Consider the following 55,486-nt stretch of genomic DNA (forward strand, 5'->3'; position numbering starts at 1 on the left):
CGGCCTCGCGCGCATCCTTCGCTGCCTTCTCTGCAGCCGCCTTGATGAAGGCGTCGAATCGCAACAGCCGCGCCGCCCCCTCCTGCCCGAGGAAGTTTTGGCACAGCGGGCAGGCCGCATCCGCCGGAAGCCCAGGGAATTCGTGATCCGCGTGGCTGATCTCGGCAAAAACCCGTGCGGCCTCGAAGAGTGCCTTCCACTCCTCGCCGCCGGTGCCGACCAATTGGCCAGGCGTCGCCTTGAACTCGGTGGCCGCGAGTTCCGCCGCCGCCTTGGCCGCATTCGACTTGCCAATCAGGGCCTGAAGCGAACCGACCTTCTCTTCGCTCACGACATTGATCGCCGCCGCCACCCGGTCCTTCAACGAGGTGAAACGGCTCGCCTTCTGGCGCAGCGCCAAGGCCTTTTGCTTTGGGTCGGCTTCGGCCAAGGTCTTATTCAACAGGGCGAGCTTCTCCAACTCAGCCTCCCTGAGCGTGGCCAGCGCCTCTATGTCCTCTACCTTGGTCTTGGCCGGGATGCCGAGCAGTTTCTTGGCGACCTCCGTTTGCTCCCCGAGGAGAACCGCATAGGCCGCATTGCTCGGGGCGCTCGAAGTTCTCTCCGCCGTGGCTCGCGCCCTGAGCTTGTTGCATACGCCGACAAGTCCCTCCAGGATGTCCAGCCCGTACGGGGCATAGGCGAAATCGCCCTGGTTGTCGATATAGGCACGAGCGCAGTGCGAATCGAAGATGGCAATGTCCGACAGGGGCTCAGGAGGTTCGTTGCCGTCTTTCCAGGGCAATTCCGTTGCGATGCCGCTTATCTCTGCCTCGAAGGTCGCCTGGGCTGGTCCGCTCTTCCCAGGCTCTAGGTTCGCATTGGGGAGGATGGGTTCGCGCCGGTCGCGCGCCCGGCAGGCTTTCTTGAACACGCGCGAGTAGCCGGACTTACCCACGCCGTTCTCGCCGTAGATTGTCGTTACGCCGGCCCGCGCGATGGGCAGCTGCGCCCCGTTGGCCAGCGCATTGACGTTGGCCAACTCCTTGATGGCCGTCAGCAGAACGATGCGAGCCGGGTTGGAGGGCGGCGCCACTTGAGCATCGTGCAGTTTCTGGGCCACGCGCCCATCCGGGTCCGGGATACCCGCCTCGGCTTTTGCCAAGGCGTAGAGGTCGTCCAAGTCTGCTGCGCTGAGGATTCGGTCAGCGTAGAGTCTGGCGATGGCGTCTTGTTGCCAAGCTGGGAGGCCCTTGGACCAAGTATGGATCTCATGCAGAATCGTCACTGACTTCTCCCTCTTCCACCGGTAGCGCCGAAGACAAGATTGATTTGCGCTCCCCGGCTTGGTTACAACGACCGATGTTCGTGTGGCAGCCGCCGTTCCGGCCGGTGACCACGAGTGACTCAGATCAGTCTAGCGCGGCCCTTCGAGCAAACGCGCCGGCCGACGGCTCCTGGCCGTCCGCGGCCTTACAGCGATGCAACGCAACTGGCTTCACTGGCCGACCAGGGACAGTGGTAACCGTCAACCAGGCACTGACTCTGCATGCAGCCTGAGCTTGAGCGCTCGGATCACTTTCATCACCGTGGAGAACTCCGGGTTGCCTTCGGCAGACAACGCCTGGTAAAGCCCCTCGCGTGAAATGCCCGTGTCGCGTGCGAGTTGGCTCATGCCCCGGGCGCGGGCAATCGTGCCCAGCGCAACGCGGATGAGGCTGCCGTCGCCGGGGTCGTCTTCGATGCATGCATCCAGGTAGGCGACCATATCTTCGTCGGACTTCAGGTAGTCCGCCGTGTCGTAGCGCGTGAATTTTTCAGCCATCGTTCAGTCCTTCCAGTCCTTGGCAATTCCAATCGCCCGTTCGATGTCCGCGTCCTGCGTGCGCTTGTCACCGCCAGCGAGCAGCACGACGATCACCGGTCCACGTCGCATGAAGTACACGCGGTAGCCTGGCCCATAGTCGATCCGGAGCTCAGACACGCCGTCTCGCAAGGGCTTGGCGTCGCCCGGATTCCCGAGCGCCAGACGATCCAGCCGGGCCTGGACGCGCGCCCGTGCTTGCCGGTCTTTCAGTCCATTCAGCCAGCGCTGAAAAGTCTGACTCTGAATCAGTTCCAACATGAATGTCATTCTGACCTTACGGCGGTCAATTGTCAATCATGGTTCACAAGCGCGCTGACCGGGAGACCGGCCTCACGCAACGTGGTGCGGAATCCAGGAAGGAGGCCTCTCCGGGCCAAGTTCCAAACGCCAACGGGTCCGCACCGCTATGTCACAAAGCCATCAGAAACTTCCTCGCATCGCATTCGCGGTTCCCGACATCGCCACGCCGGCGGATGGCCGTGTCGAATTGGCCAGAGGCTGGATCTACGCTGCCGTCGCCGATCGCCTCGAGCGCCTGGCACGCGCCGACGCACAGCGCGATGGGGTCCAGACTGCGGTCTGGTCCCATGGCGTCCTGATCCCGCAGCCCCAAGTCGAGATCTCCGCTGAGCGTGGCTATCTCAGGGTGCGCTGGGCTGATCTGGGAATCAGCGCTTCGCTGCTCGTGCGCATTGGCGATGTGCGCATCGGCTTCATGCTTGCTCGCGGGAACGCCTGCGGTCCGGACGTCTTCGAAACCGTCTTCCCTTACCCGGAAGGTGCTGTGTCGCCGCGCAGGACAGTGCGCCCCCTGGGCGACACCGACTGGCTGGTGGATTTCATGTTTTACGGCGACCGGCTGGGCGCGCCAGATCTCACGCGTGCTGCGCTCTGCTCGGACGTTCAGAGCATGGAGCTGCTGGCCGACGCGCTCTATCAGGAAACGGTGCATCTCCTGGCAGCGTTGGTCCATCAAATGGCGCACGCCGGCGTGCTGCTCGGGCATCAGGCGCAAGGGGACACCCGAGCCGTTCATTTTTCCCTGCGACAAGATCCGGAGGGGATTCGACAGGTTTTGGGACTGACCCCGGCCGAGCTTCTGTCCGCGGGCGATGGCGTCATCCCGGGAACGCGTCAATGGACGGCGCTGGTTCCGGAAGCACGACTCGCTGCATTCGAGGCGCAACTGCAGGATCTCTCGCATGCCGAATTCCTGGACCGACAGCGCACCGCAGGGGAGTTCAGGCTGGGCGAGCTACTTTTGCGCGCTTCGCCTGGGGTCTACCACCCAGCCCCCGGTTCGTCCACCCGGTTCATGCTGGATGCGCTGCGTAGCCAGCCAGATTTCCTGCAGCAGGATGGATTCCCAAGTGGGTCGCGGATTCTGGATCTGGGGTGTGGAACCGGCGCCCTGGCGCTGTGGGTGAAGACCAGCAATCCATCGCTATGCGTCTGTGGCTCCGACATCGACCCGGAGGCGGTCATCAACGCCAGAGCCAACGCCGAGGCGAATGGACTGGACGTGGCCTGGGCGCAGGGCGACCTTCTGGACGATCTTCCTTCCGAGCCGCCTTGGGATGCGGCCTACGACTGCATCCTCTGGAATTACCAGTTCTGGCAAGGCCGGCCCCACGGAGACCCGATCGATCACATCGCCCTTGATGAAAACGGCCATCTGCTGCGCCGGTTTTTCGGGCAGTTGCCACGCTGGCTCGTGCCTGGAGGAAAAGTCTTCCTGAGCTACTCCACCCTGGCCGACGTGCAACTGCTTTTCGACCTGTGCGAGCGCCATCAATTCTTCCCGGAAAAGATCGCCGAAGACGCTGGAGCTGCGGCTTACCAGCGTCAAGTGTGGAAGCTGACCGCAAATCACACCTTATGCAACACCTCACCGAATCCAGTTGAAGCCGCTCGGCGCGAGCGCATCACACGGAGGCTGTGTTGAATCAGAACGATCAAATCATGGAGCAGTTCCGGGCGTTCGCCAGATTGCAGGGGGTCAACATCGACCCCGAGCGGCTGGAAGCCGACGGGCGCATTCATCGCGCCGACGTTGGTGACATGCCGTCAGGCAAGAACGACGCAGGCTACCTGTTGCGCCCCGACGGCAGCGGCTGGATCACCAACTTCAAGGCCGACGGCAAACCGACCCAGTTCAAGCCCGAGCTGGCACGCGAGCTGACGCCGGAAGAAGTTGCGCGAATCGACGCTCAGCGCGAGGTCTGGCGCAAACAGCAGGCCGAACGCCAGGCGGTTGCCGTCGAGGAGGCCATCCAGCGATGGGAAGACTCCCACGACCCCAAAGTCTTCCCGTATCTCCAGGCGCCGAAGCTCGACCCGGCTGGACTGCGCCAGGGCAGGGCGCAGCTGCTGGTGCCGATGATGGCCATCGATGCCGCCGGCGAGCCGGGCTGGGTCGGCATGCAGCGCATCACGTGGGCGGAGCCTGGGCAGTCGGCCGACAAGCGATTCGTCTCCGGCACGCCGTCCAGAGGTGCGTTCGCCGCGATCCCAATCGTCGGCGCCGATGTCGAAGCACCCCTGCGCGCCTATGAGGCGGCCTGCAAGGCCGATCAGGTTGTGTTTTGCGAAGGCATCGGCACCGCGCTTGCCATCCATCAGGCCACCGGACTTCCGGTGATCGCGGCTTTGTCGGCGCAGAACCTGCCGGACGTGGCCCGCAGCCTGCACGACAAGCTGCAGGGGCGTGCCGTCATTTACGCCGACAACGACGGCGAGAAGGCGCAGTTCAAGGGACAAGCCTATGCCGTGCGGGCTGCCCGCATGCTGGGCGGCGCACGCACGCGCATCGCCCTCCCTGAAAAGCAGGGTGGCATCACACCACCCGGTTACGACGCTCGCGACCAGTTCCGCGACAACGGATCCGAGGCCATCCGCAAGACGATGGCCGCGACGCTGGATGCCCGGCAGCTGGAGCGGCGCCTGCCGCAAGAAGTGGCGGGCCGCCACAAGCCCGGCTTGGCCAAGCAACAGATGCAGCAGCAAAGCACCGCGCAACCGCCGGTCTCTCTCACCCCCCACCAGGAGCAACCCATGAATGACAAAACGCCTGCAGATATCGACGCGCAGATCAAAGACGCCACCAAGCTGCACAATGACTTGGCCAAATCGATTGAGGCAACGCCTGAGGCAAAAAAGGCGGCGCGTGAGCAGATAACCGCACTGAAGAAAGAGCGCGACCAGGTTCGCCGCACGGCGGAATCCATCGCGCAAGGCCAGGCGCAGCCCGCCGCTGCCCAAGATTCGGCAGAGCCCGCGCTGGCAAGCGCGGAAAACCCGACGCCCGAGACGTCGGCACAGGCGGAGCAAGCAACGCCAGCGGTGCGCCACGCCATGCAGGACGGCCAGGAAGCTTCGGCTCAAGCGAGTCCATTCGATGCGCTCAATCAGGCTGCGGCAGACACCGAGGCCCAGCCCGTCGATGCACAGAGCCCCGCAGGAGATCGAACTGGGCAGCCTGATGATCAAGGGCAGGCCGATACCCCCGAGGAGCGCCTCCTGCGCGAGTACGCGGCACTGGTAGAGCCAGTGCGCGCACAGCGGGCGAAGGCCCAGTATGACCTTGATGCCAGGCACCGGGAACAGCGCGAGGCACTGTTCGGGTCGCTGGACCAACTGCGCGCCGACAAGACGCGCGAGCTCAGTGGCATGGCCGAAGAACACCAGCGCTCGCTCATTGCGATCGAGGTGGCCAAGGCCGTCGAAGCGATGCAAAAGCAACAAAGAACCGAGCGTCAAGGCCTGCAGTCCGAGCTTCCCGAGGTGCCCAGCTACAGAAACTTTCTGGAGGATCGCGCCGGGACGGATCCCGTGGCGGCGCGGATGCTGGACGACGATCGGTCGCGCGCCCGGATTCCGGAGGCGATCAAGGGCAGGCGGGTTGCCCCTGTCGAGCCTGCGGTGCTGGAAGGACTCACGCATGAGATCGAGGACGGTCCGGCCGGCAAGGCCATCCACTACGCGCGTGACGGCGAGCGGGTGATGTCAGACCGCGGTGAGCGCGTCGATCTCTACAAGATGGACGATCGGGAGATCGAGGCGGCTTTGCGCCTGGCCGAGCAGAAGTACGACATGGATAAAGGGCTGGTGTTGACGGGCAGCCGGGAATTCCAGCAGCGCGCAGCGGAGGTCGCGGGCCGCATGGGTCTGAAGATCCAGAACGACGACCTGCGCAAGGCCTGGGAGCAGGGCCGACTGACGGCGCTGCAAGCCGAGGAAGTCGAGCACGGGCTCGCCGCCACGATGATGAATGGACCCGCCGGGCCGCTGGGCGGCATCGCCAGGCCGGAACCGGCGGACCTGGAAGCGTCGCGGGCGCAGGGGGATCAGGGCGCTGCAACGATCTATCCGGTCGATCAACCGTTTCTGGCCGCCGAATCGGTCCTGTCGCACCTCCCGTCACAGGGCTGGGACGCCCTTGCGGCTGCGGGGCAGGGGCATCCCTTGACCCCCGAGAAAAAGGCCTGGCTGGAAGATCCGGCGCGGCCTGTTCTCGTCGATGAGCAGGACAAGCTGACCGAGCTTGGCCAGTTGGCCTACGACCGGATGCAAGCGCGCGCCGAGGACGAGCGCGAGCTGCTGCAGCAGCAGCTTCGCACCCGGAACATCGATGAGGAGCTGGAAAAACGCGAGCGTGCGAAAGCCCTCGAGCAACAGACCACAGAACACAAGGAGGAGGTCGCCATGGCGCGAGGTGCAGCCGAAGGACTGCAGCGCGCCGATGACCGCCATGCCGACTCTGCTGACCCTCAACAGGAAGTCGAGGAGCAGCAGATCAAGGCGCCCGAGCACGCCCTTTCCAGCCGCAGTCATCCCCGTCTCCGCGATATGGGTCGCGGGATGTGAACCAGGAGAACCACGATGCAAACCCAACCCTTGATTCCCGATGCCATGGAGTCCGACGTCTTCGTCGAGATCCAAGCCGCCAGTCGCGACCACGCCGAGCGTGAGTTTGGCGCGGTTTTCGATCAACCTGAAGACGAGGTCCAACATGGCTGATGATCTCGAGCAGCAAGCAGCCGCCGCCCAGGGTGACCAAGAGTCCGAGGCGCTGACAGGCGTGGGCGGGGCAGGGGAGCAGGCCTCGCCGTTGCCCGCCGAAAAGAAGCAGCGCGATCTGCGTCAGGAAATCACCGACCGCATGGTCCAGTCCCTGGAGCGTGGCCAAATCCCGTGGGAGCGCCCCTGGGAAAACCTGGAGCATGGCCTGCCGCGAAACATGGCAACGGGCAACGCCTACAAGGGCGGCAACCGGTTGCTTTTGCAGCTGGTCCAGATGGACCAGGGTTATGCCGACCCGCGTTTCGGCACGGTCAAGCAGATCAACGAGCTTGGCGGCCGGGTCAAGAAAGGCGAGAAAGGCCACCCGATCGAACTCTGGAAGGATCAGCCATTCTGGGAGCGCCGCGACGTCGAGATCAGCCTCAACAGCATGCGCGTCAAGGTGTTTGACGAAGGCAAGGGTGTGGTGCACGTGGGCATGCCCACGGACAAGATATCCACCCTGGCCGTCAAGGCAGCCGATTTGACGGTGCGCCACAAGGGGCGGGAATTGGCCTGGGGCGCCGCCCACAGGCAGCTGGATTCCGTCGTGGGGCGCGTCTACACGGTGTTCAACGCCGAGCAGTGCACAGGTCTGAAGATCGAGCCGCTGAAGACGCCCGACAACAAGATCCCGGTCGTTGAGCGTGCCGAGCAGCTGATGACGGCGATGCAAGAAGATGGCGTTCGCTTTGCCACCCATCCGCAGCATGCCTTCTATTCGCCCAAGCGCGACGAGGTCTCCCTGCCGCCGCGCGAGTCCTTCAAGTCGGTCGAGGGGTACTACGGCACGGCGTTGCATGAGATCGGCCATGCGACGGGTGCCCAGCAACGCCTGAACCGCGAAGGCATCACAGGTGGCCACCGCTTCGGCTCTGAGGCATATGCCAAGGAAGAGCTGCGCGCCGAACTGTTCAGCACCTTCATGGCGGCCGAGACCGGCATTCCCCATGATGAAGAGCAACACAAGGCGTACATCCAGTCCTGGGCCAAGGCCCTGAAAGAGGACAAGAACGAAATCTTTCGGGCAGCGGCGGAAGCCGGCAAGGCGGTGGACTACGTGTTGGGCAAAGAGCAGGACTCGCTGCACAAGATCGATCGCATCTATGGGCAGCTTGTCGGGCCGGATACGGTGGATTTGTCGAAAGCACCTCACGAACTGACCTTTGCCGAGTTCGCTGACATTGCCCATGCGGAAAAGCTCGGGCCGGGCCACGGTCGGCAGTGGGAAGTGTTTTACGGCAGGCAATCCCTGGGCTTTGCTGATGGGCCGGCCATCGAGGGGGCGTACCGCCAGGCACATGAGCGCGAGGTGAACAACGCGCTATATGACAACCAGCCTGGTGCCTTCAGGCCGAACGACGCCGCGCCCAAGACCATGCCACCGTCGCATGTCCTGGCGGAATACCCGGATCTGCAGACCAAATTTGCAGAGGTCATTGCCCGGAGCCAGCATGCTGACGCGAAGCCGATCCCTAACGTGCAGGCACAGGTCGATGCGCCGGTCGTCAGCGCAGACAGTGCGCCCAATCGATCCTTGTTCTGGCGCAAAGTCAGCAACGTCGAGGATCTCTGCGATGGCTTGGTGACGCTGCCTGGCGCTGGGCTGCAACCAGCCGCCAGGGTCCGTGTCGTGGAGGACAAGAAACTGTCCTCTTCGGACTACGACAAGTTCACCGCCGACTTCTTTGCCACCCAGCCCTGGCTGGACGGCAAGGGCGGTATCGACGAGGACGGGACGCGCCACGTCATCCAGGTCACCGCTCAGGATCGGCAGACTCTGCACATCGACCCGCAGGGGCATGACTACGCCCGGTATGTCGGCATTCCTGAGGCGGACGTGCAGCGCGTGATGGGCAGCCGCTCATTCGTCGTCCCGGGGGTGGAACCCACCCAGATGCTCCAGCCCACTGCAGTCGGTGCCTACGAGCGCGCGATTCACAACTTCGTCAAAGGAGGTGGTAGCGAAAAGGACGCTTACCGCATCCTTGACAACGCGATGCTGGCGCTTGATCCGAAGAACCTACCCAGCGCGCTTGTCTATCACGGTTTTGCCAAACCGGCCGCTGCCGAGAAACTTGCCGCGGCCATCGTTGCCGAGGAAAACCTGAAGGTTCTGGACAAAGAGGATCGCAAGTCCTCCGAGTTCCATCTGGCCAAGCAGGCCGAGGAGGCTGCCGGCAAGGATAAGCCGAACACAGCGGAGCGTACCGCCGAGAAATCTACTGCACGGCCCGAGGGCGACAGGCCGGAACACCCGGCTCGTCCGCCCCAGCGTCAGTCAACGCGCCGGTCCGCGGGCCGGGGCCGCTGACGTCCGACGCGCCAAGCGGCGGGTGGCGCATAAATAACTGCCGCAGCGTGTAACCGGTTCCTTTCCGTCAAATTTCTCGACCGGGGTGCACGCCGTCTGGCCCACGTCACGGGCCGCCTTCGATCCGAGGACACAACACCATGACTTCACCGACCAACGGGCTGTATCACATTCCCAAGGCCCAGAAAGACATCACGCGCTTCGTCTTCGTGGGGCTTGGCCTGTTCGCCATGATCGTGCTGCTGTCCTGCTGGGCGGCGACCGAGTACGCCGCCTGGGCGCTGGGGTTTGTTGCGGCGCTGGGCAAGCCGATGCTGGAGCCTGGGGTCTACTTTCCGTTCGACGTCCTTGTGTGGACCTGGAAGTTCAACAGCCTCGACTACGGCACGGCCGTCATGGCAATCTTCGAGCGCGCCCACATCATCATGGGTGTCGGCGGCTTCTTCTCGCTTGTGCTGCCGGTCGCTTTGGCCTTCCGGCGCACGCGCAAAGCCGAAAGCGAGCGCAATGATCTCCACGGCTCGGCCCACTGGGCGTTGCCAAATGAGGTGCTCGAGGCTGGCATCCTGCCGACCGACAAGAACAAGGGCGGGGTGCTGTTCGGGGCCTGGGAGCACAAGGGGAAGGTGCGGTACCTGCGCCACAAGGGGCCCGAACACATGATGGTGTTCGCGCCGACCCGGTCCGGCAAGGGTGTGGGGATCGTGATCCCGACCCTGCTGTCCTGGGACGAATCGGTGCTGGTGCTCGACATCAAGGGTGAAAACTGGGCACTGAGCAGTGGCTTTCGCCACAAGTTTCTCGGCCAGAGAACCCTCAAATTCGACCCGACGAGCACCGATTCCGCACGGTTCAATCCCCTGCAGGAGATCCGCATCGATGGCAATCTGGTCAAGGATGTGCAGAACATCGCCACCATGATCGTCGACCCCAACGGCGAGGGCTTGAAGGATCACTGGGCCAAGACCGGTTTCGACCTCATGACCGGCGTCGTCCTGTTCGTGCTGCTGTGCGAGCCGCCGCAGGGCGAGAGCAAGGTCGACCGATGCATTGCGACCGTGCTGGGCATCCTTTCGGATGGCGGCATCTTCCGGAAGGAGGCCGAGAGCAAGGCCCAGGCTCAGGCGCAGAGCGAAGGCGGCAAAGACGGCGACGTCGTCGAAGGCGCCAGGGCGGTGATTGGCTACATCCGGGACATCGCGCACGCGATGCTCGAGGAGGGCAGGCTGGCCGAGCGGCAGGAAGAGCACGACGCGCGCCACGCGGGATGGATGGCCGTTGCCCAGGCCATGCAAAGCTGGCTGAACAAGCCCGACAACGAGGCCGGCAGCGTGCTGTCCACGGCGCTGTCCTTCCTGTCGCTGTATCGCGATCCGATCGTGGCCGAGAACACCAGGGTTTCGGACTTCTCACTGGAAAGCCTGATGGGAGGAAAAAATCCCGATGGCCAGGCCGTGGCCCCGAAGACATCCCTTTATCTGGTCGTCCCGCCCAGCGACAAGGATCGTCTCAAGCCACTGCTGCGCCTGGTCATCAGCCAGGTGGTGCGCAGGCTGACCGAGGGGATGGATTTCGAGATGGGGGGCATGGGCAAGAGCCGCTTCCCCCACAAGCTCCTGCTGCTGATCGACGAATTCCCCAGTCTGGGCAAGCTGGAAATCTTCCAGGAGGCCCTGGCTTTCATTGCGGGGTATGGCCTGAAAGCGCTGCTGATCGTGCAGGACCTGACGCAGCTGAACGCCGCCTATGGCAAGGACGAGTCGATCGTCAGCAACTGCCACATCCGCGTGGCCTATGCGCCGAACAAGGTCGAGACGGCCAAGCTGCTGTCCGAGATGGCTGGCCAGGCGACGGTCACGCACACACAGCGCCAGTATTCGGGCAACCGGCTGGCGGTGGTGCTGCAGAACGTCAACACCAATGAGCAGATCGTGCAGCGGCCGCTGTTGACCGCCGACGAATGCATGCGACTGCCGCCGGAGGATGAACTCGTGTTCGTCGCCGGCTTCGCGCCGGTGTACTGCCAGAAGATCAAGTATTACCAGGACCCGGCACTGGCCGAGCGCATCAAGTTCGACCCGAAGAAAGTCCCAACCGGGAGAGGGCAATGACACGTCCCCACTTCCGGCTGGAGCCCATCGTGGATCTGGTCAGCGATGAGACTCTGGGGTTCGAGCTGCTGGCTGGTGCCGATCGGTGCCCGGACTGGACTGACGACGGCTGGCGGACGTGGTACGCCCGCATGGCCGATCTCTTTCGCGCCCACATCCCGGCATCCGTCCGCGTTTTCGTCAACGTGGATGCTCACCAGGCCCTTGATCCCGCCATCGTCGAAGGTCTGCTGGCCATCCCGGGCCGGGATCGGCTGGTGGTGGAGTGGACCGAGCACATCCGCCCAGGACTCCGCGCCGCGGACTTTTGCGAAGCATCAGCCTGCGCCTTTGCGCGACTGACGCAAGCCGGCTTTGCGCTGGCCATTGACGACGTCGGTTCGGGCTATGACGGTATCGGCCGCGCTCTGCAGGTACGCCCTGCGTTTGCCAAGCTCGATATGTCGCTGACCCATCTCGCCCGGCGAGTCGATCCACGCTTCCTTCGGGATCTTCGTGAACTTTTCAAAGGTGTCGGCGTACTTGTCATCGCCGAAGGGATCGAATCGCCGGGTGACCTGGAGCGGGTGCGCGCGGCTGGTATTCGCTATGGCCAGGGGTACTACTTCACGCGTGGGATGGAACGCGCTGCGGTGACGAGCGCGCTCGATGTTTCATGATCGTTTCCGTCCGATCCCGCTTGGGGGCACGTTGCGTATTGGGCGTATCGACCGGCGCGAGCATGTTTGCGCGGTGCTGGTGACGGGAAGCTCCTGGGTGGTTCAGGCGGCACTGCGGAAATCAGGGCTGGATCTCATTGAGCGTCACGCCGAGCGCCGCAGCGAGGGCTTTGAGGGTTTTGGCCACGCCGATCCGCTTGCCCGTTTCGATCTGGCTGAGATAGGCCTTGCTGATGCCGGCCTTCTCGGCCAAAGCGTCCTGGGTGAGTCCGCGGTATTCGCGCCAGGCCTTGACAGGATGGGCGCCGTCCAGGATGGCATGCGCGATCGCGCCAAGAACCCGAGACCCATCGTCGGCAGCCTTCACGGCGTCGAACAGGGCAACGTCGTCCAGGCTCTCAACGGCACGCATGGGTTGCGCGAACAGATTCAGGCCGGATTGTGTGATTTCAGCCAATCCTGCAACGCAGCGTCCATACGCGTTTGCCAGCCTGGGCCGGAATCTTTGAATCGACCGACGACATCGGGAGACAGTCGAATCGTCACGCGCTGCTTAGTCGGTGCACGCTGCGGGCCGCGCAGTTTGCGCTGCAACGAGTCTGGAAGGCCCGAAAACGGGACAACACGCTTGAAATCCCCGATTGTCCACTCCGGGTTGTCCTCATCAATCAATTCAGGGTTGGGTCGCTTGTTCATAGCGCTGTACCTCACGTCGGTTTGCCTTGCGAAAACTGATGACTCGCACGCCAACTGGTGTTTGCGTAAACACCAGTGCATGTAGGCGGCCATGAAGCTGACCCAGCGCCCGCCATCGCACTTCGCCATACTCGCGTCGCGTATCGATGACGAACATCGCGGTCGAGAAATCAAAGTCCACGACGCTGTCGAACGAGAGGCCGCGCTCACGGAGATTCTTGGCGTTTTTGGCCGGGTCGTAATCAATTTCCACAGTCGGATTGTACGCACAAAATGAGCGGTCCATTCACCATTGAGCGAGATCCTCAGGGCGACTGTGCCCGCCGCCTGCGTTGGGATCGCCTCGTCATCCCGCTCACGCTTCTTGGCGCTTCGTTCATCACCACTAACGTGTTGTTGTGGTCAGGCTGGCGGCTCAATTTCACTGAGAGTGAGCCGCTCGGCTGGTATCGGCTGCACCCCCTGGACGTTGGCGAGGCTATTCCTCGCGGAACGAAGGTCGAACTCTGTCCTCCGGCGTGGGTGACGCCACGCGCTTTCCCCTTCTACCTGTCCGGTGACTGTCCGGGCGGCGGCATGCCGATGTTGAAGACCGTGGCCGCCATCCCGGGCGACCGCGTCGTGGTGAACCTGCGTGGTGTCTGGATCAACGGTCGTGAATTGCCCAACAGCGGCCAGCTGCTGCGCTCGGGCAACTATCCGTGGCTGCAGATGCCCCACCAGCAGGGGAGCTTGACGCTGGGTTCCCGTCAGTACTGGGTCTACGGCAGCGGCGCGACGCCGGCGCTTGCCGCCCAGAGCTTCGACAGTCGGTACTGGGGACCTATCACCATCGCCGATGTCCGGCGAGTCGCTGGATAGCGCTGCTTCAGCGCGTGTGCGTCTTCACCCATTCGCGCATGGCTTCATTCACGCGCGTCTGCCAGCCCTTGCCCGTGCCTTTCAGCGCGTCGAGCACATCAGCATCGAAGCGAATCGTGGTTGGAATCTTGGGGCTGGCCAGTCTGGGCCGGCCCATTCGTCGCATTTGTGCGAACTCCGCATCCGTGACTTCGTGGGTGTCCGGGTCAGCCGCAATTCCTGCGTTGATCGCTGCGTCTTCTTCGGGCGTGGGCACGATCAGGGCGCGGCCACTCCTAGTTTTAATCGTTTGCTGCATAGAGCTTGACCTCTCTCAAATTCGCCTTGCGCAGGCTGATGATGCGGCGCCCATCGGTGCGATCCGTGAACACCACGCAAAACAGTCGCCCAGTTGCATCAGGAACAAAGCCAATCACGCGCAACTCGCCGTACTCGCGCCTGGAATCCGGCTTGGCGAGCAGCCCGCCCCAGTCCATCCGTTCTGCCAACGACAGGGACAAGCCATGTTTTGCTTGGTTGGCTCTGTCTTTGTCTGGGTCGAACGTGATCCGCATAGCACTTATTGTACTAACAAATACTCTTCGCCGTCCTGCGATGACCCCCGCCGCCACCTGCTGCAACCCGATGCGCAATTTAGGTATGCGCGCCGGGTTGCGCATGTCATCCCTCTCGAAAGGATTTTCCGATGAAACCGATGTTCAAGACGCTCCGCGCTGCTGCCGCGCGCCGCATGGTTCTGGCCGGTGCCGTGTTTCTGGCCACGATGGCCGATGCCTTCGCCTCCGGTGCGGGTGGTCTGCCGTGGGACGGTGCCATCTCCACCCTGCAAAACGATCTGACCGGACCGGTGGCGACCGGCATCAGCGTGATCGCCTTTCTGGCGGCGGGCGCGTCTCTGGTGTTCGGCGAAGAGCTCGGCGGGATCGCCAAGAAGGCGTTGTACGTCGTCCTGGGCGTGGCCTTCATCGTCCTGGGGAACAAGTTCCTGGCCGTCCTGGGCCTGACGGGCGCGATGGTGGCGTGAGCGCATGCATTCGACCTCCAGCCCGCCGCCGCTTCCTGCCCACGGAGCCGACGCGCCTGATCTACCAGAAATCCTGATGAGCGTTGTGCAGGTTCTGATGGATCAGGGGTGGGCGGCCTCCAAAATCTCCGACGACCTCCGGCAGACCGCATCGGTCGTCGAGCTGATGCACAAGACACGCGGAGTCCCGCAATGATCCAAGACGACGACAAGGTTCCCATTCACGAAGCGCTCAACAGGCCGATCCTCATGCTCGGCGGGGAGCGCAATCTGGTGTTGATGCTGCTCATCGTTGCCGGGGTCTTCATCTTCTCCCTCGGCAAACTCTGGGCGGCGGCGGTCGGGATCTCGATCTGGGTGATCGGCCAGTGGGCCTTGACGCGTGCCGCCCGCTACGACGACCAGCTGTCCAAGACCGGGCCGCGTTCGCTCAAGTACCGGCGCTTCTACCCAGCGCAGGCGACGCCGTTCGCCAGGCAGCGGGAGATCCAGTGATGCTGGCCCTCAAGGAATTTCGCACGGCGGCCTATGGCCTGCCCGACCTGCTGTCCTGGGCAGCCCTGGTCGACAACGGCATTGTGCTGACCAAGAACGGCGGCTTCATGGCCGCATGGGATTACCGCGGGCCGGATCTTGATTCCGCCACGCCGGAGGAGCTCCGCGCCATGGCGGCGCGCATCAACGCCGCACTGAAGCTTGGCGACGGCTGGGTGATTCACTGCGATGCCGTGCGCGGGCCCGCGCCGGGCTATGCCCGCCAAGGTACATTCCCCGATCGGACGACCCGATTGATCGATGACATGCGGCGTGCTTCCCACGAAGGCGTCTACGTGGGCTACGCCAGCCGCTATGTGCTGAGCGTGACCTGGTTCCCGATGCCTGACGCCGCCAGCAAGACCGCCGACCTGTTCGTCGATGGCCGCGTCAAGGCGACCGCAAGCCGGAACCTCGATCGGTTCAAGGAGCAAATCCGTGAGATCGAGGGCAGGCTGTCGAGCCTGCTGCATATCCGGCGCCTGACCGACGAGGTGAACGAGCGCACCGGAGCGGTGACCAGCCCCCTGCTGGCTCACCTCGAACAGTGCGTCAGCATGGCGCCGACGTCTCGGCCGATGGTCATGGCCGAGGTGCCGATGTACCTGGATGCGATCCTGGGCGCCCACGATTTCGCCACGGGATTCGTGCCGCGCGTGGGCAACCGCAGTCTGGCATGCATCGGGCTGACCGGCCTGCCATCCCACAGCTTCCCGGGAATTCTGGACTTCCTGTCCCGCCTGCCGGTGTCCTACCGCTGGAGCAACCGCTTCATCTATCTCGATCCCGGCCAGGCCGAAAAGGTGCTGAACAAGTACCGCGGCAAATGGGCGCAGAAGCGCAAAAGCATGATGAATCTGATGCGGGAGAACGCCGGAGGCCAGGCGACTCATGTCAATGCCGACGCGGATCGCATGGCCGGCGACGCCGTGCAGGCGATGGCCGAGGCCTCCAGCGGGATGGTGCTCTATGGCTACTTCACAAGCGTCCTCGTGCTTGCCCACGAGGACGCCGCCTTGCTCGACGAGACGGTCCGGGAGGTCGCCAAGCTGATCGAAAACCACGGCATCAGTGCCCGCATCGAGGACGTGAACGCTGTCGAGGCCTATCTCGGCACGCTGCCGGGGAACACGGCCGCCAATGTGCGGCGCCCGCTGATCCACACTTTGAACCTGGCTCATCTGCTGCCGTTCACTGCCGTCTGGGCCGGGCCGGAGAAAAATCCCTGCGCTTTCTACCCGCCGGGCAGTCCGCCACTGCTGTATGCCAAGACGGACGGCTCGACGCCGTTCCGGCTCAGTCTGCACGCGAACGACCTGGGGCACAGCGTCATTCTCGGCCCCACGGGCAGCGGCAAATCGACCTTGCTGTCCACGCTCGTGGCGCAACAGTTCCGCTATCCGAGCGCCCAGGTTTTTGCGTTCGACAAGGGCTATTCCATGTTGCCTCTTTGCTGGGCCGCGGGTGGCCAGCACTACGACATCGCCGGAGAGCATGGAGAGCTGGCGTTCTGTCCGCTTGGACGCGTCCATGAACCCAGCGAGCAGGTGTGGGCCGCCGAATGGCTGGAGCAGCTCTGCGAACTGCAGGGGGTGACCATCCTCCCCCATCATCGCCAGGAAATCTTCCGCGCTGTGGTGCAGCTCGGAGCTTCGACCGATCAGATGAGCCAGCGCACCATGACCAATCTCCTGGTGCTGCTGCAGGATCAGACCTTGCGCGAGGCCCTGCAGGCCTACACCCTGCGCGGGATGGCCGGAACCCTGCTGGACGCTGAAACGGATGCCCTGGCCGAAGACCCGTTTCAGGTCTTCGAGATGGAACACCTGATGAACAAGGGCGACAAGCTGGTGTTGCCAGTCCTCACCTACTTGTTCCACCGCATCGAGCAGCGCTTCAAGGGCCAGCCCACGCTGCTCGTGCTGGACGAGGCCTGGATCATGCTCAGTCACCCCGCGTTCAGGGCCAAGATCCGCGAGTGGCTGAAGGTCTTGCGCAAGGCCAACGTGGCGGTCGTGTTCGCCACGCAGTCGCTGACCGATCTGATCCGATCGGGCATCGCCGACGTGATCTTCGAGTCCTGTCCGACCAAGATCATGCTGCCCAACCCCGAGGCGCAGACGGAGAACATCCGGCCCCTCTATGAAGGCATCGGGTTGAATCGCCGGCAGATCGAAATCCTGGCGATGGCCACGCCCAAGCGGCAGTACTACGCCATGCACCCCGACGGCCGCCGACTGTTCGAGCTCGGCCTGTCCGGCCCGGAACTGGCCTTCGTCGGAGCGTCGGGCAAGGAAGACGTCCTCCGCATCCGCGAATTGAAGGATCAGCTTGGCGATGCGTGGCCGGCCCAATGGCTGCGCGAGCGCGGCCAGGGCAGGGCAGCGGAACTCTGGGAGTCGTACTGATGAACACCAAAAAGCACGTTCTGGCCGTCATCCTCGCAGCCGCAGCCGGAACGGCCAGCGCGCAGACCGTATCGGCCCCCGATCCTCAATCCACGATGAGCGCCGCGGCGACGCAGAACACGACGAGCGCCTACGGCGCGGGCGTGGCCTACTACGACCAGCAGGCCTATCAGGCCGCCGCCAATACGGCGCAGGACATTTCCAACCAGGATGCTGCCAACTCAGGCGACAGCGCGCTGGGCGGTGATGTCTGGCAGCAGGCCGCCGATCAGGCGCAGAGCGTTGCCAACGACAACCAGACGCAGGCGGACGGTCAGATTCCTGTTCAGCAGCAGGATCAGGCCTCCGAGGCTAGCGCCTGCAGTACGGAAGTCAATGCTGCCCCTGCGGTGGCGCAGTCCAACAGTCAGTCCGCCCAGGCATCCGCTTCGTCCGGCGCCGCAAATTCTCTGAGCGGCATCAGCGCGCAGACCGGCGTGCAGACCGGGCAGGTCACGCCACGCAACGACGCGAGCTATCTCGCCGCGGGCGCGGCAACGCAGGCGCTGATGAACAACTTGTCGACGACAGGTTTCGAGGCGAACAAGACGGCTGTGCAGTACGCGCAGAACGCCGCGTCCTGTGGGAACCCTTACTGTGCCGCTGCGTGGTGGGCCGCCAACGCGGTCGAGCAGAACATGGCCAACTCGGCCTACGCCGGCAACGTCGCTGCAGCCCCTGTTCTTGGGGGCGCGTTGAATGCGGCGGCCGCTGCGTCCGCGGTCTCGAACGCAGAAGACTCCCTGCAGCAGATCCGGTCCATGACTGGTGTGCCGCAGGGGCAAACCGCCGGGGCCACCAGCACCCGGGATGCCTTGCAGCAGATCACGGCGCAGACCGGCGTCCAGACCGGGCAGTCGGCGACAGCTGCCAATACCGGCACGGCCTATACCAGCGCTGCCGACGCGCGGCAGGCATCCCTGAACGCCGCCAGCCAGCAGAACGAAAACGACGCCGTCACCGCAGCGCAGGCCTGGCAGGCCGGGCTGGCGGCACAGTATTCCGAGAACGCGGCCAACGCCATCAGCCAGTACGACACCAGCATGGCCGGGAAAACCGGCGACCCGACATGGACGCAGGCCGCAGCCATTGCACAGCAGTCCGCCGACCAGCAGCAGTCGGTTTATGACGCGCAGCAGGCGGTCCAGACGTCGGCGACCACTGACGGCAACGCGACATACAGCGCCGCGACCGCAGCAGCTCCTGCCATTGGCAACACGCTCAACACCGCAGGCAGCACTGCCGCGACGACGGATGCGTCGAGCACTTTGCAGCAGATCGGCGCGGCCACCGGCGTGCCACAGAACGGACAGTAACCGGAGATCATCATGAAGAAACGCATCCTCACCCTGGCTGCACTCGCAGCCATCGTCACGACACCGGCGCACGCCACGGGCATGATCGCCGGGGCCACGTTCCCCGAGCAGATCGTGCAGGAACTGACGCTGGTCGAGCAATACGCCACGCAGGCGCAGCAGCTCCAGGCGCAGTTCCAGATGGTCTTCAACCAGGCGCGCAACCTGCAGAACATGCCGCAGCAGCTTTGGACCAACGCGGCGGCTCCGCTTCAGCAACTGGTCCAGCTCGTCGGCAATGCCCAGGGACTGAGCTACGCGTCGCAAAACACGGTGGCGGCAATCCAACAGCAGTACGGAGCGCCGAGTGCGCCGCTGTCCAACTACGCCAACAGCCTGCAGCAGTGGACCAGCAATCTGAACAGTCAGGTCGCCGGCACTCTGCAGCAGTATGGCCTGCACGCCGCCGACTTCCAGACCACCCAGTCCGCTCTGCAGGCGATCCAGGATCAGAGCCAGTCGGCGTCAGGACGCATGCAAGTCCTGCAGGCGGGCAACCAGATCTCCGGGCTGATGGTCAACCAGATGCAAAGCCTGCAGTCGGACATTCAGGCCGGCAACCAGGTCATGCTGAATTACGTCGCGACCCGGCAAAACGGCGTGCAGCACTCTCAGAACAACGAGGATCAGCTGCTGAGCAATCCGACCCCGCAGGTCTATTGAAGGGATCATGATGAATCCGCGCCTCGCTGCCCGATGGTCGTCTCTCCTGCTCACCCTGCTGCTGGCGCCCGTCGTCGCGCACGCACAGATCGCGCCGCCGGCGATTTCCGCCTCCGGGGCAGGCTTTCTCACCAATCTCCAGAACCAGTTTCAGGGGGCGACGACCGGCTGGATGACACAGGCGCTGACGCTGGCCAAGGGCCTATTTGTCGGGCTGGCTGGCTTGGACATCGCCTGGACGGGCATCAACTGGTTGCTCAAGAAGAACGACCTCAGTGATTTCATTGCTGCGTTCGTTCTCAAGATGTTGTCGCTGGCATTTTTCTACATGCTGCTGGCCGAGGCTCCGACGTGGATCCCGATGATCATCAACAGCTTCAAGAGCGCGGGCAGCTCGGTGGGGGCGGCGTCGCCCGCCTCGGCATCCCCGGCACTGGACCCATCGACGGTGTTTGGCCAGGGGTTCGGGATTTCCAATGCGATGTGGACGGTCGAAGGGAAGGTGAGTTCTGTCATGCATCCGATCGATTCGCTCGGCTTCTTCCTGGGGACGGTCCTCGCCTCCATCATGGTGATGGCGGCCTACGCGCTGCTGGCTGTGCAGATCCTGATCGCCAACATTGAGAGCTACCTCATCATCGGCGGCGGAGCCTTGCTGCTGGGGTTCAACGGCAGCAAGTGGACGCAGCCCTTCGCGGAGAAGTACTTCGGCTACGCCTTCAGCATTGGCATCAAGCTCTTCGTTCTGTACCTCATCACGGGGCTCGGCCAGTCCCTGGCTGATGGCTGGATCACGACTTTGCATGGCTTCGCGACAAACCCCGACACTTTCTCTCCGCAGGCCCCCATCGCCATCGGTGTGTCCTCGCTGGTCTACGGTGCCATGGGCGTCACGGTCCCCGGCATCGCGAGCAGCATGCTGAACGGCTCACCCAGCATGAGCCTGGGCAACACGATGGGCGCCGCAGCCGGCGTTGCCGGTGGTGTGGCTGGTGCCGGAGCTGCAGCCGTTGCAGGCTACGCCGGCGCCGTGGGCGCTGCTCAAGGCGGACTGAACAAACTTGCCGGACTCGTGGGCGCGGGCACCGCTGGTTCGGGCGCGGCCGCTGGCGGGATTGGCGGTGCCGACAAGCTCGCGTCACTCGGGGCCATGACTGGCGGCGGCGGCATGTCAGCCGGAAGCATCGGCGGATCGAAGCCAGGCACGGGCCCAGCAGGCTCCGTTGGCGGCGTAGGGGGAGCGCCTGGCGGTCCCGCTCCTGCCTCTGGCGCACCCGCTAAGGCAGTTGCGGACGCCGGTCGTATGGGCGGCTCCAGTCCAGCGTCGGCTCGGTTCAAACAGGATGGGCAAAGTGGCGCAGACGCGTCAGCGGCTTCTTCCAGTGCCAGTCCTACGGCTCCGGCAACGGGTGGCGCGGACTCGCTGGGCGCACCGAACCTGCCGACTGGGGCGGGAGCCAGTGACGCAGGAACGCAAGCAGGCGAGAAGGGGGATGAAGGCAAATCCCCATGGAACGTGATGAAAGATGGGCTCGGACGCGCTGCAGGGACCAAGGACGACATCGCACGCCACGAAGGTGGTGGCGGTGGGATCCAGATTCGCCTCGGTCATTCGGAGTAAGGCATGGCGAGAAATGTGCCGCGCGACGAACTGGTGGATGCCATGCGAGCCCGCGTTGCGGATGCCTGGCGCCATGATCCCAGGGCTTTGCTGATCGCGCTCATCAAGCTGGTCAACGCCGTGTCCTTCGCGGTCCTGATGCTGAAGCCGGTGTGGTGGAAGCTGGGCCTGTGGTTCGTCTTCTGCGTGGCCACCCTGTCGGTGGCCGCAGTCATCGAGAAGGCTAGGATGGCGCAGAAGGTAACGCCGGCTGAGACGGGCGAATCAGATACCTAGCCGGCGACGAGCATCGGCGGCAATGCTCGCCATGATCCTGATTGTTTGTTCGAAAGTCACCGATGAATATTGAATGACAGCTGGCGGGCCCGCAACGGATCGTGGCGATCAACTCGTAAGGGTTATTCGATTTGAATGCGAGCGTTGCTACATGGCATGCACGCCTTCAAGTCCCTTACATCGAGCAACTCGCCGAGGTCGCCTGCGACTTCGCCTCAGACGGGCCTCTTGTCTCTGGCTGCACGGGCGGTCGGCGACTTTGCAGCCGCCGTGGATTTGGCGGCCTTCTTCGCCGCGACACCACCAACCTTGGCTTTCCTTTCAAGGGCTTTGCGCTTGGCGCTCGCCTCCTTGCCAAATTTTTCCATCCTGAAGTTCAAGAGGTCGTTCGGGAATGCGCGCACCAAAAGTGCCTCCAGGTCGTCCACCATTTCCTCCACTACCTCGTAGGCGCTGAAATAGGCGGCCAGATCGTGCAAGCGCAGCATCTGATCGGTCGGCTGGCGTACCTTCTCGTTAGCCGCCCGGAACTCGACGTCTTTAGTCGGGTGCCTCACCAGCGTCATGACCTGCGAGCTTCGCGGCCGGTTGAATGCCAGATTCATCTCCTTCCAGATGTTCTGCTTCTTGGTCTGCCCCGCGTACAGAGCTTTGCCTCGCGTGTCGTAGAAGATGTAGAGCCCGCTTTTTGCCTTTATTAGCGCGTTGTAGAGGCCAGTGCGATGTTTGCCGGCATTATTGTTCGCGTCGAACACAATGAGTGACTTCTCCGCTGCGCCGAGGTAAACCGCTTCTATTGGGAAAAATTCGACGATCGGCTTGATGGCGCTCTGGCGCAGGTGTTCCCTGGCCTGTTTGCGTGTCTTCACGATCAGGTTGGCCACCTGCAGCGCGGACAGCTTCACGCCGTCACCGCGCCACATGCTCAAAGTCGTCGCATTCACGCCCAACACTTCGGTCATCGACCCGTCTCGCTCTTTGTCGACCTTCTTTTTGAGGTGGCGCAGTACCTCGGCGGTTTTTACTTCAAAATTTGCCATGCTGGATCGCCCCGTTCCCTTTCTGTCCGCCTTCCGTGCAAGCGGCGGACCCAAGCATACAAGGCGCGCCATGGCGTGAGACGGCAGGTAATTAAAGGGCCGGCCGGTCTGCCACAGCAGCAGGGGTGCTCCTGCGATAAGTCTCACACATTTATACGTGCTGCAAGCAGGCTGAACTCCGTCTCATTTTCGGCTCTTGCCCTTTTTGCTTCGCCGACGAGAACTGCTGCCCCCGTAGCGTACCTACTGCAACCTCCTGCGCAATCCAGGTAAGGGCCTAGGCCCGTCACCCATGCACAGGAGGAATGATGGCGGAGGCCAACCCCTATTTGAACGCGCGCCGCGAGTGGGATGAGCGCTATGGCGATGCGCTCGCCCGCGCCAAGAGCTGGCGCTACGCGGCGATTGGCGCATTGGCTGTCGCTGCCATCGCAGTCACGGGCGTCGTCTTCATCGGTGCCCAATCCAAGATCAAGCCCTACGTCGTGGCGATCGACAAGATGGGCAACCCGGTCGCCATGGCGCAACCGGTCTCGGGCGGCGCCGTCGACCAACGCATCATCGAGGCGCAGGTCGCCAACTGGATCTGGAACGCCAGGACCGTCATCCCTGACCCTGCAGCCCAGAAAACGCTGATCCATCGCGTCTACGCGATGGCGAGCAGCGACACCGCCGCCTACCTCAATGGCTACTACAGCAAGCATCCCCCGTTCGGCGACTTCACGGTGAGCGCCAACATCACCAGCATCCTGCCAGTGAGCAAAGATACGTGGCAGGTCGGCTGGGATGAGGTCCGGGTGAACGGTGGGCAGCCGCAGACGGCCGAGCACTGGAAGGCCGACGTCACCACGGGGATCGACCCCAAGCTCGCCGAGAGTCCGCAAGTCATGCTGGACAACCCGCTCGGGTTGTTCGTCAAGAACGTGACCTGGACGCAGGTCTTCTCCAAAGGCCAGTAAGGAAGCCGACATGAAACTTTCCCCCAATTTCCTGGTGGCGCTCGCCATGGTGGCCAGCTCCGCCGTGGCCATGCCGAGCACCACGACGATTCACCTGATCGGCACCCCGGACAAGGGACGCACCAGTGACCAACTGGTCCATGGGGTCGCTCCGGTCCCACTCTCCTCGCGGGCTACCGAGGACGCCAGCCAAGAATGGCTGCAAACCGGGATTGCGCCGTCTCTCGTCGGCACCAATGGTCAGGTGATGTACCCCTACGGGCAAAGCCGGCCCACGATCACCTGCGCACCGCTGCACATTTGCGTCATCAACCTGATGGTCGGGGAGCACATCACCAACATGTCCATCGGCGACTCGGTGCGCTGGCTCGTGCAATCGGCCGGCGCCGGCGATCGCCCCGTGGTGGTGGTCAAGCCCACGGCCGCCGGTCTGGTGACCAACCTGGTGGTTACGACCGACGCCGGGCGGGTCTATTACATGACCCTGGTGAGCGACGCCCATGACTACGTGCCGCTGGTCGGCTTCTACGACCCGCAGCAGCTGGTGATCAACATGCAGCAGCAGGCAGCACAGGCGAGGGCGGCTGAGCAGGCCAGGGTCGAGGCCAGGAAGAAGGCCGTGGTTGCACCCATGGGCAGCATCGACCCGGCAAGCCTGGACTTTGATTTCACGTGCAAGGTGGATGACGGCCATGCCGATCTTGAGGCCGCCGATCTGAAGCCCGTGCGCGTCTTCGCAGGGGGCGGCCACACCTATCTGCAGATGCCGCCCGACATGAAATACACCGACGCGCCAGCCGTGTTCAACGTCAGCAACGGCCAGACTGAGCTGATGAACAGTCGCCTGGTGCATGGCTACTACATCATCGATGGCCTGCCGCAGACGTTCAAACTGGTCGTCGGCGTCGGCAAGGGCGCCAGCAGCGTGACATGCCGGCACGGTCAGGCAGGTGGTGGCGGCTGGTTCTCTGGGCGGTGAGGGCGCGTCATGACTGAAGCGATTCAAGACGACAAGCCCCTGGACGAGAGTCTGCTCAACCAGGACCTCAACGGCGCCGCGGCGCCCAAGAAGGGAGGGGCCCTGAGCATCAAGGGCACGCCGCGCGAAGGCGGAGCGCGCCTGAGCAAGAACTTCAAGAAAATCGCCTTCATCGGCGGCAGTGTCGTCGTCGGTGGGATGGTGATCGGCATTCTGACGGCCGGAAACAAGAGCCAGCCCGCTGAGAGCTCCGGGACAACCGCCATGGTCGGGCAGACATCGCCGGACGTCGCTGCCATGCAGCGCGCGGCGCAGCAGCATTTGGGCGGGCCTGTGGCGGCGTCTTCCGATCCAACCGGCAACGCCGCATCTGCGCCCGTCGGCGCAGCCAGCAGCCCGGGCGCGCCTTTGAACCACCCGAACAACCCCGGCGGGGCATTGCATGCCAGCGGCGAGCCGCCGCAACTCACGCCGGCCCAAAAGTACCGCCGTTGGCTGATCGAGCAGCACTACAAGGATCTGGAAGGCGCCATATTGGCGGACCAGACTGCACACTTGGCCAAGACCAGCGCGGGGAGCGTGGGAATGATGGGCAGCATCCAGTCCCAGGCGGCAGCCCCATCGCGAGCCGACGCACTGCGCAACCTCACGGCTCTGGCCGCAACGCCCCAGGGCGCGGCTGATCCCAACCTCCAGAAAGCTCTGGCGGCACTTCAGGGCGCCTCGGGTATGGCTGGCGACGCCCAGAGCCCGCAAGCCCAGAACAAGGCGTTCCTGGCCAACCAGGAGCGCAAGGCGTCCAATGGCTACCTCGATGCGGCGGCGCAACCGCCGATCAGCAATCATGAACTGTTCGCCGGCGCCGTCATCCCTGCAGTCATGCTGACTGGCATCGACAGCGATCTGCCGGGCACGATCACGGCGCAGGTGCGGCAGACGGTCTATGACAGCCTCAATCCGGCCGTGATGCTCATTCCCCAGGGCACTCGCATCATCGGCGAGTACAGCAGCGACGTGGCCTATGGCCAGAGCCGAGTGCTGGTAGCCTGGAATCGGTTGATCTTCCCCAACGGCGCCATGATGGATCTGAAAGGGATGAGCGGCACGGACGGGGAGGGCCAGGCCGGATTCCACGATCAGGTCGACAACCATTACATGCGAATCTTTGGTAGTGCCGTCTTGATGAGCATGCTTGGCGTTGGCGCGCAACTGAGCCAGCCGCAGAACGCCGGCGCCCTCAACACCCCGTCGGCGAGCCAGCAGGCAGCCTCAGCCCTGGCTCAGCAGATGGACAATGTCGGCACCAACCTGCTCAACAAGAATCTGAGCATTCAGCCAACGCTGACAATACGGCCGGGCTACGTATTCAACGTGTTGGTGAACCGCACGATGATCCTGCCGCCGTATCCAGGGCAGTAGAGCGGCACTCAGGGCGTGTAACATGGTATGAAATATGGTGCCGACGTACTAACTATTTGAAAAAACTAATCTTTTCGATCCCCCTCTCTCCGCCAGAATAAAATCCCACGTGATTGATTCACTTAGTATTTTTCTTTTTTCTGGCGATCGGGCACAAAAAAACCGCCGGTTAGGGCGGTTTTAAGGACTATTGGTGCCGGTGAAAGGAGTCGAACCCTCGACCTTCGCATTACGAATGCGCTGCTCTACCAACTGAGCTACACCGGCGAAGCCAGCCATTCTATACCAGGGGCGGGATTTACTTTTCAGTTCAGACGGTCTGCGCGTGGTAGCGCTGCAGCAGTTCGACTTCTTCGCGCGAGCCGAGCATCACGCTGCAACGCTCATGCAGCGAGGTGGGGACGATGTCGAGGATGCGCTGCGAGCCAGTTGTGGCTGCGCCGCCGGCTTGCTCCACCAGCAAGCTCATGGGGTTGGCTTCGTACAGCAGGCGCAGCTTGCCGGGTTTGTTCGGCTCGCGCTGATCCCACGGATACAGGAACACGCCGCCACGCATGAGGATGCGGTGCACATCGGCCACCATGCTGCCCACCCAGCGCATGTTGAAGTCGCGTCCGCGCGGACCGTCCTTGCCTTGCAGGCATTCGTCGATGTAGCGCTTGATTGGTGGCGCCCAGTGACGCAGATTCGACATATTGATCGAGAACTCGCTAGTGCTGGGCGGAATTTGCAAATCGCGCTCAGTGAGGACGAAACTGCCCTGTTCCCGGTCCAGGGTGAACACGGCCACTCCATGCCCTACGGTGAGCACGAGTTGGGTTTGCGGGCCATAGACGCAATAGCCGGCGGCAACTTGCTTGCTGCCGGACTGGAGAAAATGCTGCTCGGTGACGTCGGTGGTGTTTTTGGGAATCTGCAGCACGGAAAAGATGGTGCCGATGGTGACGTCCACGTCGATATTGGACGAGCCATCGAGCGGGTCGAACAGCAGCAGGTATTCGCCGCGCGGGTAGTGCTCGGAGACCGGGAACACGGTGTCCATTTCTTCCGAGGCCATGGCGGCCAGATGTCCGCCCCATTCGTTGGCGTGGATCAGCACATCGTTGGCGATGACGTCGAGCTTCTTCTGCACTTCGCCTTGCACATTGCCGGTGCCGGCGGAGCCGAGCACGTCGCCCAATGCGCCTTTGTTCACGGCGATGCTGATGCGTTTGCAGGCGCGCGCGACCACTTCGACGAGCAGGCGCAGTTGGGGCGTGATGACGCCGTGCTCGCGCTCCTGCTCGACGAGATAGCGGGTGAGGTTGACGGATTGGGTCATGGGGAGTCTCTGGAAGGGAAGGGGCGCGCCGCGATCAGTCGGCCAGGGCGCGTTCGACGATTTCGCGGGTGTCGGAAGACAGCGTGGCGCTTTCGGCCACGGTGCGTAGTGCCTGTTGCGCCGCTTCGCGATAGGCGGGCGCGAGCTTGCGCCAGCGGTCGAGGGCGCGCGCCAACCGGGCGGCGACCTGTGGGTTGATGGCATCGAGCGCCTGAACCTGTTCGGCCCAGAAGGCGTAGCCCGCTCCGTCGGTGCGGTGGAATGCGCCGGGGTTGGCCTGACAGTAGGCGAACAGCACGCTGCGTGCGCGGTTGGGGTTGTGGATGGAGAAGGCGGGATGCCGCATCAGCGCGCGCACGCGGTCGAGTTGCTGCCCGTCGTGGTCGGGCGCGCTGGCCTGCAGCGCGAACCATTTGTCCATGACCAGCGCTTCACCGGCGAACTGGGCGGCAAAGCGCTCCAGCGCGGGCTTGGCCAGATCGGCGCCGACTTGTACCAACGCGGCCAGCGCGGCGAAGCGGTCGGTCATGTTGTCGGCATCCTTGACGCGTTGATAGACCCGTCCCAGCCAAGTCGCCTGTCCGAGTTCGCACAAATGTGCCTGGGCCAGATTGCGCAGGGCGCGGCGACCGGCACTGGCAAAGTCGGGGCTGTAGCCGCCTTCGGGCGTGAGGGTGTCCCAGAGGGTTTGCCAGTCCTGCGCGAGTTCTCGCGCCAGCACGGTGCGTAGCGCCTGACGGGCGCGGTGGATGCGAGGAGGGTCGACCTCTTCAAGCTGCTCGGCGATGTAGGCCTCGCCGGGCGGGGTGAGCAGCAGTTCCTTGAACGCCGGATCGAGCTTCGGGTCGCGCAGGACGGCGCGCAGCGCGTCGAGATAGGGCGCATCGAGGTTCAGCGTCTCGCCGCGAACGGCCGCCAGCAGGCGCGACAGCGTCAGGCGCTGCGCCGCTTCCCAACGGTTGAACGGGTCGGCGTCGTGCGCGAGCAGATGCAGCAACTCGGCATCGGTGTAGGCGTAGTCGAGGATGACCGGCGCGGAGAAGCCGCGCAGCAATGAGGGCGTGACTGCATCGGCATCGATCTGCTCGAAGACGAAAGTCTGCTGGTCTTCAGTGAGGACCAGCACGGTCGACGTGCCTTTGTCCTGGCCTTGCAGCCAAAGCGGCAGGGCGTTACCCCGGGCGTCGAGCAGGCCCGTGGCGACCGGAATGACCTGCGGCTGTTTATCCGTTTGACCGGGCGTGTCGGGCAAGGTTTGGCGCAGGGTGAGGGTGTAGGTGCGGGCAGCGGTATCGAGCGCGCCGCTGGCGTGCAGGCGCGGGGTGCCAGCCTGGCTGTACCAGCGTTTGAAGGCGGCAAGATGTTGCGCCAGCGCGGAGTCTGGGTTAGCGTCGGCCATGGCCTGGGCGAAGTCGTCGCAGGTCACGGCCTGGCCGTCGAAGCGCTGGAAGTACAAATCCATGCCTTTGCGGAAACCGGCTCGTCCCACCAGAGTCTGCATCATGCGCACCACCTCGGCGCCCTTTTCGTAGACGGTGGCGGTGTAAAAATTGTCGATGGCCTGGTATTGCTCGGGGCGCACCGGGTGCGCCATCGGACCGGCGTCTTCGGAAAACTGCGCGGTGCGCAGCACCCGCACGTCTTCGATACGCTTGACCGCACGGGCGGATTCGCCGCCCGAAGCGGCGGCCAGATCCTGGCTGAATTCCTGATCGCGGAAGACGGTGAGACCTTCCTTGAGACTGAGCTGAAACCAGTCGCGGCAGGTGATGCGGTCGCCCGTCCAGTTGTGGAAGTACTCGTGGCCGACCACGCTCTCAATCCCGTCATAGTCAGCATCGGTGGCGGTGGCCGGATTGGCCAGCACATACTTGGTGTTGAAAATGTTGAGGCCCTTGTTTTCCATGGCCCCCATGTTGAAGTCGCTCACGGCCACGATCATGAAACGGTCCAGATCGAGGCTCAGGCCGAAGCGCTGTTCGTCCCAGGCGATAGCCTTGATCAGCGACTCCATCGCGTGCTCGGTCTTGTCGAGATCGCCCGCGCGCACATAGACCTGCAGCAGATGCGTCTTGCCCGACGCGGCACGCACGGTCTGTTCGCGGCACACCAGATTGCCGCCAACCAGGGCGAACAGGTAGCAGGGCTTGGGAAACGGATCGTCCCACACCGCTTCATGGCGGCCGCCGTCCAGGTCGGTCTGCGACACCAGATTGCCGTTGGACAGCAGCACCGGGTACTTCGATTTGTCGGCCCGCAGGGTGACGTGAAAGCGGCTCATCACGTCTGGGCGGTCGGGCCAGTAGGTGATGCGGCGAAAGCCCTCGGCCTCGCACTGGGTGAAGAACGCGCCGCCCGACATGTAAAGGCCGGCCAACTGGGTGTTGGCCTGGGGGACGTTGAGCGTTTCGATTTCCAGTGTGAAGGTCTCGGGCAGTTTGTCGAGCACCAGGGTGTTGCCGTCCTGGCGGAAGGCGACGAATTCGCCGTTTACCTTCAGGGTCAGCAAGGTGATGTCTTCGCCGTCGAGCACCAGCGGGGCGGACTCGGCTGCGCCTTCAAGGCGACGCACCGCCATGCGGCTGTGCACGCGGGTCTTGGCGGGGTCGAGATCGAAGCGTAAATGCACGCTGTCGATGGCGTAGGACGGCGGGGTGTACTCCGCCAGGCGGGTGATGCGGGCAGGCGTGTCGGGTTTGGCGGTCATGGCAGTGCGGAGTTCAGCGGGGCAATGGGGATCAGTGGGGCTCAGGTTGAGGTTCAAAGGCCGGACTTCAGGCTGGCGGTGATGAATTCGTCGAGATCGCCGTCGAGCACTTTCTGGGTGTTGGAAATTTCTACGTTGGTGCGCAGATCCTTGATGCGGCTCTGATCGAGCACATAGCTGCGGATCTGGTGGCCCCAGCCCACGTCGCTCTTGGTCGATTCCAGCGTCTGCTGTTCGGCCATGCGCTTGCGCATCTCGTGCTCGTACAGCCGCGAGCGCAGCATCTGCCACGCTTCTGCGCGGTTTTTATGTTGCGAGCGATCGTTCTGGCACTGCACCACGATGCCGGTGGGAATGTGCGTCAGGCGCACCGCTGAGTCGGTCTTGTTGATGTGCTGACCGCCGGCGCCGCTGGCGCGAAAGGTGTCGGTGCGCACGTCGGCAGGGTTGATGTCGATCTCGATCGAGTCGTCCACCTCGGGATAGACGAACACGCTGGCGAAGCTGGTGTGGCGTCCGCCGGACGAGTCAAACGGGCTCTTGCGCACCAGGCGGTGCACCCCGGTTTCGGTGCGCAACTGGCCGTAGGCGTAGTCGCCCTCGACCTTGATCGTGGCGCTGCGGATGCCCGCGACGTCGCCCTCGGTCTCTTCCATCACCTCGGTCTTGAAGCCCTTGCGTTCGCAGTAGCGCAGGTACTGCCGCAGCAGCATGCTGGCCCAGTCGCAGGCCTCGGTGCCACCGGCGCCGGCCTGAATGTCGATGAAGCAGTTGCTCGGGTCGAGCGGGTTGGAGAACATGCGGCGGAACTCCAGCGCCTCGACTTCGGCGGCGGACTTCTCGACATCGGCCTCGATGGCTTCGCAGGTGGCGTCATCGCCTTCCTCGCGCGACATCTCGAACAGCTCGCTGTGATCGGCCAGCGCCGTGGTGAGGCTCTCCAGCCCGAGCACCACGGTTTCGAGCGACTTGCGTTCGCGGCCCAACTCTTGCGCGCGTTTGGGGTCGTTCCAGACCTGCGGGTCTTCGAGCGCCCCTGCAACTTCCATCAGCCGCGACGCCTTGGCATCGAAGTCAAAGATACCCCCTTAGCGCTTGAACGCGCTGCTGGAGGTCGGTAATTCGGTTGGAGATGGCGTTGAGGCGTTCTGCGTCCATGATGCTCTTGAGATGACAAAGGGCGCCATTTTCGCACCCCTTGCCTCTGCCTTGCACTTTGGTCGTTGGCTCAAACCGGTTTGAAGAATTCCTTGGCCTTGTCGAACCACGACTTGGCTTGCGGCGAGTGGCGATCGCCGCCCCTTTTCAGCGACTCGTCGAGCTCGCGCAGCAGACGCTTCTGCTCCTCGTTGAGCTTGATCGGCGTCTCCACCGTGATGTGGCAATACAGGTCACCGGGATAGCTCGAACGCAGGCCTTTGATGCCTTTGCCGCGCAGGCGGAAGGTCTTGCCCGCCTGCGTGCCTTCGGGGAGGTCGATCTCCGCCTTGCCGCCCAGCGTGGGCACATCGATACCGCCGCCCAGAGCCGCCTTCGCCATGCTCACCGGAACGTGACAGTGCAGGTCGTCGCCATCGCGCTCGAACACCGGGTGTTGCTTGATGTGGATTTCCACATACAGGTCTCCGGGCGGCCCGCCGTTGACGCCGGGTTCGCCGTTGCCCGTGGAGCGGATGCGCATGCCCGAATCGATGCCCGCGGGAATCTGCACCTCCAGGGTCTTCTGCTTCTGGATGCGGCCACGGCCATGACAGGCCGGGCAGGGCTCGGGAATGAGCTTGCCCGTGCCGTGGCAGGTCGGACAGGTCTGCTGCATGGCGAACGGTCCCATGCGCTGCGCCACCTGGCCGCTGCCATGGCAGGTCGTGCAGGTGATGGGCTTGGTGCCGGGTTTGGCGCCGCTGCCGTGGCAAGTGCTGCATTCTTCCCAGCCGGGGATGCGCAGGCTTTTGTTCACGCCGTTTGCGGCATCTTCCAGGCTGATTTCCAGTGAATAGCTCAGATCGTTGCCGCGGTAAACCTGCGGCCCGCCACCACCGCGCCGCCCGCCGCCGAAAATCTCGTCGAAAATGTTGCCGAAGTCGCCAAATCCCCCCGCCCCGCCTCCGAATCCGCCGAAGCCGCCTGCCGAGGGATCAACCCCGGCATGGCCATATTGGTCATAGGCGGCGCGCTTCTGGGTGTCGCACAGGCACTCGTAGGCTTCCTTGACGATTTTGAACTGCTCTTCAGAGTCTTTGTTGCCCTGATTACGGTCGGGGTGGTGCTTCATGGCCAGCTTGCGGTAGGCCTTCTTGATCTCGTCTTCCGAGGCGTTTTTGCTCACGCCCAAGACTTCGTAGTAGTCACGTTTTGCCACGGGTTCTGCCTTGCGAATCGGTTCAATAACAATGGACAAACGGGAGGGCCGCACGATTAGCGGCCCTCCCGTCGGGAGACTTCAAGTCTGAAGACGATCAGGCCTTGCCGTCCTTTACTTCCTTGAACTCGGCATCGACCACGGTGTCGTCGCCTGCAGCCTGGCCTCCACCGCTACCGGATGAGGCGCCACCGGCCGCGCCGGGTTCAGCGGCTTGGCTGGCGTACATCTTTTCGCCCAGTTTCTGGCTGGCGGCGAGCAGGGCGCTGGTTTTGGCCTCGATCTCGGCCTTGTCCTCCGACTTGATCGCCTCTTCCGCTTCCTTCAAGGAAGTTTCGATGGCCGATTTTTCGCCTGCGTCCAGTTTGTCGCCATACTCCGAGAGCGATTTGCGCACACTGTGCACCGCAGCGTCTGCCTGGTTACGGGCATCGACCAGTTCGCGCTTCTTGTGGTCTTCTGCCGCGTTCACCTCGGCATCGCGCACCATGCGCTGCACTTCCTCTTCGCTCAAGCCGGAATTGGCTTTGATGGTGATCTTGTTTTCCTTGCCGGTGCCCTTGTCCTTGGCGCTGACGTGCAGAATGCCGTTGGCGTCGATGTCGAAGGTCACTTCGATCTGCGGCACGCCGCGGGGAGCGGGCGGAATGCCTTCGAGGTTGAACTCGCCCAGCAGTTTGTTGCCCGCCGCCATTTCGCGCTCGCCCTGGAACACCTTGATGGTCACCGCAGGCTGGTTGTCATCCGCTGTGGAATAGACCTGCGCATGCTTGGTCGGCACCGTGGTGTTCTTGGTGATCATCTTGGTCATCACGCCGCCCATGGTCTCGATGCCCAGAGACAGCGGGGTGACGTCGAGCAGCAGCACGTCCTTGCGGTCGCCTGCCAGTACTGAACCTTGAATGGCGGCGCCTACGGCCACGGCCTCGTCGGGGTTCACGTCCTTGCGGGGCTCCTTGCCGAAGAACTCTTTCACCTTGTCCTGCACCTTGGGCATACGGGTCATGCCGCCGACCAGGATGACGTCGTCGATGTCGCCCACCTTCACCCCGGCATCGGTGATGGCGGTGCGGCAGGGCGCGATGGTGCGCTCGATCAGCTCTTCAACCAGCGACTCCAGCTTGGCGCGGGTGAGCTTGAGGTTCAGGTGCTTCGGACCGGAGGCATCGGCCGTGACGTAGGGCAGGTTGATCTCGGTCTGGGTGGAGCTCGACAGTTCGATCTTGGCCTTTTCGGCCGCGTCTTTCAGGCGCTGCAGCGCGAGCACGTCCCTGCTCAGATCGACCCCCTGTTCCTTCTTGAACTCGGCGATGATGTAGTCGATGATGCGTTGGTCGAAGTCTTCACCGCCCAGGAAAGTATCGCCGTTGGTGGAGAGCACCTCGAACTGCTTTTCGCCCTCGACGTCGGCGATTTCGATGATGGACACGTCAAAGGTGCCGCCACCCAGGTCGTAGACCGCGATCTTGCGGTCGCCCTTGCCGTGCTTGTCCAGACCGAAGGCCAGGGCTGCGGCGGTGGGCTCGTTGATGATGCGCTTGACTTCCAGACCAGCGATCCGCCCGGCATCCTTGGTGGCCTGGCGCTGGCTGTCGTTGAAGTAGGCCGGCACGGTGATCACCGCCTCGGTGACTTCTTCACCCAGATAGTCTTCCGCCGTCTTTTTCATCTTGCGCAGCACTTCGGCGCTGATCTGCGGCGGCGCGAGCTTTTTGCCGCGCACTTCCACCCAGGCGTCGCCGTTGTCGGCCTTGACGATGCTGTAGGGCATCAGATCGATGTCTTTCTGCACTTCCTTTTCGCCGAACTTGCGGCCAATCAGGCGCTTGACGGCGTAAAGCGTGTTTTTGGGATTGGTGACCGATTGGCGCTTGGCTGAAGCCCCCACCAGAATTTCGCCGTCTTCCATATAGGCGACGATGGATGGCGTGGTGCGTGCGCCTTCGCTGTTCTCAATGACCTTGGGCGTATTGCCCTCCATGACCGCCACGCAGGAATTGGTGGTGCCCAGGTCGATACCGATGATTTTTGCCATGGAAATTCTCCGAATGTGCCGCGCCGAGGGGCGCTGATTTTTAACTGCTAGTTAAATGAGGAAGCTTGTTGTGAATTCAAGTCTTGCGAATCTGGCCGTACCGAATCTGGCCATACCCATACAGGGACTTATTGCGCCACCGTGACCAGTGCCGGACGCAGGGTGCGTTCAGCGATCCGATAGCCTTTTTGCAGCACCGAAACCACCGTGCCGGAAGGCTGCTCGGCCGGTTGCACCGAAATGGCCTGGTGCAACGTCGGGTCGAATTTGTCTCCAGCCGCAGGTGCGATTTCCTGCAGGCGGTTGCGCTCGAAGGCCGATTTGAGCTGGCTCAGGGTGAGTTCCACGCCTTGCTTGAGCACATCGGGCTTGCCGCTGGTGTCGGCCAGCGCCGCCTCCAGGCTGTCCTTGACCGGGAGCAGTGATTCGGCGAAGCCTTCCACCGCAAACTTGCGTGCCTTGGCGGCTTCATCTTCCGCGCGGCGGCGGATGTTTTCCACCTCGGCGCGGGCGCGCAGCAATTGGTCGTTGAGCTTGGTGATTTCTTCCTGGGCCTGCGCCAGCTCGTCGCTCAGGACAGGCTCGGGAATCAACTCCTGATGCGCACCGTCAGCGGTTTGCGGATCGTCGGAAGGAGGTGTCTGGGGATCAGTCTGCATGGTCGCGAGCGCGGCGTGAGCGCGCGGTTATAAAAAATGACCATTCCAGCTTGGGGGTGTCTTGCTGAATTTCAAGAGCCTGTCGGCTCGTCAGGAAGGCCGGTTTTACCGATGCGGAATGAAAAAATCCCCCGCGGGTGCTGCTGCGGGGGATTTCGACGGGCAAGTACGGCAGGTGCTGCCGTCATGCCGGAGCGCCTAGCGTGTAGGCGAACGTCTCGAACGCCTTACTGAGCCTTCTTTTCTTCTTTTTTCATTTCCTTGTGCACGGCCTTTTTGTGCTCAACCTTCTTGTGTTCGACCTTTTTGTGCTCTTTTTTCATTTCCTTGTGGGCTTCAGGCTTGGCGGCTTCAGGGGCAGCCGGGGCCGGAGTTTGCGCCATGGCAACGGTGGCGAACAGGGAAGCAAACAGCGTGGCAGCAATTTTTTTCATGATGGGATGCACTTTCAATGTTTGGGATGGAAACGATCCAAGCTGGATCAGAGGCTTAATGCGTGTCCCGGTCTTTGGGTTGACACAACTTTGCAAAACTTGCGATTTCGATGGCTAGCAGCCCGGATAATGTCTATAGCGTCTACCGAATTTCTGCAATCCTGTGAGTTCAACCATGTCTGAGTTTTCCGTGCTCTTTGTCTGTATGGGCAATATCTGCCGCTCGCCAACCGCCGAGGGCGTATTTCGCGCCAGAGTGCGTGAAGCCGGTTTGGAAAAGCGGGTTCGCATCGATTCGGCCGGCACCCACGCCTTCCACGTGGGCTCGGCGCCCGATCGTCGCAGCCAGCGTCATGCGCTGGAGCGGGGCTACGACCTTTCTGGCCTGCGCGCCCGCGCGGTGGAAGATGCGGATTTTTCGCGTTTCGATCTGCTCTTGGCGATGGACTGGGACAACCTCGCCTTGCTGGAGCAGCGATGCCCGCCGCAGTTTGCGTCGCGCTGCCGACTGTTTTTGAGTTTTGCGCCGCAGGCGCCGGTGGCCGCCGTGCCAGATCCGTATTACGGCACTGAACGCGATTTCGAGCGGGTACTCGATCTGGTGGAGCAGGCCAGCGCAGGGCTGCTCGCCTTCATCGAAAAGCGGCTGGCGCAGCGGGCCTGAAGCGCCGCGGGTTCACTGCACTTCCTTGAACGGCAGACGCTCTTGCAGGCTGTTCTGATGCTCGGCGAGGGCGGCTGATTCACGCTCCAAATAGTCTTCCACCGCCCGCGAAAACTGCGGGTGCGCCAGCCAATGCGCCGAGCGGGTGGCGACGGGTTGCAGTCCGCGCGCCATTTTGTGCTCGCCCTGTGCGCCGCCTTCGAAGGTGGTGTAGCCATGGGCCAGACACCAGGCGATGGGCTGGTAATAGCACGCGTCGAAGTGCAGGGCCGGAATGTGGGCGACGGCACCCCAGTAGCGACCGTAGGCGATGCGGCTTTGCGGGTCGAGCAGGACGAGCGAACTGGCCACGGGCTGGCCGTCTCGTTCGGCGACAAACAGCAGGCAGTGCTCGGGCATTTGGGCGCCGATGGTCTGAAAAAAAGCGCGATTCAGGTAGGGATCGGAGCCGTGCAGGGCGTAGGTCGTTTGATAGCAGCGAGTGAAAAAATCCCAGTGCGATTCGGTGATTTCTGTCCCGACAAGGGCGCGGAAACAAACTCCGACATCGCGCACCTGGCGTTGCTCTTGTTTGATCTTTTTGCGTTTATCGTGCCTCAAACTGCAGATAAAAGCATCGAAGTCGGGCCAGACCGCCCCACCTGCTGCGGGAGGGTTGCGCCAGTGAAACTGCAGGGTGGTGCGCTCTAACAGACCGAGCGCACTGCACCACTGGGCCTCCTGCGGGTCGAGAAAAAGGGCGTGCAGCGAACTGAACCCGCTGCGCCGGGCGATGGCCAGAATTTCGCCGAGCAGCGCTTTGCGCGCGGTGGCGTCGCGCCCCAGCAACTTGGCGCCGCCCACGGGAGTGAAGGGCACGGCGAGCAGGAGTTTGGGGTAGTAGGGCAGGCCATGCTCGGCATAGGCGCGGGCCCAGGCCCAGTCGAAAACGTATTCGCCGTAGGAGTGCGATTTCACATACAGCACGCAGGCAGCGGCCAGCGCGCCGCTGGCATCCCGCAACGAAACGACCGCGGTCTGCCAGCCGGTCTCTGCGCCCACACAGCCGCTTTGCTCCAGCGCGCTCAGCCAGACATGGCGCTGAAACGGCGTGGCGCCGGGGGTTGCCGCGACCAGGCTCTCCCAGTCGGCGGCGGGCAGTGCGCTCACCGCGTCCGACAACTCGGTGCGAAAATCCTCAGCCATGACTCTCCAACTCGCTGTTATTCAATGCAACCCGACCGTGGGTGATCTTGCGGGCAATGCGGCGCAGATCGCCCGCCTGACGCGGCAGGCCTATGCACAGGGCGCGCGCGTGGTCGTCACCCCGGAGCTGGCGCTGACCGGCTATCCCCCGGAAGACTTGTTGCTGCGCCCGGCCTTCCTGCAAGCCAGTGCTGCCGCATTGAAGCAGCTTGCGCATGACCTGTCGGATCTGCCGGAATTGGCGCTGGTCGTCGGGCATCCGCTGGGGCTGGCCGCCGCCGAAGCGCCGCGGATCGCCTCGACCCAGCAGGCGGTGGCCTGCAACGCGGCCTCGCTGCTGCGGGGCGGCGTGGTCGAAGCGACCTATTGCAAGCATGAGTTGCCCAACTATCAGGTGTTCGATGAACGCCGTTATTTCGCGCCGGGCGATCAGCCGGTGGTGTTCGAGGCCGGGGGGACGCATTTCGGCATCAATATTTGCGAAGACGCCTGGCTGCCGCATGCGCCACGCATGGCCCGCGCGGCCGGCGCTCAGGTGTTGCTGGTGCTCAATGCCTCGCCCTACCACCGTGGCAAGACGGCGGAGCGCGAGCGGGTGATGCGCGAGCGCTGCCTGGAAAACGGCATGGCGCTGGTCGCCTCGCAAATGGTGGGCGGGCAGGATGAGATCGTGTTCGACGGCGCGTCTTTTGTGCTCGACCGCGCAGGCGATCTCGTGGCACGCTCGCCGCAATTCGTCGAAGACATCCTGCGCGTCGATGTAACCGGCGGCGAGGTGCTCAAGCAGACTCCGGCGCATGTGGCGCCGTTGAAGTCCGACCATGCCGAGGTGTATGCGGCGCTGGTGCTCGGGGTGCGTGATTATCTGGGCAAGAACGGATTTCCAGGGGCGCTCATCGGGCTGTCGGGCGGGGCGGATTCGGCGCTGGTGCTGGCCATCGCGGTGGATGCGCTTGACGCCGAAAAGGTGCGCGCGGTGATGATGCCGTCGCAATACACCGCGCAGATGTCGCTCGACGACGCCGCAGAAATGGCGCAGCGCCTGGGTGTGCAGTACGACGTGCTGCCCATCACGCCGCTGTTCGAGACCTTTCGCACCACGCTGGCCCCGCTGTTGCACGAGCACCCCGGCGACACCACGCTGGAGAACATTCAGGCGCGCATTCGTGGCACCCTGCTCATGGGCCTGTCGAACAACAGCGGGCGCATCGTGCTGACCACCGGCAACAAGAGCGAGATGGCCATGGGTTACGCCACGCTCTATGGCGATATGGCCGGGGGTTTTGCCGTCATCAAGGACGTGAGCAAGACCTTGGTCTGGGAGCTGGCGCGCTGGCGCAACGCGCACGCGGCCGCAATGGGCGAGGCCGAGGTCATTCCGCAGCGCATCATCACCCGAGCGCCCAGCGCCGAGCTGCGCGCCGATCAGACCGATCAGGACAGCCTGCCTCCGTACGACGTGCTAGATGGCATTCTGCAGCGCTATATGGAGCAGGACGAACGGGTGGAAACTGTGCTGGCTGCAGGCTACGCCCGGGCCGATGTCGAGCGCGTGGTGCACCTGCTCAAACTGTCGGAGTACAAGCGGCGGCAGGCCCCTCCGGGCATTCGCGTCACCCACCGCGCATTCGGCCGCGATTGGCGCTATCCGATCACCTCAAAATTCCGGGAATCGTTCTGATTTCTGCCGATTCGCGCATCCCCAGTTAAATTCCGTCTTCAATCACACCGAGGAGCCCTGACATGAAACTCATCACCGCCATCATCAAGCCGTTCAAACTCGACGAGGTACGCGAGGCCTTGGCGGAGATTGGCGTCACCGGCCTGACAGTGACCGAAGTCAAGGGTTTTGGCCGTCAGAAGGGGCATACCGAGTTGTATCGCGGCGCCGAATATGTGGTGGATTTCCTGCCCAAGGTCAAGGTCGAAGCCGTCATCAAGGAAGACCAGGTCGAGCGGGCCATCGAGTCCATCGTCAAGGCGGCGCGTACCGGCAAGATTGGCGACGGCAAGATTTTTGTCACCAGCGTCGAGCAGGTGGTGCGCATTCGCACTGGCGAGACGGGCGAAGTCGCGGTTTAAGCCCAACCCGAAACCTTCGCTTCGCTCAGTTTCCCCCTTAAGGGGCAAGAAACTCTTGGGGCGGCCAGGCGAGTTTCTTGAAAGCATTCACTCCATGCCCCGCGTTCACATCCTCCCGGCAGAAACCGATCTTCTTGCCGACCCCGACGAGAACCTGCTGAAGCTGCTCAGGCGGCATCAGGTGCCGATTCGTTATTCCTGCAAGTCGGGGGAATGCGGTTCGTGCAAGTGCGTGCTCGAGTCGGGTCAGGTCAAGCTGAAAAAATATGACCCCAAGGCGCTGCCGGATGCGCAGCGGGACAGCGGCATCATTCTGGCCTGCCGCGCCATTCTGAGCGAAGACATCACCATCCGGCTGACCGATAGCGACGATCTGATCGCGCACCCCGAGCGCAAATTGCTGTGCCGCGTGGTGGCGCTGGAGCCGTTGACGCAGGATATTTTCGCGCTGCGGCTGCACATCGAGTTCGCCGATATGGAGGGCATTCCCTTCACCTTTTCGGCCGGCCAGTATGCCCAGATCGTGGTCGAGGTAGACGGGCAGGAAATCGCGCGCGATTTCTCCATGGCCAGCACCCCGGTGGATGCGGAATATGACGATCTGCTGGAGTTTCACATCCGCCGCACCCCGACCGGGGCGCTGAGCAGCCTGCTGGGGAGCGTGATTCGTCCCGGCGCGCAGCTGCTGGTGCGTGGGCCCATGGGAACGAGCTATTTCCGCCCGCGCCACCAAGGGCCGCTCTATGCCGTGGGCGGCGGCACGGGCTTGGCACCCATGCTCAGTGTGGCGCAGACCGCGCTCGACAACGGCAAGCTCGAACCCGTGGTGCTGTTTGCCGGATTTCGCAATCAGGCCGATGTGTACGGTCTGGAACAGATGGAGCAGATGCGCCGCAGCTATCGCAACTTCAGCTATCACCTTGCGCTGGACGAGGCGCAACCGGGAGATCCGCCGCAGGCCGTGCATCGCCCGCTGGCCGCGCATCTGCTGGAACAGGTGGCCGAGTTTGCCGGTTCCAAGGTCTATCTGGCCGGGCCGCCGGGCATGGTCGAGGCCATCAGCGCGTCACTGCTGGAACGTGGCCTGCCGGAGAACGATCTGCACGCCGACGCGTTCTACCCGCCCGTAACAGCAGAGCTTGCCCCTGCCGCCTGAAGCGTGAGCGGCAAGCGCGCTACGCAGACGTATTAAAATCGGCAATAACTCTCAGGCAAACGCGGGGTCGTCCCCAGTTTTCTTGACCCTCAAGGGGGCGAGTCGGGTGCAGCCTGACTCTGGGGGGCGCTGACTTGAGCGCCACGCATCGACACATTGCGCCCGCCTTCGGGCACCTGCGGCACAGCGGACGACTTCCGGCTGATACCGCCCTTTACCGGGTATCTATGAACACGCAAGAGGCCAAGCGGGTCCTCGAGACCGCGCTGATCTGTGCTTCCCAAGCCCTTTCCGTCGCTGAACTGCGGCGCCTGTTCGACGACACGATCGCCGCCGACACCGTGCGCGCGCTGCTCGATGAACTGCGCAGCGATTGGCAGGAGCGCGGCGTCGAGCTCGTGCGGCTGGCGCAGGGCTGGCGCTTTCAAAGCCGGGCGGAGATGCAGCCCTTTCTCGACCGTCTCTATCCCGAGAAGCCGCAAAAGTATTCGCGTGCCGTGCTGGAAACGCTGGCCATCATCGCCTACCGTCAGCCCGTGACCCGGGGCGACATCGAAGAGATTCGTGGGGTGGTGGTCAATGCCCAGATCATCCGTCAGCTTGAAGACCGGGGCTGGGTCGAGGTGATCGGCCACCGCGAAGCGCCGGGCCGACCGGCCCTTCTGGCCACCACGGCGCAATTTCTCGACGATCTCGGACTGAAAACCCTCGACGCCCTGCCCCCGTTGGGCGAGCGCGGCGACATGCTGCCGAATTTCGACGGCCTGCAGCAGCGCCTGCCTGAAATCGAGAGTCTGGAAGCCCCGCAAGCAACCCCACGGCAAGAAGCGCCAGACCCTGCCGCGGTCGACGCTGAACCCGGTGAACACCATCCTCCGTCTGAAACGACCGAAGTCGTGCAGCCGGCCTCTATGCCCCGCAGTGCGCCCGAGGGTGCGCTGCCGAACGACTGACCTTGAACGGACAGCACCATGAGCTCTACCGACTCGCCTGATTCCCCCGAACTAAACCCCGCGCCCGAGGCTGTAGAGGCCGTGGCCGATACGCCGCCAGCGCGCAAGACCCGTGCCGCCCCTCGCCGCACGCCGCGCAAGACCGCGGCTGCAAGCACCCAAGAGGGCGCAGCGCCGGAGTCTGGCGAAGCTGTTGCGCCGCCCGCGGTTGAAGCGGTGGCTGCTTTGCCGGCTGAACTTGAAGCGCAAACCGCCGAGAGTGCAGACGCCGGCGTGGCAGAAGCCGCCGAGGCGAGCCCGCAGGCTGAGCCGCAGCAGTCGCTTGAGCCCAAGCGCACGGCGCGTCCGCCACGTTCACCGAAAAACCCGCGTCACCAGACCGAGCCGCAGGCGCCTCAGCTTGAGGCGACGACACCCGCCGCCGCGGCGCCCGTGCCGCTGGTGGGCGTGCAGATTCAGGATGTGATTTCGGGCACTTACGATCAGGCGGCGGAAACCGCCGAGATCGTGCGCCGTGTGCTGGCCCCGGCCGAAGATGCGCCCAAGCTGCATAAGGTGCTGGCGCAAAGCGGCGTGGGTTCTCGGCGCGAGATGGAAGACCTCATCCTGGCCGGGCGGGTTTCGGTCAACGGCGAACCGGCGCATCTGGGACAGCGCATCCTGCCGACCGACCAGATTCGCGTCAACGGCAAGATCATCAAGCGCCGCCTGCGGCCGGCCCAGGCCCGCGTGCTGGCCTATCACAAGCCGACGGGTGAAGTGGTGTCGTTCAAAGACCCGGAAGGACGTCCCACGGTGTTTCAGCATCTGCCCAAGCTGCAAGGGGCCAAGTGGACCGCAGTCGGGCGGCTGGATATCAACACCGAAGGCCTGTTGCTGTTCACTACCTCGGGCGACCTGGCCAACCGGCTGATGCACCCGAGCTACGGTGCCGAGCGCGAATACGCCGTGCGGGTGCTGGGCGAGCTTGACGCGGCAGCCCGCGACGAATTGCTCGAGGGCGTGCAGTTGGGCGATGGCCCGGCGCGCTTTCTGAGTCTCGAAGAGGCGGGCGGCGAGGGCGCCAATCGCTGGTGGCGCGTGGTCATCTCCGAGGGCCGCAACCGCGAAGTGCGTCGCATGTTCGAGGCGGTTGGGCTGACGGTGAGCCGTCTCATCCGGGTGCGCTATGCCAGTGTGGTGCTGCCTGCGGGGCTGCGGCGCGGCGATTTTGTCGAGCTCGACAAATCGCAGGTGCAGGCGCTGCAAGGCCGCAGCGGCGAGGCGCCTTCCGGTGCAGGAGACCGCCCCGCGCGCCGCCCGAACGGGCAGAACCAGGGCGGACGGCGCAACGACAGCCGTGGCAGTGGCCGCGGCGGACGCGGCAAGGGGCAGGGCGGCGACCAGCAGCAGCCCGGGCCAGACAGCTACGCCCGCACCACGGTCGAGGCGCTGTTCGGCAAGAGCCCGGTGGTGCGCAGCGGCGGCGGTTCCTGGGGCGGCGCAGGCAATTTCTCGACCGGAAACAAGCCCGGCGGACAATCGCGCCGCAAATCGGGCGGCAAGCAGGGCAGTTCGCAGCCCGATCCGATGAAAACCAGTTTCGGTTACATCCACAAAGATGCCGGGCCGCATCGCGCGGGCGGTGGCGGCGGCCCCTCGGGGGGGCGCCGACGCAGCGGTGGTGGAGGTAGTGGCGGCGGTGGCGGTGGCAATCGCGGCGGGCGCTGAGCACAGTGTGTGACCCGCAGCACAAGTTCGGTGCTGTCTACAATGATGAATTAACCCTTTGATTTCAGGAGCAAAGTATGACCATTGAGCGCACGCTCTCCATCATCAAACCCGACGCCGTTGCGAAAAACGTGATCGGCCAGATCTACGCCCGTTTCGAGTCGGCCGGTCTGAAAATTGTCGCTGCGCGCATGGCGCATTTGTCGCGCGCCGAGGCAGAAGCGTTTTATGCGGTGCACAAGGCCCGTCCGTTTTTCAAGGATCTGGTGGATTTCATGATCTCGGGCCCGGTGATGATCCAGGTGCTCGAAGGCGAGGGCGCCATTCTCAAGAACCGCGACCTGATGGGCGCAACCGACCCGAAAAAAGCCGCCCCCGGCACCATCCGCGCCGACTTCGCCGACAGCATCGATGCCAATGCCGTGCATGGCTCCGACGCGGTGGAAACCGCGGCGCAGGAGATCGCTTTCTTCTTCCCGGCGATGGCGATCTATTCCCGCTGATCGTTTGCTGATCGTTTACTGATTAGTCTGCTGATCCCCCCGCCGACTCCCCGTTGATGCCGCGCCCATGTCTGGCGAACTGACCTCTACCAATCTTCTCCAGTTCGATCGCGACGGATTGGTGGAATGGTTCGGGCGTCACGGCCATGCGGCGTTTCGCGCTCGGCAGGTCTTTCGCTGGATGCACCAGAAAGGCGTGGCGGATTTCGAGGCCATGAGCGATCTGGCCAAGCCCTTGCGCCAATTCTTGCGGGAGCATGCGCACATCGCCGCGCTGCCTGTGCTCAGCGAACAGCGCTCGGCCGATGGCACGGTGAAATGGCTGTTCGATGTGGGGCAGGGCAACGCCGTCGAGGCGGTGTTCATTCCAGAGGCGCAGCGCAACACGCTGTGCGTATCGTCTCAGGCCGGCTGTGCGGTGAATTGCAAGTTCTGCTCCACCGGGCATCAGGGTTTCAGTCGCAATCTGCAAACCTGGGAAATTCTTGCCCAGCTCTGGCACGCCGAGTTCACCATGCGGCGCGAGTTGGGTCTGCCGGGCGGCGAGCGTGCGATTTCGAACGTGGTGATGATGGGCATGGGCGAGCCGCTGCAAAACTACAGCGCGTTGGTTCCCGCGCTGCGCACCATGCTCGACGACGATGGTTACGGTCTGTCGCGTCGCCGTGTCACGGTGTCCACCTCGGGTGTGGTGCCCATGATCGACCGGCTGTCGCAGGATTGTCCGGTGGCGCTGGCGGTTTCGCTGCATGCGCCCGTTGATGCGCTTCGCGACGAACTGGTGCCGCTCAATCGCAAGTACCCGCTGCACGAACTGCTGGCGGCGTGCAAGCGCTATCTCGACTTTGCCCCGCGCGACTTCATCACCTTCGAATATTGCATGCTCGATGGTGTGAACGACACCCCGGCACTGGCTCAAGATTTGGTGCGGCTGGTGCGCGCTGCGCAGGTCAACTGCAAGTTCAATCTGATTCCGTTCAACCCGTTTCCCCAGTCCGGGCTCAAGCGATCTTCCTCGGCGCGGGTCGCGGCGTTTGCCCAGGTGCTGCTCGATGCGGGCCTGGTCACCACGGTGCGCAAAACCCGCGGCGACGATATCGACGCCGCTTGTGGTCAACTGGCGGGCGAGGTGCAGGATCGCACCCGCCGCGTCATCCGCATGCAGCAGGCTGCTGCCGTGCCGACTGCGGCCCGCCTGGGTCATTGAGGGAGACTTTGCCCATGTTCCTGAATCTTTGTGCGCGGTCCCACGTTTCGGCTTGGCGGGTGGCCGTACTCGGTTTGCTGATGGCGGGCGCCGCGTTGCTCGGCGGCTGCGCCACGCAGACGCAGCGTGCGGCAGAGATGGGCTCGGGCGCGACTTTGAGCACCCAGCAGACCGATGTGCTCAAGCGTGTTCAGTTGCGTCTGGAACTCGCCGAGGGCTACTACCAGCGCGGGCAGTTCACCGTGGCGCTCGAAGAGGTGAACAAGGCGCTGGCAGAGAAATCTGATTTCGTGCCCGCCTACACCATGCGCGCGCTCATCTACACCGCGTTGAACGACAGCGCCAAGGCCGAGGCCAATTACCGCGAGGCGCTGCGGCTCTCGCCGGATAATCCCGATGCGCTGCACAACTATGGCTGGTTCCTTTGTCAGCAGCGTCGCTATCCGGACTCGTTCGTTCAGTTCAACAAGGCCCTGGCCATCCAGAATTACCGTTATCCGGTGCGCACTTATCTGGCGCTGGGTGTGTGCCAATACCGCGCTGGTGATCTGGCTGCATCGGAAGGCACGCTCAAAAAGGGCTTCGCGCTCGATCCGGGCAATCCTGCGTTGTCCACCAATCTGGCTGTCGTGCTCGACCGCATGGGCAAGCCCAAGGAAGCGCTGTTCTACATTGCCCGCGTCAACAGTGGTCAGTACGCCAGCGCCCAGTCGCTTTGGGTCGGCATTCTGATTGCCCGCAAGGCGGGTAATGCGATGGACGCTGCGCTGTGGACCAATCAACTCGTCCAGCGCTTTCCAGACTCGCGTGAAGCCATCGCCGCGCAGCAGGGGAAGTTTGACGATTCCGCCCTGCTGAACTACTGATTCCGTATGACTGAACCCACTCCGGAACTGATTGCCAGTCGTGCCAAGGCGGGGGCTGCCCTGCGCGAGGCGCGCATGGGAGCCGGGCGCAATGTCGAAGAGCTTGCCGCACAGCTCAAGGTGGCCCCTGCAAAAATCGCTGCGCTGGAGGCAGGTGATTGGTCGGCGCTGCCCGACGACACTTTCGGCCGTGCGCTGCTGCGGAGTTGCTGCAAGGCGCTGAAAATCGATGCGAAACCCCTGCTCGACCTGCTTCCGGGCGCCCCAGTGCTGCACAGCCCGGTGCCGGACGAGGAGGGCGCGGAGTTGGCCGCACGCGTGCCAGAGCGTCCTTTGCCGCGCTCGGCGAGTGCTACTCGTAAATCGTACGGTCTGCTTTGGCTGGCGGTGCTGATCGTTGCGCTGGCCGCCGTGGTGTTTTTCTGGCCCGCCTTGCGGGGTTTGACTGAGGGGCTGATGCCAAGCGCGGCGAAGCCCCAACAACCCGCGCCGGGCTCGGTGGAAAGCGTGCTGCCTGCCGCTTCACAGTCGGCCTCGCATGCTGCATCGCACCCCGCATCTCATCCCGCATCTCATCCCGCAAATGCCGGTTCGTCGCCGCTGCCCCTGCAGAGTACGCCCGCCATCGCAGGCTCGGCGCCGGTGCCAGTTGCGCCGGTAGCCTCTGCTGCAACCAGCGCTGCTTCGGGCAATGTGCTGCAACTGGCGGCGAGCGCGCCGAGCTGGGTGCAAGTCACCGCCAGCAACGGCAAAGTGATTTTTTCTCAGCTCATGCAACCCGGTGCGCCGCAAAGCATTCAGGTGCCTGCGGGAAGCACGCCGCTGGCCATCGTGGTGGGCAACGCGCCGCACACCACAGTGAGCTATGCAGGCAAGCCCGTCGATCTCACCCCGGATACGCGAGCGAATGTCGCGCGCTTCACCCTGAAATAAATCGCTCATTCATGGAACTGCTCGACCCTCCCATTTCCGAAGCCGTGCCCGCCCGCCACCGCACACGCCAGGCCCGAGTGGTCTGGGGCGATCATGTGGTGACCGTGGGCGGTGACGCGCCGGTGCGCGTGCAGTCCATGACCAATACCGATACGGCCGACGCGATCGGCACAGCCATTCAGGTGAAGGAGCTTGCGGTGGCGGGCTCGGAGCTGGTGCGCATCACGGTGAATACGCCCGAGGCCGCCGCGGCAGTGCCTGCCATCCGCGAGCAGCTCGACCGCATGGGCGTTTCTGTGCCGCTCATCGGCGACTTTCATTACAACGGCCATCGGCTGTTGAGCGACTTTCCCGATTGCGCTCGTGCGCTGTCCAAGTACCGCATCAACCCGGGCAATGTGGGCAAGGGTGACAAGAAAGACAAGCAGTTCGGTCAGATGATCGACGTCGCCCAGCGCTACTACAAACCCGTGCGTATCGGGGTGAACTGGGGCAGTCTCGATCAGGAACTGCTCGTCAGCCTGATGGACGCCAATGCCGGCCGCGCCCAGCCTTATGAAGCGCGCCAGATCATGGCGCAGGCGCTGGTGCTCTCGGCGCTGGAATCGGCTCAGCGTGCTCGTGAATTGGGGATGGATCCGGCGCAGATCCTGCTGTCGTGCAAAGTTTCCAATGTGCAGGATCTCATCACGGTGTACCGCGCCCTGGCGGCGCGTTGCGACTATCCCCTGCATCTCGGCTTGACCGAGGCCGGCATGGGCACCAAAGGCGCCGTGGCCTCGACTGCGGCGTTGGCCGTGCTGCTGCAAGAGGGCATCGGCGACACCATCCGCGTGTCGCTCACGCCCGAGCCGAATGCGCCGCGTAGTCAGGAAGTGGTCGTGGCGCTGGAAATCCTGCAGGCTCTGGGCCTGCGCGCCTTCACGCCCAGCGTCACCGCCTGCCCCGGCTGCGGCCGCACCACCAGCACCTTTTTTCAGGAACTGACCCAAAGCATCGACCATTTTCTGCGCGCGCAGATGCCCATCTGGCGTACCCGATACCCCGGTGTAGAGCAACTGCGCGTGGCCGTCATGGGCTGTATCGTCAATGGTCCGGGTGAAAGCAAGCACGCCGATATCGGCATCAGTCTTCCCGGTACCGGCGAGGCGCCGGCGGCGCCGGTGTTTATCGATGGTGAGAAGCGCATGACCCTGCGCGGCGACAACATTGCCGCCGAGTTCCAGGCCATCGTCGAGCAATACGTTCAACAGCGCTACGGCGCGCCCCATCGCCATCCTGAACAGGTGGCTTGAATTTCATGGCAGACAAACTCAGTGCCGTCAAAGGCATGAATGACATCGTGCCGCCCAAATCGGCGGCGTGGGAGTGGTTTGAAGAGCAGGTGCGCGCGCTCATGGGCAGCTACGGCTACCAGAATCTGCGCACGCCCATACTCGAATACACCCCGCTGTTCGTGCGCGGCATCGGCGAAGTGACCGACATTGTCGAGAAAGAGATGTACAGCTTCACCGACGCGCTCAACGGCGAACCGCTCACGCTGCGGCCCGAAGGCACGGCGGCCGTGGTGCGCGCGTGCATCGAACATTCGCTGCTGTATGACGGCGGCAAGCGGCTCTGGTACACCGGGCCGATGTTCCGCCACGAGCGGCCGCAACGCGGGCGCTATCGCCAGTTCCATCAGGTCGGTGCCGAGGCGCTGGGTTTTGCCGGGCCGGATGTGGACGTGGAGCTCATTCTGATGGCCCGTCAGCTCTGGGCGCGTCTGGGCCTGAGTGAACTGGTCACGCTCGAAATCAACTGTCTCGGTCAGGCCGACGAGCGGGCGCGGCATCGAGTGGCGCTCATCGCCTACCTCGAACAACACATCGATCAACTCGATGAAGATGCGCGCCGCCGCCTGCACAGCAATCCGCTGCGCGTGCTCGATACCAAGAATCCGGCCATGCAGGCGCTGGTGGAGGGGGCGCCCAAGCTCATCGACTATCTCGGCGAAGCGTCTCTGGCGCATTTCGAGGGGGTGCAGGCGCTGTTGCGCGCGGCGGGGCAGCCTTTCACCTTCAACCCGCGACTGGTGCGCGGGCTGGACTATTACAACCTCACGGTGTTCGAGTGGGTGACCGACCGGCTGGGCGCGCAGGCCACGGTCTGCGCGGGCGGGCGCTACGACGGGCTGATCGAGCAGATCGGCGGCAAGCCCACGCCCGCCTGCGGTTGGGCGCTGGGCATGGAGCGGGTGCTCGAACTGCTGATCGAAGCGGGTCAGAATGCGCCCGTGAGCGCCCCTCATGCCTACGCCGTGATGACCAGCCCTGAGTTGATGTCGCGTGTCATGCCCCTGTGCGAGTCTTTGCGTGCTGCCGGAGTGCGGGTGCAACTGCACATGGGCGGCGGCAGCATGAAGTCGCAAATGAAAAAGGCCGACGCCTCCGGCGCGCGCTGGGCGCTGGTGTTCGGTGAACAGGAATTGCAGTCCGGGCAGGTCGGCATCAAGGATCTGCGCGGCGCGCAGGATGCGCAGCAGCAGCGCATGCTGCCGCTGGAACCCTTGCAGACGCTGGTTTGCGCTCTGCTCTGAATGGCCAACCTAAAATAGCCGCTTTTCGTCCCCCATCGACCCATGAGCTACAACTTCGAAGAACAAGAGCAGATCGCCCAGATGCGCCATTTCTGGGAGCGTTGGGGCACCCAGATTTCCGCGGGCGTGCTGGCCGTCGCTGTGGGTTTCGCCGGCTATTACGGCTGGCAATGGTGGCAACGCAACCAAGGGGCGAAGGCGGCGGTGGTGTTCGAGCAGGTGCAGGCCGCCATCCAGAGCAACAACCCTGACAAGATCAAGCAGGCCTGGGCTGTGATGCAGAGCAAGGCTCCCGGCAGTGCCTATGCCGGCATGGCCGCGCTGGCCGTCGCCAAGTCTTTGCACGACGCGGGTAAAAACGAGCAGGCCATCGCCGCGCTCAAGTGGGCCTCCGAGCACGCGGCCGGACCGAGCGCGCGCTCAGTGGCCCGGCTGAATCTCTCGGCCTTGCAGATCGATGCCAAGCAATATGCAGAGGCGATCAAAACCCTGGCTGACGTGCCCGAGCCGACATTCGCGGCCCTGTTTGACATCCGCCGCGGCGATCTGGCCATGCTGCAAGGCCAGCGCGACGCGGCTCGCACCGCTTACGACGCCGCACTCAAGGCATTGCCTGTCGATTCATCACAGCGCGCTGCGGTGGAGCAAAAACTGCAGTCGGTCGGCGGAGGTGCGGCATGAGTGCGACCCGTCAGAGTTCCCGCTTTGTGGCGCCACGCTTCGTGCGGCTGGCGCGTCTGGCTCTGCCTCTATTGCTGGTCGCGGGCTTGGGCGCTTGCGCTTCGGGCTCCAAACCGCCTGAGCCGATGCCGCTGACCCCGGTAGTCAACATTCTGACTGTCAAGCAAGCCTGGACGCAGAATATTGGCGCGGTGCCCGCGTGGTTCCAGACCGCAACACTGCCGGACGCCGTCGTCGTGGCCTCGGCAGACGGGCAGGTCATGCGCCTGAACAGCGCCACCGGGCAGGTGGTCTGGTCGGCCAAGGTGACTGCGGGTATCAGCGCAGGGACTGGGAGTGACGGCACCTTTACCGCCGTGGTCGACAAGAACAACGGCCTCGTGTCGATCGGCCCCAAGGGCCAGCTGCTGTGGCGCTATCAGTTACCGGCCACGGTGCTCACACCGCCTGCCGTGTTCGATGGTCGCATCATCATCCAGGCAGCCGATCAGCGCGTGTTTGCCTTTGACGCGGCGACCGGCAAGCGTTTGTGGCAAGCCGACAGTCGCGCCGCTTCGCTGCTGGTGCAACAGGCCGGCGGTATCGTGGAGCGCAACGGCGTGGTGATGATCGGCACCGGACTCGGGCGCATCGATGCTTACGACCTGGACAACGGTTTGCCGCGCTGGCAGGCCACTCTCGCACGCCCCCGTGGCGTGACCGAGGTCGAGCGCGTGGTGGGCATTACCGGCCAACCGGCACTGCTGGGCTCGGTACTGTGCGCGCGTGCCTACCAATCCGCCGTCGGCTGCGTGGACGCCGATACCGGCCGCATGCTCTGGACGCGCACCGCCAACGGCTACACCGCGCTGAGCATGAACGATCAGGAAGTCGTCGGAACGCAGGCGAACGGCGACGTGCAGGCGTATTCGGCCACCGATGGCGTACCGAGCTGGACCAATGCCCAGATGAAATGGCGCAGGCTGAGCGCGCCGCTTTTGGTCGGTCGCACGGTGGCGGTGGGTGACTATCAGGGCTATATCAGCTTTCTTTCCGCCAAGGACGGCAGCATCGTCGGCCGCGTGGCGACCGACGGCACAGCGATCCAGTCGGCGCCCGTGGTCGTGGGCAAGACCCTGGTGGCGGTCACGGCCAGGGGCGGGGTCTACGCCTTCGTGCCGGACTGAGAGGGTGTGAACAAATCCGCCATGTCCGCTCATCGCGCCCAAACACCTCCGTTCGGCGTTACAAATGCGCGCCGTGCCGACGGGCACGGCTGTGCTTTGCGCCTTGATCCGGGGCGTTTGGACGCGCTGCTCGGCCACGCCGAATCCATTCACACCCTCTGACATGACCCCTATCGTTTCGCTGGTTGGCCGACCGAACGTCGGCAAGTCCACCCTGTTCAATCGCATGACGCGTTCACGCGATGCCATCGTGGCCGACATGCCGGGCCTTACCCGCGATCGTCATTACGGCATGCTGCGCATGGCGGATCGGCCGGTCATCGTGGTCGATACCGGCGGCTTCGAGCCCGTGGTCGATACCGGCATCGTGCACCAGATGGCGCGGCAGACGCGCCAGGCCATTGCTGAGTCCGATCTGGTGGTGTTTCTGGTCGATTTGCGCACTGGGCTCAGTCCGCAAGACCTGCATATCGCCGCCGAATTGCGCAAGACCGGCAAGCCTATTCTTCTGGCCGTGAACAAGGCCGAAGGTCGGCATGGCCATCCGGCGCTGGCCGAATTCCACGAACTCGGCTTGGGCGAGCCCTTTTCCATCAGCGCCGCCCACGGTGACTCGGTGCCCGATTTGCTGGATCGCATTCTGCAAGCGCTGCCTTCCGAGCCCTCCGAGGGGATACCCGAGACCGAGGCGGCAAGCGAAGTCGCCGCCGAGACCACGAAGCCGCGCGAGCACAGCCTGCGTCTGGCCATTGCCGGGCGGCCCAATGTGGGCAAGTCCACACTGGTCAATGCGCTGGTCGGTGAAGAACGGGTGATTGCCTTCGACATGCCCGGCACGACCCGCGACGCGATCGAAGTGCCGTTCGAGCGCGACGGTCGCAAGTTCATCCTGATCGACACCGCCGGACTGCGGCGCAAAGGCAAGGTGTTCGAGGCGGTAGAAAAATTTTCGGTCATCAAGACGCTGCAAGCCATCGAGCAGGCCAACGTTGTCGTGCTGCTGCTCGACGCGACCGAAGGCGTTTCAGACCAGGATGCGCATATCGCCAGTTTTGCCGTTGAGGCGGGCAGGGCGCTCGTGCTGGCGGCCAACAAGTGGGATGCGGTGGACACCTACGGGCGCGAACGTCTGATGGTCGCCATCCGTCAGCGTCTGCCCTTCGTCAGCTTTGCGAAATTTCACAGCATTTCCGCCCGCACAGGCTCAGGACTGAACGGGCTGATGAAGTCGGTCATCGCCGCTCACGCCGCGGCCTATCGCAAATTGCCCACCCCCAAACTCACACGCGCCATTATCGAAGCGGTGGCGCAGCAACAGCCGCCGCGTTCCGGCCCGGTGCGACCCAAGTTGCGATACGCGCACCAGGGCGGCACCAACCCGCCGATCATCATCATTCATGGCAGCGCGCTCGATCGGGTGCCCGCCACCTACACGCGCTATCTGGAAGGTCAATTGCGTGAAAAATTCGATTTGACGGGTACCCCTTTGCGGGTGGAATACCGCAGCAGCACCAACCCCTACGCGCGCGACGACTGATGGCCCCGGCGCGGCGACCTGCGCGGGCACTATGGTATTTTCCAACCTCTTGCATTCCAGACCATGAATGCCATTTAAGCTTTCCTCACCCCAATGGAGAATAAGATGAGTAACAAAGGGCAGTTGCTACAAGACCCCTTTCTGAACCTGCTGCGCAAAGAGCACGTCCAGGTGTCGATTTATCTGGTCAATGGCATCAAGTTGCAAGGTCACATCGAATCTTTCGATCAATACGTGGTGTTGCTGCGCAATACCGTCACCCAGATGGTTTACAAGCACGCCATTTCCACGGTCGTTCCGGCACGCCCCGTCTCATTCCAAACCGGTGAGCAAGAAGCACCCGCAGCCTGAAGGGCAGTCTCAGGGGCCTGAGCGCGCTGCTTTGGTCAGCGTCCAGCAGCGACGTCCCTCATCCGACGACGCGCTGGCTGAGTTGGAGCAGCTCAGCACGTCCGCCGGTTATGCACTGGCGGGCGAGCTGTCTTGTGTGCGAGCACGGCCCGACGCGGCGACTTACATCGGTTCGGGCAAGCTCGATGAATTGAGCGAACTGGTCAGCATCACTTCGGCGGATGCCATCATTTTCGACAATGCACTGAGCCCCATCCAGCAGCGCAATCTGGAGAAAGCCCTCGGCAAACCTGTCATCGACCGTACGGGCCTCATCCTCGAAATCTTCGCCCGCCGCGCGCAGAGCGCCGAAGGCAAGATGCAGGTCGAACTCGCTCGTCTCGAACACTTGGCCACGCGCCTCGTGCGTGGCTGGACGCACCTGGAGCGCCAGACCGGCGGTATCGGCGTGCGTGGCGGCCCGGGCGAAAAGCAGATCGAGCTCGACCGCCGGATGCTCGACGACAAGATCAAGATGCTTCGCACACGTCTGGGCAAACTGGGGCGCCAGCGCATGACGCAACGCCGTGCGCGCAGGCGCACCGGCGCGTTTCGCGTGGCGTTGGTGGGCTACACAAATGCGGGCAAAAGCACGCTGTTCAACGCACTTACCAAGTCGAAAATTTACGCGGCCGATCAGCTTTTTGCGACCCTCGACACCACCACGCGCAAGTTCTACCTAGGCCCACAGGTCAACGTCACCCTGTCCGACACGGTGGGTTTCATCCGCGATTTGCCGCATACCTTGATCGAGGCCTTCAAGGCCACGCTCGAAGACACGCTTCAGGCCGATTTGCTGCTGCACGTCGTGGACGCCAGTTCGCCCATGTTGCGCGAGCAGATGGATGAAGTTCACGCCGTTCTGCGTGAGATCGGCGCGGACGATATTCCGCAATTCTTGATCTTCAACAAATCTGATCTGTTGCCAGTGAACCTTCAGGTTACAAATGGTCACACTCAATCTGAGGGCATCGAAGCGCGTGCTAGCATGCCTCGGCTTGTCGTAAGCGCCTTGACCGGCGCTGGTGTTGCCTCCCTCAAAAGTGCGTTGCTGGAAGCGGTATTGGCTGATCCCCGCTTCCAATCCTCTGCTTCAGCTTTGTCGGACACTACTCAAATTTCCGCATGACTCCCTTACGTTTTTGGCCACGTGTGTGGCCGTTTTCGCGCATGTTCAACCTCAATGACCCGCGTTGGGGCAAGGACGACGGCACGAACGGCCAACAAAGCAATAACAACCAAGACCCCAACCGGCGTCCCGGTGGCGGCGGCCCGCCCGATCTTGATGAACTCTGGCGTGATTTCAACCGCAAGCTCAACGGCCTGTTCGGCAAGAAGCGCGGCGGAGGCAACGGTGGCGGCACGCCGCCGCAACGCCCCGACCTCTATCCCTCAGCCAAGGGCATGGGCGTGGGGGTCATCATTCTGGTGGTCATTGGGGTGCTGGGCTGGCTGTCTTCCGGCTTTTTCATCGTGCAGGAGGGTCAGCAGGCCGCGGTCACGCGTTTTGGCAAACTGGCTTACATCACCGACGCCGGTTTTCACTGGCGCCTGCCCTATCCGTTCGAGGCAGATGAAATTGTCAACGTCTCGCAGGTTCGGTCGGTCGAGGTCGGGCGCGGCGGCGAGGTGAAGGCAACGGGCTTGCCCGAGTCGGCCATGCTGACGGAAGACGAGAACATCGTCGATGTTCGCTTTGCCGTGCAGTATCGCATCGACAACGTGGTGGACTACCTCTACAACAACCGCAGTCCGGACGACGCGGTATCGCAGGCGGCTGAAACCGCGGTGCGCGAGGTGGTGGGCAACAAGACGCTCGACTACGTGCTCTACGAGGGCCGCGAGCAAGTGGCTAGCGATGTGCAGGTTTTGACGCAGAAAATTCTCGACCGCTACAAGACCGGCATCGTCATCACTACCGTCACGCTGCAGAACGTGCAGCCCCCGGAGCAGGTGCAGGCCGCTTTCGATGACGCCATCAAGGCGGGACAAGACCGTGAACGGCTGAAGAACGAAGCCCAGGCCTACGCCAACAACGTCATTCCCCGTGCGCAGGGCACCGCGTCGCGCCTGATCCAGGACGCCGAGGCTTACAACGCGCAGGTTGTGGCGCAGGCGCAGGGCGATACGTCTCGCTTCGACCAGATCCTGCAGCAATACGAAAAGGCGCCGCAAGTCACCCGCGAGCGTATGTACCTCCAAACCATGCAAGACATTCTTTCCAGCGTTTCCAAGGTCATGGTGGATTCGCGCAACAACAATAACCTCCTCTACATGCCACTGGATAAATTGCTGCAGCAATCCGCGGGCAAGGCCCCGACGAGTGTCTCGGCCGCGCCCGCTGCTCCCACCGCCGTGCCGACTTTGCCGGCGGCCTCCGTGGGCACCGCCCCTGCGACGGCCGACAGTTCGGCGTCCGCGTCGGACGGAACCGCCCCCTCCAGTTCAAGAACCTCGCGCGATACCCTGCGTGAGCGCAACTTCCAGTGAGGGCT

53 protein-coding genes and 1 tRNA gene (1 of these 54 cut by a window edge) are annotated in these 55,486 nt (G+C 63.4%); 36 read left to right on the plus strand and 18 right to left on the minus strand.

Going from position 1 to position 55,486, the window contains the following annotated elements:
• The 3 genes from BIO17B3_RS17865 to BIO17B3_RS17875 all read right to left on the minus strand — a co-directional run.
• Positions 1-1,162, minus strand: partial view of an AAA family ATPase gene (locus BIO17B3_RS17865; protein ID WP_232054335.1) — the 5' portion only. The gene continues 1,370 nt to the left of window position 1, outside the view; only the first 1,162 of its 2,532 coding nucleotides appear in the window; it begins with the start codon at positions 1,160-1,162; its stop codon lies beyond the left edge, outside the window.
• Between the two features lie 345 nt (positions 1,163-1,507).
• Positions 1,508-1,804, minus strand: coding sequence for an addiction module antidote protein (locus BIO17B3_RS17870; protein ID WP_156054986.1), 297 nt, complete (start codon positions 1,802-1,804; stop codon positions 1,508-1,510).
• Between the two features lie 3 nt (positions 1,805-1,807).
• Positions 1,808-2,104 carry a type II toxin-antitoxin system RelE/ParE family toxin gene (locus BIO17B3_RS17875; protein WP_156054987.1) on the minus strand — a complete coding sequence of 99 codons (297 nt, stop codon included), beginning with the start codon at positions 2,102-2,104 and terminating at the stop codon, positions 1,808-1,810.
• Between the two features lie 148 nt (positions 2,105-2,252).
• On the opposite strand from BIO17B3_RS17875, the gene BIO17B3_RS17880 reads away from it, so the two are divergent.
• From BIO17B3_RS17880 to BIO17B3_RS17905, 6 genes are all read left to right on the plus strand, one after another.
• Entirely contained in the window at positions 2,253-3,791 is a 1,539-nt protein-coding gene (locus BIO17B3_RS17880; RefSeq protein ID WP_156054988.1) for a class I SAM-dependent methyltransferase, read from the plus strand.
• Positions 3,788-6,712, plus strand: coding sequence for an LPD7 domain-containing protein (locus BIO17B3_RS17885; protein WP_156054989.1), 2,925 nt, complete (start codon positions 3,788-3,790; stop codon positions 6,710-6,712). The genes BIO17B3_RS17880 and BIO17B3_RS17885 overlap by 4 nt, the downstream gene beginning before the upstream one ends.
• 15 nt (positions 6,713-6,727) lie before the next feature.
• Positions 6,728-6,865 (plus strand): hypothetical protein, encoded by a 138-nt coding sequence (locus tag BIO17B3_RS17890; RefSeq protein ID WP_156054990.1) that lies wholly within the window; start codon positions 6,728-6,730, stop codon positions 6,863-6,865.
• Entirely contained in the window at positions 6,858-9,221 is a 2,364-nt protein-coding gene (locus BIO17B3_RS17895) for an ArdC family protein (protein WP_156054991.1), read from the plus strand. Before BIO17B3_RS17890 ends, BIO17B3_RS17895 begins: the two co-directional genes overlap by 8 nt.
• A 140-nt stretch (positions 9,222-9,361) precedes the next feature.
• Entirely contained in the window at positions 9,362-11,332 is a 1,971-nt protein-coding gene (locus BIO17B3_RS17900; protein ID WP_156054992.1) for a type IV secretory system conjugative DNA transfer family protein, read from the plus strand.
• Positions 11,329-11,991, plus strand: a complete 663-nt coding sequence (locus BIO17B3_RS17905; RefSeq protein ID WP_156054993.1) for an EAL domain-containing protein — start codon at positions 11,329-11,331, stop codon at positions 11,989-11,991. Before BIO17B3_RS17900 ends, BIO17B3_RS17905 begins: the two co-directional genes overlap by 4 nt.
• Before the next feature lie 121 nt (positions 11,992-12,112).
• Here BIO17B3_RS17905 and BIO17B3_RS17910 read toward each other — a convergent pair whose 3' ends face one another.
• From BIO17B3_RS17910 to BIO17B3_RS17920, 3 genes are read right to left on the minus strand one after another with little or no spacing between them, the layout of a single operon-like run.
• The gene (locus BIO17B3_RS17910) at positions 12,113-12,403 is read right to left on the minus strand and encodes a helix-turn-helix domain-containing protein (RefSeq protein WP_156054994.1); all 291 of its coding nucleotides are present in this window, start codon (positions 12,401-12,403) and stop codon (positions 12,113-12,115) included.
• Positions 12,404-12,420: 17 nt separating this feature from the next.
• Positions 12,421-12,687 (minus strand): BrnA antitoxin family protein, encoded by a 267-nt coding sequence (locus BIO17B3_RS17915; RefSeq protein ID WP_156054995.1) that lies wholly within the window; start codon positions 12,685-12,687, stop codon positions 12,421-12,423.
• Positions 12,665-12,940 carry a BrnT family toxin gene (locus BIO17B3_RS17920; RefSeq protein WP_156054996.1) on the minus strand — a complete coding sequence of 92 codons (276 nt, stop codon included), beginning with the start codon at positions 12,938-12,940 and terminating at the stop codon, positions 12,665-12,667. Before BIO17B3_RS17920 ends, BIO17B3_RS17915 begins: the two co-directional genes overlap by 23 nt.
• Positions 12,941-12,960: 20 nt before the next feature.
• On the opposite strand from BIO17B3_RS17920, the gene BIO17B3_RS17925 reads away from it, so the two are divergent.
• Positions 12,961-13,548, plus strand: coding sequence for a S26 family signal peptidase (locus BIO17B3_RS17925; protein WP_156054997.1), 588 nt, complete (start codon positions 12,961-12,963; stop codon positions 13,546-13,548).
• 7 nt (positions 13,549-13,555) lie between these two features.
• Here the strand turns inward: BIO17B3_RS17925 and BIO17B3_RS17930 are convergent, their stop codons facing one another.
• Together BIO17B3_RS17930 and BIO17B3_RS17935 are read right to left on the minus strand one after the other, a co-directional pair.
• The gene (locus BIO17B3_RS17930; RefSeq protein WP_156054998.1) at positions 13,556-13,846 is read right to left on the minus strand and encodes a BrnA antitoxin family protein; all 291 of its coding nucleotides are present in this window, start codon (positions 13,844-13,846) and stop codon (positions 13,556-13,558) included.
• Positions 13,830-14,102 carry a BrnT family toxin gene (locus BIO17B3_RS17935; RefSeq protein WP_156055325.1) on the minus strand — a complete coding sequence of 91 codons (273 nt, stop codon included), beginning with the start codon at positions 14,100-14,102 and terminating at the stop codon, positions 13,830-13,832. Before BIO17B3_RS17935 ends, BIO17B3_RS17930 begins: the two co-directional genes overlap by 17 nt.
• A gap of 131 nt (positions 14,103-14,233) precedes the next feature.
• Between BIO17B3_RS17935 and BIO17B3_RS17940 the strand changes: the two genes are divergently transcribed.
• Genes BIO17B3_RS17940 through BIO17B3_RS17975 form a run of 8 tightly spaced genes read left to right on the plus strand, consistent with a single transcriptional unit; the run spans position 14,234 to position 21,468 of the window.
• Entirely contained in the window at positions 14,234-14,572 is a 339-nt protein-coding gene (locus BIO17B3_RS17940; RefSeq protein ID WP_232054336.1) for a TrbC/VirB2 family protein, read from the plus strand.
• A gap of 4 nt (positions 14,573-14,576) precedes the next feature.
• Positions 14,577-14,768, plus strand: a complete 192-nt coding sequence (locus BIO17B3_RS17945) for a hypothetical protein (protein WP_156054999.1) — start codon at positions 14,577-14,579, stop codon at positions 14,766-14,768.
• A complete protein-coding gene (gene trbD / locus BIO17B3_RS17950; RefSeq protein WP_156055000.1) occupies positions 14,765-15,067 on the plus strand; it encodes a conjugal transfer protein TrbD in 303 nt (100 codons plus the stop codon). The genes BIO17B3_RS17945 and trbD overlap by 4 nt, the downstream gene beginning before the upstream one ends.
• Positions 15,067-17,514 (plus strand): transporter, encoded by a 2,448-nt coding sequence (locus tag BIO17B3_RS17955; protein ID WP_156055001.1) that lies wholly within the window; start codon positions 15,067-15,069, stop codon positions 17,512-17,514. Before trbD ends, BIO17B3_RS17955 begins: the two co-directional genes overlap by 1 nt.
• Positions 17,514-18,869, plus strand: coding sequence for a hypothetical protein (locus tag BIO17B3_RS17960; RefSeq protein WP_156055002.1), 1,356 nt, complete (start codon positions 17,514-17,516; stop codon positions 18,867-18,869). Before BIO17B3_RS17955 ends, BIO17B3_RS17960 begins: the two co-directional genes overlap by 1 nt.
• A gap of 12 nt (positions 18,870-18,881) precedes the next feature.
• Positions 18,882-19,571: a P-type conjugative transfer protein TrbJ gene (trbJ, locus tag BIO17B3_RS17965; protein ID WP_156055003.1), complete on the plus strand. Its 690-nt coding sequence runs from the start codon at positions 18,882-18,884 to the stop codon at positions 19,569-19,571.
• A 10-nt stretch (positions 19,572-19,581) separates the two neighbouring features.
• The gene (gene trbL, locus BIO17B3_RS17970; protein ID WP_172978987.1) at positions 19,582-21,192 is read left to right on the plus strand and encodes a P-type conjugative transfer protein TrbL; all 1,611 of its coding nucleotides are present in this window, start codon (positions 19,582-19,584) and stop codon (positions 21,190-21,192) included.
• 3 nt (positions 21,193-21,195) lie between these two features.
• Entirely contained in the window at positions 21,196-21,468 is a 273-nt protein-coding gene (locus BIO17B3_RS17975; protein ID WP_156055005.1) for a hypothetical protein, read from the plus strand.
• A 215-nt stretch (positions 21,469-21,683) separates the two neighbouring features.
• On the opposite strand, the gene BIO17B3_RS17980 is transcribed toward BIO17B3_RS17975, so the two are convergent.
• Complete coding sequence (locus BIO17B3_RS17980) at positions 21,684-22,508, minus strand: hypothetical protein (RefSeq protein WP_197737914.1); 825 nt, start codon at positions 22,506-22,508, stop codon at positions 21,684-21,686.
• Positions 22,509-22,816: 308 nt separating this feature from the next.
• Here BIO17B3_RS17980 and BIO17B3_RS17985 point away from each other — a divergent pair, with 308 nt between their 5' ends.
• From BIO17B3_RS17985 to BIO17B3_RS17995, 3 genes are read left to right on the plus strand one after another with little or no spacing between them, the layout of a single operon-like run.
• Complete coding sequence (locus tag BIO17B3_RS17985) at positions 22,817-23,467, plus strand: VirB8/TrbF family protein (RefSeq protein WP_156055006.1); 651 nt, start codon at positions 22,817-22,819, stop codon at positions 23,465-23,467.
• Between the two features lie 10 nt (positions 23,468-23,477).
• On the plus strand, positions 23,478-24,446 hold the full coding sequence (locus tag BIO17B3_RS17990) for a TrbG/VirB9 family P-type conjugative transfer protein (RefSeq protein ID WP_156055007.1): 969 nt from the start codon (positions 23,478-23,480) through the stop codon (positions 24,444-24,446).
• 9 nt (positions 24,447-24,455) lie between these two features.
• The gene (locus BIO17B3_RS17995) at positions 24,456-25,865 is read left to right on the plus strand and encodes a TrbI/VirB10 family protein (RefSeq protein WP_156055008.1); all 1,410 of its coding nucleotides are present in this window, start codon (positions 24,456-24,458) and stop codon (positions 25,863-25,865) included.
• A 191-nt stretch (positions 25,866-26,056) separates the two neighbouring features.
• Here BIO17B3_RS17995 and BIO17B3_RS18000 read toward each other — a convergent pair.
• From BIO17B3_RS18000 to BIO17B3_RS18035, 8 genes are all read right to left on the minus strand, one after another.
• Positions 26,057-26,132: transfer RNA gene (locus BIO17B3_RS18000), tRNA-Thr, on the minus strand.
• Positions 26,133-26,175: 43 nt separating this feature from the next.
• A complete protein-coding gene (locus BIO17B3_RS18005) occupies positions 26,176-27,186 on the minus strand; it encodes a class 1 fructose-bisphosphatase (protein WP_013106173.1) in 1,011 nt (336 codons plus the stop codon).
• A gap of 34 nt (positions 27,187-27,220) precedes the next feature.
• Complete coding sequence (pepN, locus tag BIO17B3_RS18010; RefSeq protein ID WP_156055009.1) at positions 27,221-29,893, minus strand: aminopeptidase N; 2,673 nt, start codon at positions 29,891-29,893, stop codon at positions 27,221-27,223.
• Positions 29,894-29,946: 53 nt separating this feature from the next.
• Positions 29,947-31,051, minus strand: a protein-coding gene (prfB, locus tag BIO17B3_RS18015) for a peptide chain release factor 2 (RefSeq protein ID WP_156055010.1) whose coding sequence is annotated in 2 segments (ribosomal slippage) — positions 29,947-30,969 and positions 30,971-31,051 — 1,104 coding nt in all. Because the reading frame shifts where the segments join, the coding sequence is not laid out codon by codon here.
• A 70-nt stretch (positions 31,052-31,121) separates the two neighbouring features.
• A complete protein-coding gene (gene dnaJ / locus BIO17B3_RS18020) occupies positions 31,122-32,252 on the minus strand; it encodes a molecular chaperone DnaJ (RefSeq protein ID WP_013106170.1) in 1,131 nt (376 codons plus the stop codon).
• A gap of 97 nt (positions 32,253-32,349) precedes the next feature.
• Complete coding sequence (gene dnaK, locus BIO17B3_RS18025; RefSeq protein ID WP_156055011.1) at positions 32,350-34,287, minus strand: molecular chaperone DnaK; 1,938 nt, start codon at positions 34,285-34,287, stop codon at positions 32,350-32,352.
• Positions 34,288-34,415: 128 nt separating this feature from the next.
• Complete coding sequence (grpE, locus tag BIO17B3_RS18030; RefSeq protein ID WP_156055012.1) at positions 34,416-34,946, minus strand: nucleotide exchange factor GrpE; 531 nt, start codon at positions 34,944-34,946, stop codon at positions 34,416-34,418.
• Positions 34,947-35,173: 227 nt separating this feature from the next.
• Positions 35,174-35,380: a hypothetical protein gene (locus tag BIO17B3_RS18035; protein WP_013106167.1), complete on the minus strand. Its 207-nt coding sequence runs from the start codon at positions 35,378-35,380 to the stop codon at positions 35,174-35,176.
• 175 nt (positions 35,381-35,555) lie between these two features.
• Here BIO17B3_RS18035 and BIO17B3_RS18040 point away from each other — a divergent pair, with 175 nt between their 5' ends.
• Entirely contained in the window at positions 35,556-36,044 is a 489-nt protein-coding gene (locus BIO17B3_RS18040; protein ID WP_156055013.1) for a low molecular weight protein-tyrosine-phosphatase, read from the plus strand.
• A gap of 12 nt (positions 36,045-36,056) precedes the next feature.
• On the opposite strand, the gene BIO17B3_RS18045 is transcribed toward BIO17B3_RS18040, so the two are convergent.
• Positions 36,057-37,229: a GNAT family N-acetyltransferase gene (locus BIO17B3_RS18045; protein WP_156055014.1), complete on the minus strand. Its 1,173-nt coding sequence runs from the start codon at positions 37,227-37,229 to the stop codon at positions 36,057-36,059.
• Here BIO17B3_RS18045 and BIO17B3_RS18050 point away from each other — a divergent pair.
• The 17 genes from BIO17B3_RS18050 to hflK all read left to right on the plus strand — a co-directional run bounded on the left by BIO17B3_RS18050 (position 37,228) and on the right by hflK (position 55,481).
• Positions 37,228-38,910, plus strand: coding sequence for an NAD+ synthase (locus tag BIO17B3_RS18050; protein ID WP_156055015.1), 1,683 nt, complete (start codon positions 37,228-37,230; stop codon positions 38,908-38,910). The genes BIO17B3_RS18045 and BIO17B3_RS18050 overlap by 2 nt on opposite strands.
• 62 nt (positions 38,911-38,972) lie before the next feature.
• Positions 38,973-39,311: a P-II family nitrogen regulator gene (locus BIO17B3_RS18055; protein ID WP_013106163.1), complete on the plus strand. Its 339-nt coding sequence runs from the start codon at positions 38,973-38,975 to the stop codon at positions 39,309-39,311.
• A 94-nt stretch (positions 39,312-39,405) separates the two neighbouring features.
• On the plus strand, positions 39,406-40,467 hold the full coding sequence (locus BIO17B3_RS18060) for a 2Fe-2S iron-sulfur cluster-binding protein (RefSeq protein ID WP_156055017.1): 1,062 nt from the start codon (positions 39,406-39,408) through the stop codon (positions 40,465-40,467).
• A 227-nt stretch (positions 40,468-40,694) separates the two neighbouring features.
• The gene (scpB, locus tag BIO17B3_RS18065; RefSeq protein ID WP_156055018.1) at positions 40,695-41,420 is read left to right on the plus strand and encodes an SMC-Scp complex subunit ScpB; all 726 of its coding nucleotides are present in this window, start codon (positions 40,695-40,697) and stop codon (positions 41,418-41,420) included.
• Between the two features lie 18 nt (positions 41,421-41,438).
• Positions 41,439-43,130 (plus strand): 23S rRNA pseudouridine(2605) synthase RluB, encoded by a 1,692-nt coding sequence (rluB, locus tag BIO17B3_RS18070; protein WP_156055020.1) that lies wholly within the window; start codon positions 41,439-41,441, stop codon positions 43,128-43,130.
• A 77-nt stretch (positions 43,131-43,207) separates the two neighbouring features.
• Positions 43,208-43,633, plus strand: a complete 426-nt coding sequence (ndk, locus tag BIO17B3_RS18075; RefSeq protein WP_156055022.1) for a nucleoside-diphosphate kinase — start codon at positions 43,208-43,210, stop codon at positions 43,631-43,633.
• Positions 43,634-43,700: 67 nt separating this feature from the next.
• Positions 43,701-44,840, plus strand: a complete 1,140-nt coding sequence (gene rlmN / locus BIO17B3_RS18080; protein WP_156055023.1) for a 23S rRNA (adenine(2503)-C(2))-methyltransferase RlmN — start codon at positions 43,701-43,703, stop codon at positions 44,838-44,840.
• A 14-nt stretch (positions 44,841-44,854) separates the two neighbouring features.
• Positions 44,855-45,706 carry a type IV pilus biogenesis/stability protein PilW gene (pilW, locus tag BIO17B3_RS18085; RefSeq protein WP_156055025.1) on the plus strand — a complete coding sequence of 284 codons (852 nt, stop codon included), beginning with the start codon at positions 44,855-44,857 and terminating at the stop codon, positions 45,704-45,706.
• A gap of 6 nt (positions 45,707-45,712) precedes the next feature.
• Positions 45,713-46,639 (plus strand): helix-turn-helix domain-containing protein, encoded by a 927-nt coding sequence (locus tag BIO17B3_RS18090; RefSeq protein WP_156055027.1) that lies wholly within the window; start codon positions 45,713-45,715, stop codon positions 46,637-46,639.
• Positions 46,640-46,650: 11 nt separating this feature from the next.
• Positions 46,651-47,934 carry a flavodoxin-dependent (E)-4-hydroxy-3-methylbut-2-enyl-diphosphate synthase gene (gene ispG / locus BIO17B3_RS18095; protein ID WP_156055029.1) on the plus strand — a complete coding sequence of 428 codons (1,284 nt, stop codon included), beginning with the start codon at positions 46,651-46,653 and terminating at the stop codon, positions 47,932-47,934.
• A 5-nt stretch (positions 47,935-47,939) separates the two neighbouring features.
• Positions 47,940-49,217, plus strand: a complete 1,278-nt coding sequence (gene hisS, locus BIO17B3_RS18100; protein ID WP_156055030.1) for a histidine--tRNA ligase — start codon at positions 47,940-47,942, stop codon at positions 49,215-49,217.
• Between the two features lie 42 nt (positions 49,218-49,259).
• Positions 49,260-49,898, plus strand: a complete 639-nt coding sequence (locus BIO17B3_RS18105; RefSeq protein ID WP_156055032.1) for a tetratricopeptide repeat protein — start codon at positions 49,260-49,262, stop codon at positions 49,896-49,898.
• Positions 49,895-51,064 (plus strand): outer membrane protein assembly factor BamB, encoded by a 1,170-nt coding sequence (gene bamB / locus BIO17B3_RS18110; RefSeq protein WP_156055033.1) that lies wholly within the window; start codon positions 49,895-49,897, stop codon positions 51,062-51,064. Before BIO17B3_RS18105 ends, bamB begins: the two co-directional genes overlap by 4 nt.
• A 163-nt stretch (positions 51,065-51,227) precedes the next feature.
• Positions 51,228-52,601, plus strand: coding sequence for a ribosome biogenesis GTPase Der (der, locus tag BIO17B3_RS18115; protein WP_156055036.1), 1,374 nt, complete (start codon positions 51,228-51,230; stop codon positions 52,599-52,601).
• A 105-nt stretch (positions 52,602-52,706) separates the two neighbouring features.
• On the plus strand, positions 52,707-52,952 hold the full coding sequence (gene hfq / locus BIO17B3_RS18120; protein ID WP_013106150.1) for an RNA chaperone Hfq: 246 nt from the start codon (positions 52,707-52,709) through the stop codon (positions 52,950-52,952).
• On the plus strand, positions 52,927-54,120 hold the full coding sequence (gene hflX, locus BIO17B3_RS18125) for a GTPase HflX (protein WP_156055038.1): 1,194 nt from the start codon (positions 52,927-52,929) through the stop codon (positions 54,118-54,120). The genes hfq and hflX overlap by 26 nt, the downstream gene beginning before the upstream one ends.
• A 41-nt stretch (positions 54,121-54,161) precedes the next feature.
• Complete coding sequence (hflK, locus tag BIO17B3_RS18130) at positions 54,162-55,481, plus strand: FtsH protease activity modulator HflK (RefSeq protein ID WP_156055039.1); 1,320 nt, start codon at positions 54,162-54,164, stop codon at positions 55,479-55,481.
• The last annotated feature ends 5 nt before the right edge of the window (positions 55,482-55,486 follow it).

Source organism: Thiomonas sp. OC7 (assembly GCF_900634595.1).
GTDB classification, from domain to species: Bacteria; Pseudomonadota; Gammaproteobacteria; order Burkholderiales; family Burkholderiaceae_C; genus Thiomonas; species Thiomonas arsenitoxydans.

What these genes read in the sequence shown, in the direction of transcription:
- BIO17B3_RS17905 (WP_156054993.1), top strand. Translation starts at nt 11,329, where the DNA reads ATGACACGTCCCCACTTCCGGCTGGAGCCCATCGTGGATCTGGTCAGC.
- scpB (WP_156055018.1), top strand. Translation starts at nt 40,695, where the DNA reads ATGAACACGCAAGAGGCCAAGCGGGTCCTCGAGACCGCGCTGATCTGT.
- BIO17B3_RS17875 (WP_156054987.1), bottom strand. Translation starts at nt 2,104, where the DNA reads ATGTTGGAACTGATTCAGAGTCAGACTTTTCAGCGCTGGCTGAATGGA.
- BIO17B3_RS17960 (WP_156055002.1), top strand. Translation starts at nt 17,514, where the DNA reads ATGAACACCAAAAAGCACGTTCTGGCCGTCATCCTCGCAGCCGCAGCC.
- BIO17B3_RS18040 (WP_156055013.1), top strand. Translation starts at nt 35,556, where the DNA reads ATGTCTGAGTTTTCCGTGCTCTTTGTCTGTATGGGCAATATCTGCCGC.
- BIO17B3_RS18055 (WP_013106163.1), top strand. Translation starts at nt 38,973, where the DNA reads ATGAAACTCATCACCGCCATCATCAAGCCGTTCAAACTCGACGAGGTA.
- BIO17B3_RS18045 (WP_156055014.1), bottom strand. Translation starts at nt 37,229, where the DNA reads ATGGCTGAGGATTTTCGCACCGAGTTGTCGGACGCGGTGAGCGCACTG.
- BIO17B3_RS18090 (WP_156055027.1), top strand. Translation starts at nt 45,713, where the DNA reads ATGACTGAACCCACTCCGGAACTGATTGCCAGTCGTGCCAAGGCGGGG.
- BIO17B3_RS18035 (WP_013106167.1), bottom strand. Translation starts at nt 35,380, where the DNA reads ATGAAAAAAATTGCTGCCACGCTGTTTGCTTCCCTGTTCGCCACCGTT.
- dnaK (WP_156055011.1), bottom strand. Translation starts at nt 34,287, where the DNA reads ATGGCAAAAATCATCGGTATCGACCTGGGCACCACCAATTCCTGCGTG.
- der (WP_156055036.1), top strand. Translation starts at nt 51,228, where the DNA reads ATGACCCCTATCGTTTCGCTGGTTGGCCGACCGAACGTCGGCAAGTCC.
- BIO17B3_RS18105 (WP_156055032.1), top strand. Translation starts at nt 49,260, where the DNA reads ATGAGCTACAACTTCGAAGAACAAGAGCAGATCGCCCAGATGCGCCAT.
- pilW (WP_156055025.1), top strand. Translation starts at nt 44,855, where the DNA reads ATGTTCCTGAATCTTTGTGCGCGGTCCCACGTTTCGGCTTGGCGGGTG.
- BIO17B3_RS17975 (WP_156055005.1), top strand. Translation starts at nt 21,196, where the DNA reads ATGGCGAGAAATGTGCCGCGCGACGAACTGGTGGATGCCATGCGAGCC.
- BIO17B3_RS17870 (WP_156054986.1), bottom strand. Translation starts at nt 1,804, where the DNA reads ATGGCTGAAAAATTCACGCGCTACGACACGGCGGACTACCTGAAGTCC.
- BIO17B3_RS18060 (WP_156055017.1), top strand. Translation starts at nt 39,406, where the DNA reads ATGCCCCGCGTTCACATCCTCCCGGCAGAAACCGATCTTCTTGCCGAC.
- BIO17B3_RS18050 (WP_156055015.1), top strand. Translation starts at nt 37,228, where the DNA reads ATGACTCTCCAACTCGCTGTTATTCAATGCAACCCGACCGTGGGTGAT.
- BIO17B3_RS18005 (WP_013106173.1), bottom strand. Translation starts at nt 27,186, where the DNA reads ATGACCCAATCCGTCAACCTCACCCGCTATCTCGTCGAGCAGGAGCGC.
- BIO17B3_RS17985 (WP_156055006.1), top strand. Translation starts at nt 22,817, where the DNA reads ATGGCGGAGGCCAACCCCTATTTGAACGCGCGCCGCGAGTGGGATGAG.
- BIO17B3_RS17925 (WP_156054997.1), top strand. Translation starts at nt 12,961, where the DNA reads ATGAGCGGTCCATTCACCATTGAGCGAGATCCTCAGGGCGACTGTGCC.
- grpE (WP_156055012.1), bottom strand. Translation starts at nt 34,946, where the DNA reads ATGCAGACTGATCCCCAGACACCTCCTTCCGACGATCCGCAAACCGCT.
- trbL (WP_172978987.1), top strand. Translation starts at nt 19,582, where the DNA reads ATGAATCCGCGCCTCGCTGCCCGATGGTCGTCTCTCCTGCTCACCCTG.
- hisS (WP_156055030.1), top strand. Translation starts at nt 47,940, where the DNA reads ATGGCAGACAAACTCAGTGCCGTCAAAGGCATGAATGACATCGTGCCG.
- BIO17B3_RS17890 (WP_156054990.1), top strand. Translation starts at nt 6,728, where the DNA reads ATGCAAACCCAACCCTTGATTCCCGATGCCATGGAGTCCGACGTCTTC.
- rlmN (WP_156055023.1), top strand. Translation starts at nt 43,701, where the DNA reads ATGTCTGGCGAACTGACCTCTACCAATCTTCTCCAGTTCGATCGCGAC.
- BIO17B3_RS17990 (WP_156055007.1), top strand. Translation starts at nt 23,478, where the DNA reads ATGAAACTTTCCCCCAATTTCCTGGTGGCGCTCGCCATGGTGGCCAGC.
- BIO17B3_RS17935 (WP_156055325.1), bottom strand. Translation starts at nt 14,102, where the DNA reads ATGCGGATCACGTTCGACCCAGACAAAGACAGAGCCAACCAAGCAAAA.
- ispG (WP_156055029.1), top strand. Translation starts at nt 46,651, where the DNA reads ATGGAACTGCTCGACCCTCCCATTTCCGAAGCCGTGCCCGCCCGCCAC.
- BIO17B3_RS17955 (WP_156055001.1), top strand. Translation starts at nt 15,067, where the DNA reads ATGCTGGCCCTCAAGGAATTTCGCACGGCGGCCTATGGCCTGCCCGAC.
- rluB (WP_156055020.1), top strand. Translation starts at nt 41,439, where the DNA reads ATGAGCTCTACCGACTCGCCTGATTCCCCCGAACTAAACCCCGCGCCC.
- BIO17B3_RS17940 (WP_232054336.1), top strand. Translation starts at nt 14,234, where the DNA reads ATGAAACCGATGTTCAAGACGCTCCGCGCTGCTGCCGCGCGCCGCATG.
- BIO17B3_RS17945 (WP_156054999.1), top strand. Translation starts at nt 14,577, where the DNA reads ATGCATTCGACCTCCAGCCCGCCGCCGCTTCCTGCCCACGGAGCCGAC.
- trbJ (WP_156055003.1), top strand. Translation starts at nt 18,882, where the DNA reads ATGAAGAAACGCATCCTCACCCTGGCTGCACTCGCAGCCATCGTCACG.
- BIO17B3_RS17895 (WP_156054991.1), top strand. Translation starts at nt 6,858, where the DNA reads ATGGCTGATGATCTCGAGCAGCAAGCAGCCGCCGCCCAGGGTGACCAA.
- pepN (WP_156055009.1), bottom strand. Translation starts at nt 29,893, where the DNA reads ATGACCGCCAAACCCGACACGCCTGCCCGCATCACCCGCCTGGCGGAG.
- BIO17B3_RS17910 (WP_156054994.1), bottom strand. Translation starts at nt 12,403, where the DNA reads ATGCGTGCCGTTGAGAGCCTGGACGACGTTGCCCTGTTCGACGCCGTG.
- BIO17B3_RS17880 (WP_156054988.1), top strand. Translation starts at nt 2,253, where the DNA reads ATGTCACAAAGCCATCAGAAACTTCCTCGCATCGCATTCGCGGTTCCC.
- BIO17B3_RS17930 (WP_156054998.1), bottom strand. Translation starts at nt 13,846, where the DNA reads ATGCAGCAAACGATTAAAACTAGGAGTGGCCGCGCCCTGATCGTGCCC.
- ndk (WP_156055022.1), top strand. Translation starts at nt 43,208, where the DNA reads ATGACCATTGAGCGCACGCTCTCCATCATCAAACCCGACGCCGTTGCG.
- BIO17B3_RS17995 (WP_156055008.1), top strand. Translation starts at nt 24,456, where the DNA reads ATGACTGAAGCGATTCAAGACGACAAGCCCCTGGACGAGAGTCTGCTC.
- hfq (WP_013106150.1), top strand. Translation starts at nt 52,707, where the DNA reads ATGAGTAACAAAGGGCAGTTGCTACAAGACCCCTTTCTGAACCTGCTG.
- BIO17B3_RS17900 (WP_156054992.1), top strand. Translation starts at nt 9,362, where the DNA reads ATGACTTCACCGACCAACGGGCTGTATCACATTCCCAAGGCCCAGAAA.
- BIO17B3_RS17915 (WP_156054995.1), bottom strand. Translation starts at nt 12,687, where the DNA reads ATGAACAAGCGACCCAACCCTGAATTGATTGATGAGGACAACCCGGAG.
- bamB (WP_156055033.1), top strand. Translation starts at nt 49,895, where the DNA reads ATGAGTGCGACCCGTCAGAGTTCCCGCTTTGTGGCGCCACGCTTCGTG.
- BIO17B3_RS17980 (WP_197737914.1), bottom strand. Translation starts at nt 22,508, where the DNA reads ATGGCAAATTTTGAAGTAAAAACCGCCGAGGTACTGCGCCACCTCAAA.
- trbD (WP_156055000.1), top strand. Translation starts at nt 14,765, where the DNA reads ATGATCCAAGACGACGACAAGGTTCCCATTCACGAAGCGCTCAACAGG.
- hflK (WP_156055039.1), top strand. Translation starts at nt 54,162, where the DNA reads ATGTTCAACCTCAATGACCCGCGTTGGGGCAAGGACGACGGCACGAAC.